The following is a 52,558-nucleotide window of genomic DNA, read 5'->3' on the forward strand; positions in this document are numbered from 1 at the left end:
CTTGTGCCTTGTGCCTAAAATGGTACTGCATTTTGCTCCACCTGTCAAGTAATATTTTGTTTTATTTCGATTTTTTATAATTATTCGCTTATTTAATAAGCTTACCTTTCTAAAACGGTTAAAGTATAACCGTTTTAGAAATAGTTGGCTAGTTTTTTGACGGATTTTTTGTAAAGAAATGTAAAGATGAAAACGATTCGGTTTTATAGATAGGTGAATTTTATAATAAAAATATGGTGTTACCTTTAGGACTTTTTGACTTTTACGTAATGATTAATATTGCTGATAACATCTAAAACACAAACACGCCCAACAGCCCAGTTTGGCGTGCTAGCTTTACTTCGTTATCGGCATATTTTGACGCTCTAATAAGGCAGGCTTATTAACATTGAGGTGCCATAGGCGTGTTTTTGCTCTAAAATGACTTAGGTAGAGCATTGATTTTATTGAATTTTTATTTTTATTTAAATCAAGCACTTATAGCGAGATGAGATATTTGATATCGTAATTTCGGACGTACTTTTTTTTATGAATAAATTAATAATAGTGATCACGTCCGAAATTTAGACGTACATATAATAGTCAAAATTTGATTACTTAGCCTTGGCAATTTGTGCTTTTAGCATGGCTAGCCTACTTTGCCCTTGTTGCATTTTTTTTTCAGGTGATAATTCGTTACGCTGATCTTGCCACTCTAAGTCGTCTTGTGGCAGTTCTAATAAAAATCGACTCGGTTCAACTTGAAGTGTTTCGCCAAATTGTTTACGTTGCCGGCTAAAAGAGAAAGTCAGTTCTCGTTGCGCCCGAGTAATACCAACATAAGCTAAACGGCGCTCTTCTTCAATGTTATCTTCATCAATGCTAGTTTGATGAGGTAATAAACCTTCGGACATGCCAATCAAGTAGACATAAGGAAACTCTAATCCTTTAGATGCATGTAGTGTCATAAGTTGTACTTGGTCGAGTTCTTCTTCGGACTCGTTACGTTCTAACATATCACGCAAAGTAAATCTCGCGACAGCTTGTTCAAGTGTCATTGCTTCATCAATATCATCACCTTGCAACATATCATTTAACCAACTGACCAATTGTTCTACATTGCGCATGCGCATTTGCCCAGATGTTGGGGATGATGAGGTTTCATAAATCCAGCTCTCATAATGAATCCCGTGTAGAAGTTCATAAATTGCTTCCATGGGTTCAGTATGAGATTTTTGAATAAGGGCATCAAACCAATGTATGAATTCTTGTAATGACTCCATACGTTTACCTGAAAGCAATTGGGTCAACCCCATATCATGGCTTGCTTGATATAAACTAACACCTCGATGATTAGCCCATTCGCCAAGTTTTTGAATAGTTGCTGGACCAATTTCTCGTTTTGGTGTGTTGATAATACGAATAAACGCATTATCATCATCTGGATTAGTTAATAATCGCAAATATGCCATTAAATCTTTAATTTCAATTCGAGCAAAAAATGATGTACCGCCAGAGATTCGATACGGTATCCGATATTGCATGAGTATCTTTTCAATTAGTCGTGCCTGATGATTGCCACGATATAAGATAGCGTATTGACCATATTGACTGTTATGCGCAAAACGATGGCCAATAAGGTGATTAATAACTTTTTCGGCTTCATGCTCTTCGCTATCGGCTGAAATAACTTTTAATGTTTCACCATAACCCAGTTCTGAGAAAAGTTTTTTTTCAAAGATATGTGGATTATTTTCGATTAAGATATTCGCCACTTTTAAAATTCGACCCGATGATCGGTAATTTTGTTCTAATTTGATCACTTCTAAATTAGGAAAATCTTGTTTAAGTAATACTAAATTTTGTGGTCGTGCACCACGCCAAGAGTAAATAGACTGATCATCATCACCAACAACAGTAAATTTAGCTCGGTTACCAACTAGTAATTTGATAAATTCGTACTGACTTGTGTTTGTGTCTTGATATTCATCAACCAACAAATAACGAACTTTGTTTTGCCATTTTTCGCGAACTTCTTCGTTGGTTTTTAATAAGAGTGTGGGCAATAATATAAGATCATCAAAATCTAATATACTGCAAGCTTTTAATTGTTTTTCATACAATTGATAACAGTGAGCAAATAGTTTCTCTTTATTCGTCTGCGCTCTTGCCATCGCAATAGTTGAATCAACAAGATCATTTTTCCAATTTGAGATTGTTGAGCGTAATTGATTAATCAGATCCTTATCATCTTCTAACCATTGATGAGTTAGTTCCTTGAGTAGCGCTGTTTGATCATGATCATCAAATAATGAGAAATTAGATTTAATTCCCAGATGAGTATACTCTCGGCGAATAATATCCAATCCTAGCGTATGAAATGTTGATATTTTAAGCCCTCTTGCTTCTTGTTTACTAAGTGCTTGGGCTATACGTTCTTTCATTTCGCGTGCGGCTTTATTCGTAAAGGTAACTGCAACAATATGGCGTGGTAAATATTCTTTAACACGAATTAAATAGGAAATTTTGTTAATAATAACCCGAGTTTTGCCAGAACCTGCCCCAGCTAAAACAAGACACGGTCCTGAAACATATTCAACGGCTTTTTGTTGACTTGAATTTAAACGCACAGAATAAAACCATTAGGAAAAATGTGAGCTAGTATATAACGATATACTAGCAGCGCGCAATTAGCGTCATTATTGAGCAAATAAAATTGCTATTTTGTTAAATATTATTTGATGAATGTTAAAGCCTGTTCAACAACCTCGACCCCTGCCCCTTTTTTATGCGCATTTTCGCTAAGATAACGCCGCCATTGCCTTGCTCCTTTACGTCCATTAAATATACCTAAAGTATGCCGCATAATATGGTTAAGTTGCGCACCTTGCATTAGCTGTTGTTCGATATAAGGGTAAAGTGCTTGAATAGCAGATAGGGGATCAATGACGGGAGCATTTGTGCCAAAAATTTGCGTATCAATTTCAGTAAGTAACAGTGGATTTTGATATGCCTCTCGCCCAACCATCACACCATCAACATGCTGTAAATGGCATTTTATTTCATCAATTGTTTTTATGCCACCATTGATGGCTATAGTTAAATTAGGATAATCTTGTTTCAATTTATAAACACGTTCATAGTCAAGTGGCGGAACTTCACGATTTTCCTTTGGGCTTACCCCTGATAACCATGCTTTGCGCGCATGTACAATAAATGTTTTGGTGTAAGGCATTACCTTTTCAATAAATTGACACAAAAAAGTATAGCTATCGCAATCATCAATACCAATTCTTGTTTTTACCGTGACGGGAATATCAACTTGATCTTGCATCTGAGCGATACAATCGGCAACCAAATTTGGATTTCCCATTAAACAAGCACCAAACATACCATTTTGTACGCGATCCGATGGACATCCCACATTTAAGTTGATTTCGTCATAACCACGTTCTTGCGCTAATTTTGCACATTGCGCTAATGCGTTAGGATCGCTACCGCCTAGTTGCAGGCTAAGTGGATGTTCTTCATTGTTGAAAGCTAAATAATCACCTTTCCCAAATAAAATTGCGCCTGTAGTCACCATTTCGGTATATAGCAATGTTTTTTTTGTTAAAATTCGATGAAAATAACGGCAATGTTTATCTGTCCAATCTAACATTGGGGCAATAGAAAAACGATTTAAACTTGAACTATTATGCAAAAAATTACCTCGACATTAATTTAAAAAATGCTATTTTATTCGCCACGTTCAAATAGAGCAATAATATAAGGAATAAAAATGAATACAAATCAAACAAATACAATTTCTTTTCAAATAACTGAATTATTAATAAAACATATGCGTTTTATCGCTACTATGCAACAAGTTTTTGGTGTTATTTTTATAATTGCTGGCGCTTTTACATGTCTAGGAATAATTACTGCTATTGTTGGCATCCCACAAATTTTTGCTGGAGCCAAACTTTTCAAATCGGGAAGTGCATTTAGCTTAGCTGCAAGTCTTCGAAAAGGAGACGATATCGTTGATGCTATAGAAAATATTTATGGCTATTGGAAATATTTTCTAATTACATTTATCGCTTCGATTATATTTATTGTTTTATACATTGTAATTATTATTTCTATTCTTGTTACATACAGTAATGGTTATTACTAACAATTATTACTTTAATCTAAAGACTACTGATCTTCTAATTTTGGCACTTTTTCAAGTAAGTATCTAGTAGCATTGTTCTAAGCATAACGAGTTGCTATTGTTAATTTTTGGCGAGATTAAAATATGGCAACATCTTTATGCCTTTTGATTGAGAAATCAACAGTCTTAGTATTGTTAACAAAATTAAGGCGCACAATGTGCCTTAATAAATATGTTAACTATAAATGTGGCTATTTAACTGTTTTTTCACTACGTGATAAGCCAATAATTCCTGAACGGACGGTTTCGATAATATTGCATGTTTCACGAATTGAGGATAAAAATGAATCTAGTTTTTCGCTAGTACCCGATAGTTGTACAATATAATGTGTTGCAGTAACATCTACGATCGATCCTCTAAAAATATCGGCACAACGTTTAACTTCATCACGTGCTTGTGAACCTTTTGCTTCTACTTTTACTAGCATGATTTCACGCTCTACATGCGGGCCTTCGGTTAAATCATGAACACGGTAAACATTAACAAGTTTATGCAATTGCTTTTGGATCTGTTCAATCACATGCTCATCACCCGAGGTCTGAATCGTCATGCGGTGCATGGTTGGATCTTCAGTCTGCGCAGTGGTGATAGTTTCGATATTAAAACCACGTTGCGAAAACAAGCCGATAATTCGTGATAATGCGCCTGGTTCGTTTTCGGTTAAGATTGATAATATATAACGCATTAGGTTCTCTCCGTTTTACTAAGCCACATTTCGTTCATTGCACCACCTCGAACTTGCATTGGATATACATGTTCAGTCGCATCAGTCATAACATCAACAAAAACTAAACGGTTTTTGATTGCCAGTGCTTGTTTCAGTTTAGATTCTAGTTCCTCACGCTTTGTTATTACCATACCAACATGACCATAGGCTTCTGCAATTTTAGCAAAATCAGGTAGAGATTCCATATAAGAACTTGAATGGCGTCCAGAATAAATCATATCTTGCCACTGTTTAACCATGCCTAAGAAGCGGTTGTTCAAATTTAAAACCAGTACTGGTAAGCCATATTGCAATGCGGTTGATAATTCTTGAATATTCATTTGGATACTACCATCGCCTGTTACACATACAACGGTTTTTTTAGGATATGCCAATTTGACTCCCAGCGCTGCTGGCAAACCAAATCCCATCGTGCCTAGCCCACCAGATGTGATAAAGTGACGAGGTTTATCAAATGGGTAATAAAGCGCAGTAAACATTTGATGTTGACCGACATCGGTCGTCACAAATGCATCACCTTTGGTTAATTTATATAACACTTGTATCGCTTCTTGTGGTTTAATGCTTTGCCCTTCATGGTTATAAGCTAAGCAGTGACGTGATCGCCAGTGTTCTATCTGTTTCCACCAATCAATTAATGCGTCAAGATCACGTTCTGTATTTAACTCATCTAACATAGACAGCAACGTTTCAAGAACAACTTTTGCATCACCAACTACAGGAATTGAAGCAGATATAGTTTTTGAAATAGAAGTCGGATCGATATCAACATGAATAATTTTGGCTTTTGGACAATATTTTTCAACATTATTGGTTGTTCGATCATCAAAACGTGCACCGATTGCAAAAATTACATCGGCATTATGCATGGCCATATTAGCTTCATAAACACCGTGCATGCCTATCATACCAAGATAATGTTTATCGGTTCCCGGAAAAGCACTAATACCCATTAACGTTGAAGCGACAGGTAAGTTTAATTTTTCTGCAAGTGTTTTAATTTCGCCACTAGCATCGGCGGCAATAACCCCACCACCAATAAATAACACCGGTTTTTTAGCCGATAACAACGTGGTTAATGCTTTTTTGATCTGTTTTTTATGACCTTGAATCGTTGGATTGTAAGATCGCATTAAAACTGATTTTGGATAATGATAATTATATTTGTTAGCTGGATTAACAATATCTTTTGGTAGATCGATAACGACTGGACCAGGCCTACCTGTCGAAGCAATATAAAATGCTTTTTTGATAGTTTCTGGAATATCTTTACTATCTTTGACTAAAAAACTGTGTTTAACAATCGGACGCGAAATTCCGATCATGTCACATTCTTGAAATGCATCATTACCAATTAGGTTACTGGCAACTTGTCCAGACAATATAACCAGTGGAACCGAATCCATGTAAGCTGTTGCAATACCAGTAATAGTGTTTGTTGCCCCAGGGCCTGATGTAACTAAAACAACGCCAACATTCCCTGTTGCTCTAGCATAACCATCGGCCATATGTACCGCAGCTTGTTCATGGCGAACTAATATATGTTCAATACCACCTAACGTGTGAATGGCATCATAAATATCAAGAACACTACCACCGGGATAGCCAAATATCTGTTTTACTCCTTGGTCAATCAAAGATTGAATAACCATCTCTGCGCCTGACAGTTTTGCCATGGTTGTTGTCTCCAATGTAACTGATTAGTCATTTAGTGGTTTATTTTGCATCAACTTATAAACAAAATCAATTAAAGTCAATTAACTAAGTGTTTTACTGAAAAAATTATCCACAAATAAAATTATTTTTTAAAATATTATGAATAATATCCGTAATCTATCTATTTTATTTAAATATTGCTAATTGATTTTATTGTTATTTTTTTATTTTTTATATAAACTCAGGAGATAAGTATTTCTAGCCATAACGGTACTAGGATTCTTCTTCACCCAAAGGTACAAATATGAGCAATATTTCTTCTAAACCAACCTCTCTTGCTGACTGGCAATTAGTTAAAGTTACAGGTGAGGATAACCGAGCTTTCTTGCAAGGTCAAATAACTAACGATATTAACCGACTTTCAGAAAAATCTACGCTTTATGCTGCTCATTGCGACAGTAAAGGCAGAATGTGGAGTACTTTATTGTTATTTCAACGAGGTAATGATATTTACTATATTGAGCGTAAAAGTGTTGTTAAAAAACAGATTGCCGAACTAACAAAATACGCTGTTTTTTCTAAAGTAACTATCGAACCAGTCGAAGATCTAAATATGGTCGGCTTGGTTGGAGATGCGATCCCCTCTGGAATCGCAGAAAAATTAAGTAATAAAAACTGTTTTACTGAAAATAATATCACCTATATCAAACTACCTTTACCGCAAATGCGTATTATTATGGTAACGCCGGAGCCTATTTCTGAAGATTTACATCCATGTAGCGACTGGCTAAAACTTGATCTGCAAGCTGGTTACCCTATCATTGATAATGACAATATGGCAATATTATTACCACAAGCCTGTAATTTGCAATCTTATGACGCAATCAGCTTTGAAAAAGGTTGTTACTGTGGTCAGGAAATGGTAGCTAGAGCACAATTCCGTGGAGCAAATACTCGTGGGATGTATGTAATAAAGGGTACGAGTGATGTTTTACCTAAAATAGGCAGTACGCTTGAGTATAAACTTGCCGGTGGTTGGCGAGAAGGGGGACTTGTGTTAGCTGCGGCAAAACTAGACGAAAAAGACGGTGTTTGTGTCCAAGTGGTACTTAATAATGGAATTGATTTAAATACGCCATTTAGAGTATATGGAAATGACAATAGCCGAATGACATTTTAATTGTTTTCGACTAATAAGCTGGAATAACGCAACGTTTATTCCAGCTGTCGTTGGAATATCGTTTTAACTTAGTTAGTAAGTTCTTGATTAACTATTTCAACAAAATAGCTTACACCAGTTGTTAACACTTCATCATTAAAGTTAAAAGCTGGATTATGCAAATTAGCCCCTTTACCAGCGCCCAACCATACATAAACACCAGGGATTTTTTGTAGCATAAAAGCAAAATCTTCTGAACCCATTGAAGGGAGAGGATCAATAATTAAGTTATCTTGTCCCACAACTTGTTTAGCAGCTGCAATAGCAATATCAGCTTGTTTAGCGTAATTGATGGTAGCTGGGTAACGGCGTTGATAATCTACTTCCGCCTTGGCTCCAAATGTTGTGGCAATACCTGTTGCTATTTGTTTAATACGATTTTCAGCCATATCTTGTACTTGTGCACTAAATGTTCTAACAGTACCGCGAATAACCGCTTCCTGTGGTAACACATTCCAAGTATCGCCACTATGAATTTGCGTTACGCTAACTACCAATGAACTTAAAGGATCAGCATTACGACTCACAATACTTTGTAATCCATTTACGATTTGCGTAGCTGTCAAAATTGTATCTTTTCCTAGATGAGGCGCAGCGGCATGAGCACCAACACCTGTTATTTTGATCTCAAATACATCATACGATGCCATCATTGGGCCATGATTAATATAAAAGTGATTTAACTCCATATTAGGTTGATTATGCATGCCATATACTGCTTCAATCGGAAATTGTTCAAATAAACCATTTTCAACCATGACTCTGGCTCCGCCTTCGTTTTCTTCAGCTGGTTGAAAAATAAGAACAACAGTACCAGCAAAATCACGGTGTTCACTAAGATATTTAGCCGTTCCTAGTAACATTGCAGTATGCCCATCATGACCACACCCATGCATTTTGCCAGAAATGGTTGAGCAATAATTAATATTATTTTCTTCAATAATATCTAATGCATCTATATCAGCTCGCAGAGCAATCCATCGTCCATCACGATTACCTTTAATAATACCAACAACTCCTGTTGGAGCAAAATCAGTATATAACTCGGTAATACCAAAGGATTGTAACTTTTCGATAATAAATTGCGTGGTTTTAACCTCTTCAAAGGCTGTTTCTGGATGGGCGTGAATATGATGGCGCCATGTTATCATTTCGGTTTTTAATTGATTAATACTATTAGATATCATAAGTAATTCCTTAGTAGGTGAATAACCTGCGGTTCAACAAACCTAGCTAACACTATAACGCGATTTTCACTTTTATAAAAATAACTATTTTTACTATGGATATCAATTTTAGTTATATATTGCATTTAATGAAAAAATAATACATTTATGCACTTTTAACACTTATTGATTAACAATAAATTGATTAAAACACCTATTTTACTGAAACTTTTTAACAGAAATAATAAATCACATAACCAGAAATTAATAAGAAAGGGCCAAATGGAATAACTTTTGATTTTGGTTCATTGATCACATATCGCAAAAAAAGAGAATATATAATCCCCAATAGGGAAGCAAAAAATAATAACATTGGTAATGATGTATAAGGCAACCAAGCACCAAGAGCGGCAAGCAATTTGATATCGCCTCCCCCTAATCCCTGTTTTTTAAATACCAAATAAAATAAAGTAGCAGGTATTTTTAATAATAGATATCCCCAAAAGATACCTAGCAAAGCATCGGTTAAAACGATGTTTGCCAAATCAAAATAGGCAAGCATTACACCTGTCCACATTAATGGTTGGGTAAACAAATCTGGCAATAAATAGTATTTAAAATCGATTAAAGCTAAAAGTAAAAAATAACAACCAAGAATCATTAAAATACCGCTTTGATAATTGATGCTTTTATCAATATAGATAAAAGTAAATAAAACAGCGACAAATAATTCAACAATAAGATATTGGCATGAAATATTGGTATCGCAGTAATAACAACGTCGTTTTAATATTAACCAAGAAATAATCGGTATCAATTGCCAAGCTTTCAGCTTACTATGACAATGTGGGCAAGCAGATCGATGAAAACTAATTCGACATAAATATTGGTATGATGTCAGTGTTGGCAAATAACGATAATAAGCAACATAAACAAAGCTACCGATACAAAGACCTAAATAGTTAATAATAAATACTAACATTAGTGAATTACATCGCCCATTTGGAATATCGGTAAATACATAGCCACAATTAAACTGCCAATAATTAAAGACAAAATAAGCATTAATAATGGCTCAAATGCTTGCGATAAATTATCGGTTAAGGTTTGATTTTGTTCTTGATAATAAGTTGCTAATTTATCGAGCATTAAATCTAGTGTGCCTGACTCCTCCCCCACATGAATTAACTGTGAACATAAATTAGGAAAATATCGTTGCCCATGCAATACATGGCTAAATGAAAGCCCTTGCTCAATGCCTACAATAATTTGCGAAATACTATCACGATAAAGAAAATAATTAGTAGTATTAGCCGCCGCAGTTAAACCAGTCAATAATGGTATACCTGCTTTTTGAGTGATTCCAATTGTTTGGAAAATCTGAGTTAAGCAAGTGGTTTGAATAATTTTTCCAATAAAGGGAAATTTTATTACTATCATTTCGATTTTACGTCGATAACGCACTTTTAAATAGCGCTGATAACAAAAATAACTAATAAAAAATACGATACACCAAATTAACCAGCTTTGTTGCAAATAACTCGAAAAATCAATAACACCTTGTGTAAAAGCTGGTAGTTCAGCATCGAAATTTTGATAAATATCTGAAAATTTTGGTAAAACAAATAATAACATCACCAAACTTGCCATCATTGCAATCAATAATAAAAACAACGGATAACGCATTGCCTTTTTTATGCTTTTTTGTAGTTTGATTGATTTTTCAAGCAATAATGCTAACTGCTCAAAGCTTTCATCAAGCTGTCCTGTCAGTTCGCCTGTTGCTATAATCTCACAATACAAAGAGGAAAACACCGATTGATGTTGCTGCAATACTTGAGATAAAAATTCGCCTTTAGCTATTTGTTGTTTAATATCAAGTAACAAATATTGCCAATGCGGTTTAGCTTGTTCTTGAGCAAGCAATTGTAATGTATCAATAATAGATAATCCCGCCTTTAGCATGGTAGCTAATTGTTTGGTAATCATCAGCAGATCTGTACGATTAAAACTGTGTGGGGTGATAATTTTACCGGCTTTAATCTTAATGGCTATTTTACCTTGCAACAATAGCTGCCTTTTAATAGCCTGTGATGATTCGGCAATAATTTTGTGTTGATTAAAATCAACATCATACCAATAATAGAGCCGTTTCACGCTGTATCACCCAAGACTCGATTTAATTCAGCTAATGTTGTCACGCCCTGCCTCACTAATTTTTGTCCTGCTATTTTTAGCGAAGTCATATTTGAAGGTAAAATAGTTTGATTGGCTAATATTTGTTGTTGAATATCGGGCGTGATAACTAAAAACTCGTATAACCCAATTCGTCCTTTATAACCGCCAATACAATTTGGGCATCCTGAAGCTAAATAATGCGGTTCGTATTCATTGCCTAGCTTAACTAAATCACTCGCCACAACTTTGCAGTGTGAGCACAATTTTCGAACTAACCGCTGAGCAATAATTAATTTTAAACTTGATGACAATAGATAATTTTCTATCCCCATTTGCTTTAATCGTGTTATTGCCTCGACACTTGAATTAGTGTGCAATGTAGATAATACTAGATGCCCTGTTTGCGCAGCTTGAATTGCAATTTCGGCGGTTTCATGATCGCGAATTTCGCCAATCATCATTACATCAGGATCTTGCCGTAGTAAAGCACGCAATACAATAGCAAATGTTAAGCCAGCCTTGAGATTAATCGCAGTTTGATTAATACCCTCTAGAGGAATTTCAATGGGATCTTCGACACTACAGATGTTACGTTCGGTTTTATTTAACCGCTTTAATCCACTATATAACGTCACCGTTTTACCGCTTCCTGTTGGACCTGTAACTAAAATCAATCCTTGTGGGTAGTCTAAAATTTGTTTGAATGTTAACAGATCTGCATCCGTTAACCCTAAATCATTAATGGTTAATTCAGATTCATGATTATCCATTACTCTTAAAACAATTTTTTCGCCATTCATTACAGGCAAAGTGGAAATACGCATGGTATAACGATCAATAATGAGTTGGCCATCTTGCGGTAATCGATGTTCAGCTATATTTAGTTGAGACATGATTTTTAATCTTGCTGTTATCTGTTTCGCTAATGCAAGTGGGGGTGATAACATATCGTGCAAAACACCATCAATGCGCATACGAATACGATAGCTATGTTGGTAAGGCTCAAAATGAATATCCGAAGCACGCTTATCTAATGCTTCAAGTAACAATTTATCGATACTTTCAATTAACTGTTCTTCTTGCATAAAGGTGGTTCCTTATTCGTCAATTATTAAATACAAACATTAGAATTTAAAAATATCTTCACAAGCACTGGTTAAACTGGTATCACTTGGCGATGTAGTACAAACTCGGCTCCAATCTAAATTGCCATTTGTAGCATTGATTGTTGGTGTTAGTGTAGTAGTTAACCCTGTTAAGGCGCTAGTTCCAACCAAAGTAATAACTCCGTTATTAACCGTAATAGAAGTAACATAATTTGATGTCCGACTAGCTGGTACGCCATTATTACCATTACTACAATTGGTTAAGCTACCTTGCTCTACAGCACAAATTTCTACAGCGGTTTTATACGATGTCATTGTTTGCAACATATCAGTCATTGCGGCTTTTTTTACATATCCCTGATAAGCAGGAACACCGATAGCGGCTAAGATAGCGATAACAATAATGGCAATCATAAGTTCAAATAACGTAAAGCCCGATTGATTAGACATAAACACCTCTATTTTTTAGTCAATGATTTAATCTAAGAGCCTTTATAGCAAAACAAAAAAATGGAATAATAATGAAAAAGTAAGATTAGAAAGTAAAATCCTTAATGTAGTTAATTATTACGTTGTATGTTCAATTTTTGCGAAGCAAATCGCAAAATAGACAAATCCATACATCGGTTTATCAAATAAGTGGAGTCACTATGTCCCTAAAAATTGTTAATGGCTGGTTACAAGGTATAAAGCAAGTTGTTTCGCCTTTTTATAATGAACGCCCTATTAATAAACCGATATCACTACTTGTTATTCATAATATAAGCTTACCGCCCAATGAATATGGAGGTCCTTATGTTGAGCAATTATTTACTGGTCGGCTCGATCCCAACCAGCACCCGTACTTTGCTTCGATTCATCAACTTGAAGTATCAAGCCATCTATTTATTCGACGTGATGGTGAAATTATTCAATTTGTTCCATTTGATAAACGTGCCTGGCATGCAGGAAAATCAGCATTTGAAGGGCAAGAAAATTGTAATGATTTTTCGATCGGCATCGAAATGGAAGGATGTGATAGCGATAATTTTACCGAACAACAATATCAGCAATTAGTAAACGTTACGTTATTATTACAACAAACTTATGCCATCAAAGATATTGCTGGGCATAGCGATATTGCTCCAAATCGAAAAACAGATCCTGGCCCCTATTTTGATTGGCTACATTATCAGAATTTATTAACACAAAAATCGCAAGGGCAAAAGCTACTAAATCAACTTGACCAAATTATTGAGGAATTACAAAAAATCGATTTATGGCAAACTATACCGCCAAATCCCAATGCATTTTTAAGCCAAGAACCTTTTGCTATCGATACCATGCAAGCACACGAATGGTTACAATGGATTTTTATTCCACGTATACAAGCAATGATTGACGCCAAAACAAATTTGCCCAAATTTGCCTTACACCCTTATTTTGAAGAAGCACTAAAAGAGCAAGAACAAGATGTTAATCATCTACTTTACCTAATTAAGCAACTTGATGATTTGTCGCAACTTAATTATGAAAAATTACCGCATTAATATGCGGTAATAATTAAAGTTAACAAACATGAAAAAATGCTCAGACAGAGCATTGATTTTATTGAATTTTTATTTAATTCCCACTACTATTCATTCGACGATACTCATTAACTGCTTGCTGATGGTTACTGTAAGTACTTGAGAATGTATGTCCACCTGCTCCATTCGCCACAAAAAACAGATAATTGGTTTTAGCTGGGTGTGCTGCAGCTTCGAGCGAGGCAATGCTTGGCATTGCAATTGGAGTTGGTGGTAATCCTTCAATAACATAAGTATTATAAGGATTTTCAGTATCGGTCAAATCAACGCGCCTAATAGTACCTTTATAGTTATCGCCTAAACCATAAATAATAGTTGGATCTGTTTGTAACTTCATTTTAGCTCTTAAACGATTAACAAATACCGATGCCACATTAGCACGCTCTGAACTAATACCTGTTTCCTTCTCAATAATTGATGCAATAATCAGTAATTCATAAGGGGATTGATAAGGAAGATTACTATCCCGATTATCCCAAATTTTTTGCAAATTACTTTTCATCGTCATATGCGCACGTTTTAGGATATTAATATCTAAAGTGTCTGCGGTATAAAGGTAAGTATCAGGCGATAACCAACCTTCAATTGATCCTTCAATGCCTAATAACTTAGCAATTTCTTCATCTGTTTTTCCAACTAATGTTTGTTCAATGTATGGCGTACTTTGAATAATATTTAACCAATCTTTAGCTCGTTTACCTTCCACAAATTGAATTGAAAAATTGCTTTCTTTACCCGACACTAATAATTGCAAAAACTCTTCAACGGTCATATGTGGGTGTAATTGATAAGTTCCTGCTTTAATTGATCTCAATGAAGGATTCAATTTACACAAATAAGGCAATAAATAAGCACTATGCATTAATTTACTTTCTTTAACTTGTGCAACCAATTGGTGCATGGATGTGCCTTTTTTCAAAACAAACATCTGGTTTTCGTTGGTTACTTGCATTTGTTGTTTAGAAAACTGCTGTAAAAAGTAATAACCAATACTGATCGAGCCGCCAATAATTAATATAAAAGAAAGTAAAGTGTATAAAAATATTTTTTTAATCATAATTTAATTTATCTATATAATGAATTTTTGCGCGTGAAGTTAAGCGCGTTATTAATTCGTAAGCACTAATTCCAGTATGCTTTGCGATTTCCTCAACAGGAAGTCCTGCTCCCCAAAATATGACTTCATCACCTGGTTTTTCAAGACAATTTATACCTAAATCAACTACAATCATATCCATTGATACTCGACCAACGATTGGTACTTTTCGACCATTAATCAAAACAGGAGTATTTTCTGGAATATTTCGTGGATAACCATCACCATACCCCATTGCAACCACACCTAGTTTAGTATCTTGCTGGCTACACCAAATTTGACCATAACCAACTGATTCACCTTTTTTGTGTTTTCGTACCGCAATTAATTCAGATTTAAACGTCATTGCAGGTTGTAGCTCAGCAATAGATTCATCAAAAGGTGAAACGCCATATAAAGCAATACCTTGACGCACAACATCTCGCTGAGCTTTTGGCCAGGCTAATATACCGCCCGATGCAGCAATCGAGCGTTTACCAATAAGTGATTTGTCATCAATTGAATTAATAAACTCATCAAATAGTTCTATTTGCTTTAACGTTTTCTCTGAAGAGAGATCATCAGCCGAACTAAAATGACTCATAATATTAATTGGTTTGCAAACCACTGAACAACTAGCCAAACGATAAAATTCGTCCTTTGCTTCATCAGGACAAAAACCTAAACGATGCATTCCTGTATCAAGCTTAAACCATGTGGTAATTTGATCTTTACGGAGGGATGTTTGCAATATGTCAATTTGCCATTTGCTATGAATAGCTGGTTGAATGTTAAAATCAATAAAATAATCCAAATCATCATGCGGGAAGAAACCTTCCAAAGCCAGAATCGGTGTGTTAATACCATTGTTTCGCAATTGCATAGCTTCGGTAAGGCGCGATACACCAAAATAATTCACTTTATCATGTAATAATTGAGCAATCTCCTCACTACCATGTGAATAAGCATTGGCTTTTATAATCGCAACTAGTTGACTATTTGGAGCCATTTTTTTGAGATACTCAACATTATGAATAACTGCTTGACGATTAACTTCAACAACTGCAATAGACATTTCTTTGATCCAGACTCTTATCGAGCCATTATTTTAAATTCTGTTTCTAATAATAACAAATTTTTCACAGTATACAAATCGGTGGAAGTTTTGGGCTATTTTGGGAATTAGTATTTTTAATCAATAGAATATACTAAACCATAATTTTAACTTTATGACGAGTTAATATTTGTTTTGTCATAGTAGACGTTAATAATGGTAATAACTTACCTACTCACCAAGTTTTTATAAAGATGCCTTAATGCCATTGTAGGATAATAAATTAACATTCTTGGACCAGAAAAACGCATTACCTGTTTAATTTTTAATTTATAATCTTTACGATAACAATGTTTAGGGCAACGTTCACATGTCGTTTTTTCTTCACCAAAACGACACATTGTTAAGCGTTGCATAGCATATTGCAACAGGTCGTTGCATTCCTCACATAACTGATGATGTTGGCTATGATGTTGTTTAAAGCAATATAAATAGATCATTGCTCTTACTGTTGCTTTTTCTTGCTGTATTTTAGGACCGTTATTGTTTGCAACCATAATTACATACACGTTAATTAAGAAAGTGGTAAAATAAAATCATCTAATATGATCACAAGGATTTGTTGTAATGGCAAGAATTATCAATAAAGACACAACTGTTTGCATGTCCCTTTCAGCAAGACCAAGCAATTTTGGTACTCGCTTTCATAACTATTTGTACGAAAAACTCCATCTTAATTACTTATATAAAGCCTTTACTACCAATAATTTGAAAGATGCGATTTATGGCATTAAGGCCTTAGGTATTAGAGGTTGCGCCATTTCAATGCCTTATAAAGAAGCTTGCATTGAGTTTATTGATGAATTAGATGACTCGGTAAAATCTATTCAATCGATAAATACCATTGTTAACACCAACCATCATTTAAAAGCTTATAACACTGATTATATTGCCGTTGCTAAACTCATTGTAGAAAATAAGATTGATAATACAACACCATTTGTATTAAAAGGCAGCGGAGGCATGGCTAATGCGGTGATCGGAGCTTTTTATGATGCGGGATTTAAAAATGGTATTATTGCCGCACGTAACCAACAAAAAGGCGAAGCATTAGCCAAACGATATGGCTATAAATGGGTAAAGGATGAGCAAGAAATATTGCCACATCAAGCCAAATTGATTATCAATGTTACCCCAATTGGTATGCTTGGTGCTATTGAGTCTGAGGCGCTTGCATTTCCCACAACTATGATAAAAAATGCCGATATTGTGTTTGATGTAGTTGCCCTTCCCGTTGATACTCCCATGATAAAATATGCCCAAAAGATAAATAAAATCATTATTTCAGGTGCTGATGTTGCTGTTTTACAAGCGCTTGAACAGTTTGTGTTATATACCGGTGTAACCCCGAGCGATGAGTTAGTAAGGCAAGCAGGAGAATTTGCAAGGCAAGGTTAAATAAAGTTATTCATTCCACCGTGTTCACCGGTGGAATTTAAATAAAATTTAAGTTAATAATTTATAACATTGTCTGATGCAATTTATTATATACAGCTAATAATTTTTGGTGCATATCAAACTGTTCTAGATTGTTATTGGTCTGTTTCTCGATTTTCGTATAATTAGCTAAACCAAAAAATGTTTTGTCACCATTAGCGTATTGCCACATATCATCAACACAGGTTTTACCATACATTTTATTAAATGCGGCTTGATAGTTATTAAACTGTTTTTTGTCTCGTTCTAAAATAAAATTAACTAATGTCTGTAAACAACGATAAGCATGATTGCGCGATGGCGTGAATATAGACTCGTTCATTTCAATCGTCCAATCAATCCACTGTTGTGCTTGTATTAAGTCTTTGCCTGCCAATGCCAGCATTGCTTTTAACTCGCCAACGCGAAGAGTTAACCAAGCATTATCGTTACCTGTTGCTATGCCTAGCAGTTCGCGAATTCGAGCATAATCATCAAGCCCTTCATCATCAAGCTGTTCAATAATTGCTAGGTACTGTTTAGCTGTACGTTTTTGGGAAGGTAATGACAAAATAAGCTCTCGTAATCCAATAGCCATATTGCTATTGGCAATTATAAGATCTTCAGGAGGATAAATTTCAGACATACCAACGGCCAGAATTCGGCAAGCATATACACCAAGGTGTTCGTAGTCCATAATTAACACTTCAGTATTATGGCGGGTAAAAATATCCATCAAATTAGCAAATTCTTGCTCAGTTGAACCGGAAAAGTCCCAATCGACAAATTCGTAATCTGCTTGCTCATTAAATAGATCCCATGAAATCAAACCGCTCGAATCAATAAAATGCGTTTCTAAATTGCTAAGGTCGGCAATATCATCATTATCAAAACTTGGAGGTGAAAACACATCAAGATCTTTTAAACTGCGTCCTTGTAGTAATTCTGTTACTGTTCTTTCAAGCGCAACGCCAAAATTTGGATGCGCACCAAATGAGGCGTAACACGTTCCATTTTGTGGATTAAATAACACTACACAAATAACCGGAAACTCTCCACCCAATGAGGCATCAAAACAGTAAAGCGGAAAGCCTTCGCTTTCAAGCGCATCAATTGCAGCTAAAACGGTGGGGTAACGGTTAATCACTTCAGTTGGGATAATTGGTAAGCTAATGCCTTCGGCTATAATCTTATTTTTAGTATAACGCTCAAAAATTTCAGATAACCCTTGTACTCGAGCCTCATTACGAGTATTACCGGCTGACATTCCATTAGAGGCATATAAATTAGCAATTAAATTAACTGGCACATAAATAGTTTTTTTGTCAGACTGCTGTTCAAATGGTAAAGCGCAGATATCTCGATCACCATTACTTGATTGTAAATCAATTAAATCTGTTGCACTCAATTCCTGATTAGGATCATAAAACTTAAGTAGTTCTTTGGATAATAGTCCTTTAGGTAGGGAATTATCTTCAGGAATAGTGAACCATTTTTCACTTGGATAATGCACAAAATCGGCATTCGCTATTTGCTCTCCTAAGTAAAAATCTGAAAAAAAGTAATTGGTTGATAACCGTTCAAAATACTCTCCTAAAGCCGATGCTAATGCCGCCTTTTTGCTTGCGCCTTTACCATTAGCAAAGCACAGTGGACATTTAGTATTTTGAATATGCACTGACCACACATTAGGTACCGGATTTAGCCAAGAAGTTTCTTTTACTTCTAAATCATATTTTGCTAATTGCTGCTGAAAATAGTTGATCGAATCTTCAAGAGCAGCATCTTTACCGGGGATATAAGTTTTCATAAGTTAATCTCAAAATAATTTTATGTTATAATTGTTGCGCTTTTCAAAAATTATCACTTTATACGCAAATATAAAAAAATAGAAGTAATAAAATCAATCCAACTAAAAAGAAAATAAAATGAACAAAAAAATAGACTTTAAAGGCTTTACCATTAAAGACTTATTCTTCTTTGATAAAATGTTAACACCTTCTTTTATCACAATCGTGTATTGGATCGCATTATTACTTATTGGAATTAGTGCGTTCTCTATGATATTAGGTAGTTTTGCTGCATTTACTTATAGCTTTACTATGGGTTTAGTTGCTTTTTTCACTGGCATTGTTACCTTAGTTGTGGGCTTTATTTCAACTCGCATTGGTTTTGAATTAATTTGTGTACTATTTAATATTAATCAAAATATTCAAAAATTAGCTAATGAAAAGACCAATTCAGAAAAACAAGAAGAATGTTCTGATACAGATCCTATTAATTAATATCGTTTATTTAACTATATAGCTTAAAAATGCGGGAACAAATTCCCGCATTTTTATTTTTCATGTAATTTTAATTTACATGTTGTCAAATCAAAATAATCAGTTAACCAACATTAAGATCGCTAAGAGGCCATCTTGGTTTAACACTAATAACTAAATCTGAATACTGCCTCTCTTTTAAATGAATCATACCAGCATAAGCAATCATGGCACCATTATCGGTACAAAATTCGAGCCTTGGATAAAAAACTTTTCCTTTTCGTTGATGCATCAACTCAGTCAATTTAGTACGCAGTGTTTTGTTAGCACTTACCCCACCAGCAACTACTAAATTTTTAAATCTAGTTTGTTCAAGTGCTCGTCTTACTTTAATCACCAATGTATCAACCAAAGCATCCTCAAATGCTCTAGCAATATCTGCTTTAGTTTGTGGATCAATAATATTATTATCACTATGCTGATGAATCATATTAGCTGCGGCTGTTTTAAGGCCTGAAAAACTAAAATCAAGCCCAGGACGATCAGTCATTGGCCTAGGAAAATGGAATCGCGCTCCACTACTCTGTTCAGCCAATTTTGATAATTTTGCGCCACCGGGATAATCTAAACCAAGCAATTTGGCTGTTTTATCAAAAGCTTCTCCTGCAGCATCATCAATTGACTCTCCAATAAGTTCATATTTACCAATACCAGTCACACTAATAAGCTGTGTATGTCCCCCCGAAACTAATAATGCAACAAAGGGAAATTCAGGTGGATTATCTTCAAGCATCGGCGCAAGTAAATGGCCTTCCATGTGATGAACTGCAACAGCTGGTACGTTCCAAGCATAAGCAAGCGATCGTCCAATCGATGCGCCTACCATCAACGCTCCAATCAATCCCGGACCAGCAGTATAGGCAACCCCATCAATATCGTGTGCGGTTAAATTAGCTTGTTTTAAAGCTGCTTGAATTAATGGCACGGTTTTACGAATATGATCGCGCGATGCCAGCTCTGGCACCACACCTCCATAATCAGCATGTAATTTAATTTGTGAATAAAGCTGATTTGCAATTAAACCATTGACATCATCATAAATGGCTATACCAGTTTCATCACATGAAGTTTCAATACCAAGGATCTTCATTAATGCCTACCTGCAAAATCGTTAAGATCTTCTTCACTCCAAAGATCTTGTTCGGTAATATCTTTATCAGCAATACGATGCTCTTCGGTTGCCCAATCACCTAAATCGATAAGCTGGCAACGCTTACTGCAAAATGGACGATAAAGACTAGTTTGACTCCATTCAACTTCTTTTTGACAAGTTGGGCACTTAACAAATGTAGTATTTTTATTCATTTCAACTCTTTTTTAATAACAGTATTCAATCAACAACAGGCTAATTCAAATTCAATTTCATCAGTATTGACGTTATCGTAATTCTCAAGTGCTAAAAAGCGAATACTATAACGCGACAAATGACCAGATACTTGAGGATATACATTTTTATCTAAAGAAATTCGAATACGAATCAAATTAACATCACCATTTGTTTCTTGAAAAAAATTATTGGTATAAACAAATGGTCTAAATTCCCCTAACCGTCGAATTAATTGCATATAACATGTTAGAGATTTATCAAGTATTGATAAGTGTTGTAACCAATTTTTTATTTGATTATAACGCCTTTCTTGTGAAATTCTGAGCCATAAATGAAACGAAGGCAAGTCAAAACTACAACATCCCCCCGGAATCATTAAACGTTGACGAATGGCTGTAATAAATCGATCATCTTTTAATGGTTGTCCTAAACGTCCAATTGTATTAAATTGGACGATAAAATCATCAAATTGCTGAATCAGGTCATTGAGTAAATCATGATCCACGCCTTCGACATTTAACCACAAAATTAACTTTTGTTTTTGCGATTCAAGCTCTTTAACCAAATCACCTTTAATATCATTACGCTCAATAATCTCTAACAACTCAGACAATGCATGAAAAAAAATCAACGCACTATTGTCATTAAAATGACAATGTACATTTAATTGATTTAATAAAAATTCAACTCTAAGCCAAGTACGCATTTTTTCATTTAATGGATGTTCAAAAATAATATTATTCATCTATTCTAAATCTTACTTTTAAAGCTATTTAAATATTGTTGATGCAGTAGATTAACTTGTGTTGTTAGCGACAACAAATTACCGTCATTAACTATAATATCATCAGCATAAGATAAACGTTTCTTTAAAGATACTTGTGACTGTATCATCTTTTTAGCTAATGATTCACTAATATTATCCCTTTTTACTAATCGTTCCAATTGTAGTGAAAATGAGGTATCAATTATCAGCACACGATCAGCCCAAGTATGCAAATTGTTTTCAATCAATAACGGCACAACCCAAATTAGATAGATTTTACTTTGCATAGCAATTTGTGTTTGAGTTTCTTGTTGAATGATGGGGTGCAACAAATCATTAAGCCAGAGCCGTTCATGCTCATTATTAAAAATAATTTCGCGGAGTTGACTACGATCAAGTTCTCCATTAGCGAGTAAAATTTCTTGGCTGAAATGCTTAACAATTTGGTTAAACGCATAACTACCAGGTTGCACAACTTGCCTTGCAATAATATCTGCATCAATAATAGGCACGCCTAATTTGGCAAACAAATCAGCAATAGTGCTTTTACCGCTGGCAATACCACCACTGAGCGCAACAACATAAGACATAAAGCAAATTCCAATCCAACAAAAAATTGCTTTATTATAACATATATATAAGTTGATTAAATAACACTAATAAGGAGAAAGATTCAGTTGTTAATTAACTATTGCATTTCCAGAATAATTCACAAAATTAGCGCATAATAACAACAATCCCCCCAAAATTTACCACCAATTGAAAAATAAATTAAATAAAACAGTTGTTTTATATTATTAGCTGTATATAATTACATATATCTGTATATAAAAACAGGAATATGTAATGAGACCATTAACTGAGCGCCAACAACAGATTTATGATTTAATAAAAGATAACATTCAAAATACTGGTATGCCACCTACACGTGCTGAAATTGCCCAGAAATTGGGGTTTCGATCTGCCAACGCCGCCGAAGAACATCTGAAAGCCTTAGCTAAAAAAGGCGCAATTGAAATGATCGCCGGCTCATCACGCGGAATTCGCCTTTTACTTGAAACACCTATTGAGCCAAACGAACAGGATGGTTTGCCCCTTATTGGACAAGTCGCGGCTGGTTCGCCAATATTAGCGCAAGAGCATATTGAAAGCCATTACCAAGTTGATCCTTCACTATTTAAACCTCGCGCAGACTTTTTATTAAGAGTGCAAGGTATGTCAATGAAAGATATTGGTATATTTGACGGTGACTTGTTGGCTGTACATAAAACCCAAGACGTTAAAAATGGACAAGTTGTTGTAGCTCGTATTGATGATGAAGTTACAGTTAAACGCTTGTCGCGTAAAGGCAAGCATGTACATCTTCTTGCCGAAAATGCCGAGTTTTCGCCAATCAAAGTTGATTTAGAACAGCAAAATTTTGCTATTGAAGGATTAGCGGTTGGTATTATTCGTAACGGATCTTGGATGTAAGCAAACTCATAGACGCAAGTATATAGAAGTATAGCCAAAGTTAGTATAAAATAGCACTTAACTAACGTGTGGGAGATTACTATGTGGCTATTTTGGTTATACGAATTTTTAGGGTTTATTGCAGTTTTATTACTCGTTTTTGGGTACTGCCGTTTTAGAGGGATCGGTTTTTGGCTTTTTATTTGGAAACATCTAAAATGGGTTGCTTTAGCTGTATTAATTACTTGGTTAGGTATTGCATTACTTTGTCGCGTTGATTTATATAATGCAACTCACTGTTATTTTAGAGGCGAAAGTATGCGAGCTAACACAAAATATTCTATCTTTTTAGGCGAATGCCAAGTAGAAACTCCTAGCGGCAGTTATGTTCCTATTGAACGAGCTAGAGCATTACCTGGCTCAAGTCACCATGATGATGATGCCGACTCTACAAACGATTTTTATCCTATAAATTAACATGTTGTCAAATCGACAAACAACCAAAATCCGGCAAATGTCATTACAATTGTCGGATTTTTATTTTGATAGATCAATAACCTTATAAACGAATTGAGAAAATTATCCGATAGTCTAAATCAATTTATTAACTGATTTGCATATTAGCCTGCTGAAAAGCCAAATAACGTTGCTCTAACTTTTTGAAACTAAAAATCAATGTAAAGCTCACACTAAGATAAATCACTGCTGCAATACCAAAAGCATGAAAAGGTTGATAGGTTTCGGCATAAATATCGCGCGCAATCTTCATCACATCAGGCACAGTAACAGTAAAAGCCAGTGCAGTTGAATGCAACATAAAAATGACCTCGTTACTATAAGCTGGCAATGCAATACGAAATGCTCTTGGAAAAATGATATAACGATAAAGTTGAAAACGATTAAAACCAAGTGCTGTTGCAGCTTGAATTTCGCCATTTGGCACATTCCGCATAGCTCCAGCAAAAACTTCAGTAGTATAGGCGCAGGTATTTAGGGTAAAAGCTAACACTGTACAATTTAAACCACTTTGAAAAAAATCGCCTAACCAAGCATTATTTTTAACCACACTTAAGGTATATATACCAGTGTAAATAATCAATAACTGCACATATAAAGGCGTACCTCGAAAAATATAAGTAAATAGCCAAATAGGTAGTTTAATCAGTTTATTTTGTGCATTTCGCCCTACCGCTAACGCTAGCGACAAAATTCCCCCCATTAAAACCGATAAAATAAAAATCCACAGCGTCATCGCAAGACCAGTGATATTATAACCATCGGTCCATAATAGTGATTGCCAATATTGTTGAATAATTTCTAACATGAGTTCTTATAATTTAGTTTTAGTAATGCCAATAGAATAATGCCGTTCAAGCCACCATAAAATGATATTAGATATTGATGTAAAAAACAGATAAAAAGCCCCAGCAATCAAAGCAAATAACAAAGGTTGGTACACAGCTTCACCTGCATTTTTAGTAGCTTTGACTAAATCCGATAACCCCAATAACGACACTAATGCTGTAGCTTTTAACACCACTAACCAATTATTAGCAATACCTGGCAGGGCAAAGCGCATCATTAAAGGAAACATTACATACCCAAATACTTGCACTTTACTTAAACCAAGCGCTGTTGCTGCCGCTAAGGTGTTTCTAGAAACAGCAAGATAAGCTCCTCTAAAAGTTTCGGTAAAATATGCCCCATAAATAAAGCCTAACGTAATAATACCAGCGATTAAAGGATCAACTTCAATAAAAGGAGCGTTAAAATAATCAGTTATATTATTAACCAAAAACTGCAAGCCAAAAAAGATTAGCATCATCAACACTAAATCGGGTACACCTCGAATTAACGATGTATAAGCCTGACAAAGCACATTACATACTTTTGAATGACTCAGTTTACCTAATGCACAAACAATACCAAGTATCATGGCCAGTAGTAGCGATGTCAATGCTAAAATAATAGTCAACCATGCACCTTGACAAATTAAAGAAATATACCCCTGCATGGTTTATTTTTTATTACCGTACACATTAAAATCAAAATACTTATTGTTGATTTTTTGGTAGGAGCCATCAGCTAAGAGGTCTTTTAAAGCTAGGTTAAAGGCTTCGCGCAACTCATTATCATTTTTACGAAAACCAATTCCTACTCCAACATCAAAGTAGTTCGCATCGGTTAGAGCATCCCCAGCAAAAATAAAACCTTTACCTTGTGGCTGTTTTAAAAAGGCATAACTGCCAGTGACTTCATCTTGCAATGCCGCATCTAAACGACCTGCCACTAGATCAGAAAATACTTGTAACTGATTTTGATAAGGCACAATAACTACACCGTTCGGACGCCACATCTCGTTGGCGAAATGTTCTTGCGATGTACCTTGCTCAACACCAACACGCTTACCTTTCAATGACTCAGCATTAGGCATTAAATTAGTACCCTCTTTAACAATCAAACGTGAATAAGTCATAAAGATTTCGTCAGAAAAAGCGATCTGTTTTTTACGTTTTTCGGTCATCATTAGCGAGGACGAGATAATATCAATCTTTCTTGATAATAACGACGGGATCAACGCATCGAAGTCGGTCGATTGAAAAGTACATTTAATATTGATCTTTTCACACAATGCTTTCGTGAGTTCAATGTTGAATCCAGTAACTTCACCATTAGCATCAATAAAATCAAAAGGCGCATAGGACGTATCCGAACCAACTTTAATCGATTCAGGTAAGGCAGCATAACTTGCCATTGGCAAGCTTAAACAACCAAAAATAACTAATTTTTTTAATAAATTCTTCATGTTTAATCTTTCCTTTTTTATTTAAGGCAATAATATAACGTGTTCTAAGGTAATTTTATAATAAAAAAAAGTTATTATTGTGGTGTATAAAATTAGAATTACTTAATGGCAAAAACGCTAGACAAAATAGTTAAAGTTGTTACTTTTAACAACTAACAAAAAGCTAGTTTGATTATGCTTTGGTTGCAAAACCTTGAAAACGGTTTTAAAAAAATTTTGTCAAAAAGTTTCAGGTAACTATATGTTAAAGTATAAAATGAGTTGTTTTGTTGGGTTCAGGTTTGTGTTGTTGTTATTTTATTCATCAGACATCCATTTTGCGAAAATAATGTTTGTCTGATTAAATTCTAAGTATTATAGGTAAACTAAATTGTATCAAGTATAAAAAACCGACCATAGAGGTCGGTTTGTCTTTTGAAGTTTTATCACTGTTGGGCTTCAATGTTGCCGCCAACTAAATCTAGATGAATAGTTTTACCTGGGACTAATTTACCTGACAGTATTTGTTGTGCCAATGGGTTTTCGATCTCTTGTTGGATCGATCGTTTTAACGGTCTTGCGCCATAAATTGGGTCAAAGCCAACCTTAGCTAACTGTTCAAGTGCAGCATCCGAAATATCCAATTGGTAACCGCGTTCTTCTAAACGTTTTTCAACGTGTGCTAACTGAATTTTTGCGATCGCTTTAATGTTTTCTTGACCTAATGGGTGGAATACCACTGTTTCGTCAATACGATTGATAAATTCTGGTCTAAAGTGTTTGGTTACAACCGTCATCACTAGAGATTTCATTTCGTCATAACTTAGTTCAACTTGACCTTGAATTAGGTCAGAACCTAAGTTTGATGTCATAATTATGACAGTGTTACGAAAATCAACTGTGCGACCTTGACCATCTGTTAAGCGCCCATCATCCAATACTTGCAGTAAGATATTAAAGACATCTGGGTGTGCTTTTTCGACTTCATCAAGTAAAATTACTGAGTATGGTCGTCGTCTAACTGCTTCGGTTAAATACCCCCCTTCTTCATACCCAACATAACCTGGAGGCGCACCAATTAAGCGAGCAACGGAGTGTTTTTCCATAAACTCTGACATATCTATACGCACCATAGCATCTTCGCTGTCAAACATAAAGTTAGCCAATGATTTGCAAAGCTCGGTTTTACCGACACCCGTTGGTCCTAAGAATAGGAATGATCCAATCGGTTTATTTGGATCTGAAAGCCCTGCTCGGCTACGTCGAATCGCATTTGCAACCGCTAATACTGCTTCATTTTGACCTATTACACGTTTATGTAAGGCATCTTCCATGTGCAATAGTTTATCTTTCTCGCTCTCAAGCATTCTAGAAACTGGAATACCTGTCGCTTTAGATAATACTTCTGCAATTTCGTTATCGGTCACTTTGTTACGCAATAACTTCATGGTTTTGCCTTCTAACTGCGTTGCTGAAGCAAGTTTCTTTTCGAGCTCTGGAATTTTGCCATATTGTAATTCTGACATTTTGTTCAAGTCGCCAGCTCGACGAGCTTGCTCTATTTCAGTACGTGCCTTTTCTAGTTCTGCTTTGATGTTTTGAGTCCCCGAAACAGCTGCCTTTTCTGACTTCCATTCTTCTTCAAGTGAAGCATATTCCTTTTCTTTTTCAGAAAGTTCATCATTTAACATTTGTAGTCGCTTTTTACTCGCATCATCAGATTCTTTTTTAAGCGCTTGTTGTTCAAGTTTAAGTTGAATTATGCGCCTTTCAAGTCGATCTAAAGATTCTGGTTTTGAATCCATTTGCATACGAATACTTGATGCGGCTTCGTCAATTAAATCAATCGCTTTGTCAGGTAACATGCGATCAGAAATATAACGATGCGATAATGTAGCCGCAGCTACGATTGCAGGATCGGTTATTTGCACATGGTGATGCAGTTCATAACGTTCTTTTAAACCACGCAAAATAGCGATCGTATCTTCAACTGTTGGTTCGGCAACATAGACTTTTTGGAAACGACGCTCTAACGCAGGATCTTTTTCAATATATTGACGGTATTCATCAAGCGTTGTTGCTCCCACGCAGTGTAATTCACCGCGAGCTAATGCGGGTTTTAACATATTACCAGCATCCATTGCTCCATCGCTTTTTCCTGCGCCAACCATGGTATGGATTTCGTCAATAAATAATATAATGCGACCTTCTTCTTTTGCTAAGTCTTTAAGCACGGCTTTTAGGCGTTCTTCAAATTCCCCTCGATATTTGGCACCAGCAATTAATGCACCCATGTCTAATGATAAAACGCGTTTATTTCGTAATCCTTCAGGGACTTCACGGTTAACAATGCGTTGTGCTAATCCTTCTACAATAGCAGTTTTCCCTACACCTGGTTCCCCAATTAATACTGGATTATTTTTAGTACGACGTTGTAATACCTGAATAGTTCGACGAATTTCTTCATCACGACCAATAACAGGATCAAGTTTACCTTGTTCTGCTCGTTGAGTTAAATCAATGGTGTATTTTTTAAGTGCACCGCGTTGATCTTCTGCATTAGGATCGTTCACGTTATCGCTACCTCTTACTTGATTAACTGCTTGGCTAAATTTATCTTTATTAACACCTGATCTTTTAAGAAGATCGCCTAAACTGCCCTTATCTTCTAAAGCGGCTAATATAAAGAGTTCTGATGAGATATAGCTATCACCGTTCTTTTGGGATAATTTATCGCAAAGATTTAATACTCGAACAAAATCTTGCGATGGAATAACATCTCCACCCACACCTTGAACTTGGGGTAATCGGTCAATAGCTTGAGCTAATTCTTGTTGTAAATTAACAATATTTGCACCTGCTGCAATCAATAAAGGCATTACACTACTCCCTACTTGATTAAGCATGGCTGATAGGACATGCACAGGCTCTATATATTGATTGTCTTTACCTAATGCCATTGACTGCGCATCAGCTAAAGCTTGTTGAAACTTATTTGTTAGTTTATCTAACCTCATAGTGTTTATCTCCTGAGCAATAAATTTGGATTAAACGCTTAACACATTTAATCCATTTGCATGTGATCTAAATGAGTGTTGCAACCTAAATTTCAAGAGCAAAGTTAAAATATTTTTTACAAAATTTATACAACAAAATTATCAAGTATGTAAGAATTAATTGACATAAAAATAAAGCTGTTTGCAATTCAAGCAATTACATCTAAATTTCGTTTTAAGATATACTGGTAAGATGACAAATTCACTTTTATCCCTTATATTGTTACCTTTATTTTGTTAGGTTCGCTAACCGTGGTTCGTAACCCATCCCACGAAAAAAAACTAGGAATATAAAATGTTCAAAATAGCCAAAGAGTTTCAATTTGATGCTTGTCACATGTTAGATGGGCACAATAAAAAGTGTCATAATCTGCACGGTCACACTTATCGCCTATTTGTTGAAATTAGCGGAGAGCTTATTGATAACGGCTCAAGCCAAGATATGGTCATGGATTATGCCGATTTAAAGCTAATAGTTAAACAACATATTGTCGATCCGTTAGATCACGCCTATCTTTACAATCAACATAACCCTAATGAGTGCCGTATCGCGTCGTTACTACAAGAAATGGATCGTAAAATTTTTGCCTTTCCCTGTAGAACCACCGCAGAAGGAATGAGCAAATTTATTTTTGATTGCTTATCGCAATATTTGCCTGTTTCGATGATCAAACTATGGGAAACGCCAACTTCATATTGTGAATATCATCGGAGTTAATGATGATTGAATTTCGTATTGTTGAAATCTTCGAATCCTTACAAGGCGAAGGTTATAATACTGGCATGCCTGCTGTTTTTATTCGTTTTGCAGGATGCAATTTAAATTGTGCCTGGTGTGACACTAATTTTCGAAAATTTACTCGATTCACGTTAGATGCTTTAATGACTAAAGTGAGCGAATATAAAAGCAAAAATATTATTATTACAGGTGGCGAACCAACAATGGTTAAAGCGTTACCTGAATTGCTTTTGCCACTCAAAAAAGCGGGTTATTTCATCGCCATTGAAAGCAACGGTCTTGGTAAAGTCGATCCGCTTATTGATTATATTGCGCTAAGCCCTAAATTTTGTTATCAGTCACGCTATCAAAAAATAGTACAACCAATAGCAAATGAAGTACGCATAGTAGCCGAAAATCACTGCGATTTTATTCCTTTTTGCCAATATATCGAAACTCATATTCAAGCCAAACGCTATTATCTATCTCCTTGTGAAAAAGATGGTGCATTTAATATGTTTGAAACGATAGAGTTGTTAGGAAAAATCAACCAAAATCGACTGAATAATAAATGGCTTTTGAGTGTGCAAAGCCACAAGTTTGCCAATATAGAATGATAAATTAGTACTAAAGAGAACTAATTAAATATTCATAAAATCAAGAAGTTTTATTAATTTTAATTGAATAATTGTTTAATCTATAATAACCTCATATAAATTATTTATATGGAATTAACTGTCATGCGTTTTTGCTATTGTTTATTGCTAACTTTGTTTACAACTCCAGTTATAGCTTGGGATATAGTTTGTGATAATACTTTAACTTGTCGTGTTATAGAATATAGTGATATATCTGATACAGGAGTGATAAAATCGTCAATTTTATTCCAGCGAAAAGCGGGGGCCAATCAGCCAGTTGAAATTTATGTTAGAACAAAAAATAACAAAGAAGAAGATGAAGAAGGTATTGAAATTAAAAACACTCAACAATTAGATAATTCATTGGCTGCATTCATTAATCAAGAGTATTTAGGCGAATTAAAAGAAATACAAAATAATATTTATCAGTTGTCACAATTCCAAGCTACAAAAATTATTCAAGCATTTACAAAAAATGAGAAAGTTATATTCCGTAACAGTAGAAGTCAATCATTTTATACCAATGGCGGATTTTATGATGTCATGTTAACAATGGACAAAAAACAAGGACGGGTTGGTACAACTGGCGCAGTTATAGCACATGGTAATAAAAATGAATCAAACGTTTATGCACCAATACCTGTACCAACTATAAAAAAAGGTAAAGTAATTGCTCCAGAACAAAGTCAAGAACTTAATATCAATGAAGTAATTAAAATATTCCCTCAATTCAAAAAACGCTATATACATGAAGCTAAATGTGATGCTTATGATTTAGAAGATCCTTATTATGATGAAACACAAGGATATGATAAAAGATTTCGGTTAATTAAATTAGATAATAAGCACGATTTACTTGAAACTAGGTGTTGGTTTAGCGCATATAACTCAGGTAACGCCTATTGGATAATTTCCAACACTGCTAAACTAAGTAATAAAAATATAAAATTTATAAATAATGAGGGCAATACATACAAAAATGGAACAATATCCAGTATAGCTAAGCTAAGAGGTGAGGGAGATTGTTTAGAAAAATCTAGCTGGACTTGGAATGGACATAAATTTATGCTTTCCTCTAATATAAGTACAGGTGAATGCTTAGGTTTTGACGGTGGGGCTTGGGAATTACCTTCTTTTGTTAGCGAAATAAAATAACAATTGAACAATAGAAAGCCTTCAGATCTTATGGCGGTTTAAATATTATAATTTTATATATTAACATTTACCGCAGATCTTTATACTATAAATATTTTACAAAGCAGCTAAAAATTGAAGGTTTTTAGCTTAAAAAAACTCTTTTATTCAAACCAGATCATTGATGCCATTCTACCAGTTCTATTTTCACGTCGATAAGAGAAGAATTCATCTTGTTCAGTATAAGTACAATAATCACCACCAAAAATTTGCGTTACTCCTACTGCTTGTAAACGTTGTTTGGCAATTAGATATAGATCTGCTAGGTATTTTTGTTCAGTTGGGTTGATCAATTTAAACGCTTCTTGTGCTTTTGGATCGACTTTTTCAAATTGTTGTTTGACTTCAATACCTACCTCAAATTTTTTGACACTAATGGCTGGTCCCATCCAAGCAATGATGTTTGATGGCGAGCTTGAAAATTTTTTGATTGTTTCTTCTAATATACCATTACATAATCCTCGCCAACCAGCATGGACAGCTGCAACTTCGTCACCTTTTGTTGTACAAAAAAGGACAGGCATGCAATCTGCGGTTAACACCACACTAACTTGCTTAGGTTGATTGGTATATGATCCATCAGCTTCAAAAGTTTGATAAGAATCGATGTTACCTGTTGGAGGCTGTAAAGCAATTTGTGATATATCAAGCACTGTTGTGCTGTGAGTTTGCGTTAACCAATACGGTTCGCTTGGTATTTGTTCGGCTTGAATAATTCTTCGGCGGTTTTCAGCAATATGTTCTGAATTATCACCAGTTCGATTTCCCATATTTAAACTTACAAATGGCGCTAAACTAACACCACCAGTTCGTGTTGAAGTAAAGGCATGAATTTTTTTTGGGGCTGTCCAATATGGGTAAATCGATTTAATCATATTCATCACCAATCTAGTTCATCTTTATGCTGTTCGGTATCTTCTTGTAAAGCTTGTATTAAATTTTGCATATCTTCAGGAATAGGAGCATGCCATTCCATTTGTTCACCTGTTATAGGATGATATAATCGCAACATGGTAGCGTGTAATGCTTGGCGATTAAAATCGCGTAAAGTTTGAATAAAAGATTCACTAGCCCCCTTAGGCGGCCTTGGTCTTCCACCGTAGAGTGGGTCACCAATTAGTGGGTGAGCAATATGTGCCATGTGCACTCGGATTTGGTGAGTTCGCCCTGTTTCTAAGCGCAATCGCAAACGTGTATGTAGGCGATATTTTTCCATCACTCTATAATGGGTAACCGCTGGTTTACCCGTTGGGAATACAGCCATATGTGTACGTTTGGTTGGATGACGGGTGATAGGCTGATCAACGGTTCCTCCTGCGGTAATAATCCCAATGACCACAGCTTCATATTCGCGTGTAATTTCGCGTAGTTGAAGTGATTCGACCAAATGTGTTTGTGCCATAATAGTTTTAGCTACAACCATTAGCCCTGTTGTATCTTTATCTAGACGATGCACAATACCTGCGCGGGGTACGCGTGCTATCTCAGGATAATAATGCAATAAGGCATTTAATACCGTACCATCAGGATTACCTGCTCCAGGATGCACAACTAAATCACGAGGTTTATTAATCACCAAAATGTCATCATCCTCGTAAACAATATCAAGCTTTATATCTTCCGGTTGATGATAAGTTTCTTGTTCAATTTCAGCATTAATAGTTATTATTTCGCCACCGAGCACTTTTTCTTTTGGTTTATTAACGATAACATCGTTGACAGTGACTTTATTATTAATAATCCAATCTTTTATTCTTGAGCGTGAATAATCAGGAAAAAGCTCGGATAATGCTTGATCTAAACGCATTCCTAGTTGACTTTGTTCGATTTTAGTTGATAATTTTAACTCATGCATGTGTAATTTATCTATTTTAAGCTGTTATGTTTTAGAGTATTATATACTAATCATCGCCTTTAATGTTTAATTATATTTGGATCAAAAACTGAATGAAATTGCGTTTACACTCTTTGCTAGCTATCGCTTTAAGTGGCATGCTAATTGGCTGTACTTCTTCCAAGCCCGATGTTGAAAATGTACCCGAGATTGAACTACATAACAAAGCGAAGTCTGAGCTTGAAAATGGTAATATTAAATCCAGTATTGCTATATTAGAGTCCTTGGACAAAAATTATCCTTTTGGTCCTTATTCTCAACAAGTTCAACTTGATTTGATTTACGCTTACTATAAATCAGCTGACTTACCGTTAGCAATTGCGTCAATTGACCGTTTTTTGAAATTGAATCCAACGCATCCAAATATTGATTGGGTTATTTATATGCGTGGCATTTCAAATATGGCACAAGACGACAATATGATCCAAGGTTGGTTTAATGTTGATCGTTCAGATCGCGATCCCGATTATGCTTCAGCTGCATTTAAGGACTTTTCTTATCTACTGTCTAGTTTTCCAAACAGTCAATATGCAGCCGATGCGCAAAAACGCCTTGTATTTTTGAAAAATAGATTGGCTCGCTATCAGTTAAAAGTCGCACAATTCTATACAAAACGCGGTGCTTATGTAGCTGTGATTAATCGCGTGACTGAAATGTTAATTATGTTTCCAGATACCGATTCAACTAAAGAAGCATTGCTTTTAATGCGTAATGCTTATAATGAATTAGGCTTAGTTAATGAAACCCAAAAACTTGATCAACTGATTCAAGCAAATCTTAAAAACATGCCTAAAGAAGAACAACGATCATTCTTATCACGTTTAACTAGCGTCTTTAATGGTGGTTAGGCTTTTTTAATTAAGATACCTACCTTTAATTGCTATTTAATCACACTTAAATAGCAATTAATTTAACTTTTTGTATCCCTTTCACCTTAACCTATTAAAGGTTTGTTATTTATTAAATATCAGTAATAAAATATGCTCAATAACTTAGAATTTATCATAACAAGAAATCAATGTCTTACTTCATATATCGTTTGTAAAACGAATCAATAACCAATACAATTAGCAACATATTTTTATTAGTAATAATAGATAGGACATTAACTCGTCATGCAAGAACAATATCGCCCAGATGAAATAGAAGCCATTGTACAAAAACATTGGCAAGAAAATAAAACTTTTCACGTTACTGAAGATTCATCAAAAGAAAAATATTACTGCTTATCGATGCTACCTTACCCTTCTGGGCGTTTGCATCTTGGTCATGTTCGTAACTACACCATTGGTGATACCATTTCTCGTTACCAACGTTTAAATGGTAAAAATGTACTACAGCCAATTGGTTGGGATGCATTTGGTTTGCCAGCTGAAGGTGCTGCAGTTAAAAACAATACTGCACCTGCAAAATGGACCTATGAAAATATTGCTTATATGAAAAAGCAATTACAACTTTTAGGATTTGGTTATGATTGGGATCGTGAAATTACTACTTGCCGTCCTGAATATTATAAATGGGAACAATGGTTTTTTACTAAGTTATACGAAAAAGGCTTAGTTTATAAAAAAACATCGGCAGTTAACTGGTGCCCTAATGATCAGACCGTACTTGCTAATGAGCAAGTGGTTGAAGGTTGTTGTTGGCGTTGTAGTACCCCTGTTGAGCGTAAAGAAATCCCACAATGGTTTATTAAAATTACCGAATATGCCGAAGAATTACTTAATGATTTGGATACGCTTGAAAGTTGGCCAGAACAAGTTAAAACCATGCAACGTAACTGGATTGGTCGTTCTGAAGGTGTTGAGTTTGATTTTGCTGTTGAAAATTATCCTGATAAGTTACGCGTCTATACAACTCGTCCTGATACATTAATGGGCGTTAGCTTTGTCTCTGTTGCCGCAGAGCACCCTCTTGCACAATTAGCAGCTCAAAACGATCCTAAAATTGCTGAATTTATTGCTGAATGCAAAAATACCAAAACAGCCGAAGCTGATATGGCAACCATGGAAAAGAAAGGTATTGCCACAGGCTTTTATGCTATTCATCCTTTAACAGGTAAAAAAGTCCCTGTTTGGATTGCTAATTTTGTGTTAATTGAATATGGTACAGGTGCAGTAATGGCTGTGCCTGGGCACGATGAACGTGATTATGAATTTGCTTCAAAATATAACTTACCAATTAATCCTGTTATTTTAACTCAAGACGGTAACGCACCAGATCTTTCTGAAAAAGCATATACTGAGCATGGCAAGTTATTTAATTCAGGCGAATTTGATGGTCTTGATTTTGATCAAGCATTTAATGCTGTTGCTGATAAGTTAATTGCATTAGGTATTGGTAAACGTAAAGTTAATTACCGTTTGCGTGATTGGGGTGTTTCGCGTCAACGTTATTGGGGTGCACCAATCCCAATGGTGACGCTGGAAGATGGTACAACCATACCAACACCAGAAGACCAATTACCAGTTATTTTACCTGAAAATGTTGAAATGAATGGTATTACCAGTCCAATTAAGGCAGATCCTAACTGGGCTAAGACAACCGTTAACGGTCAACCTGCACTACGTGAAACCGATACGTTTGATACCTTTATGGAATCTTCTTGGTATTATGCTCGTTACACTTGTCCAAACTACGACAAAGGTATGTTAGACGAAAAAGCAGCAAACTATTGGTTACCTGTTGACCAGTATGTTGGTGGTATTGAACATGCCATTATGCATTTACTTTATTTTAGATTTTTCCATAAATTAATGCGTGATTTTGGTTTAGTATCGTCAGATGAACCAGCAAAACGTCTACTTTGCCAAGGTATGGTATTAGCTGATGCATTTTATTATACCAGTCCAACAAATGAACGTATTTGGGTTTCGCCAACTGAAGTCACTATTGAACGTGATGATAAGGGTCGCATTGCTAAAGCTGTCGATAGTCATGGCAATGAGCTAGTTCATGCCGGTATGACCAAAATGTCAAAATCAAAAAATAATGGTATCGATCCGCAAGAAATGGTTGAAAAATATGGTGCTGATACCGTTCGATTGTTTATGATGTTTGCATCACCTGCTGATATGACACTAGAATGGCAAGAATCTGGCGTTGAAGGTGCAAACCGATTTATTAAACGTGTATGGCGTTTAGTTTATGAACATACCCAAAAAGGTGTAGCAGCAAAACTAGACGTTACAGCTCTAGATAATGAACAAAAATCATTGCGTCGTGAATTACATAAAACCATAGCGAAAGTGAGTGATGATATTGGCCGCCGCCAAACATTTAATACTGCTATTGCCGCTGTGATGGAATTTATGAATCGCTTACAAAAAGCACCGCAAGAAACTGGGCAAGATCGCGCTCTAATGAATGAAGCTTTAAATGCGATTGTTCGACTACTTTACCCTATGATGCCTCACGCTTGTTTTGTTATGTGGCAAGCTTTAGGTAACAACGAATCGATTGATAATACAATTTGGCCTGTTGCTGATCAATCGGCAATGGTTGAGGACGAAAAACTCATTGTTGTACAAATCAATGGCAAAGTCCGTGGTAAATTTGTTGTACCTGCCGATGCCGATCAAGATTTTGTTTTGTCACAAGCAAAACAAGAACCTAACATCCAAAAATATTTGAGTGATGTTGCTATCCGTAAAGTGATTTATGTACCAGGTAAATTATTAAATCTTGTTGTTGGTTAATATTGTTTGATAACTAAATTTAGGCGGTTATTAATATGAAAAAATATTTAGCATTAATTATGTTATTAACAATATCCTTAACAGGATGTGGATTTCACTTACAACATGAGACAGAAGTGCCAGAAAGTTTTAAAACGATGTCTTACATAAGTTATGACCCTTATGGCAGATTGTCTCGCAATATTAAAGAGTTATTACACGATAATGATGTGATAATAACGAATAATAATGCTTCAGGTCAGGTACCATTGTTAAAAATGGTAAGTGAAAATCTAAGTCGCAATACCATCTCGATTTATCAAGATGGTAAGGCAGCCGAATACCAATTAGTGTTAACGATTGAAGCACAAATTATTATTGCTGGTCAACAGACTTATCCAATAAGCGTACGCGTGTTTAGAACGTTTTTTGATAATCCAGCTGAAGCTTTGGCTAAGACGGTTGAACAAGACTTAATTGAAAACGAAATGTTTAAACAAGCGGCTAAACAAGTCATCCGTAAATTAAAATCGATTCATGCAGTAAATTAACGTTGACATGATTAAAATTAGTGCCGATCAAATTAACAATAATGTGGGGGCTCCCTATTATTTAATTTTAGGTAGTGATCCCTATTTACAGCATTATGTGCAAACTGAGTTACGCAAATCCTTTTTACAAAAAGGATTTGATGAGCAACTTACTTTTGTAATTGATAATCAAACCGATTGGACAGCGATTTATGATAGCTGTCAGGCTATGAATCTATTTTCTGCAAATACTCTGATTTTTCTTAATTTTGGTGAGGGTTCATTAAACGCAGCTATCACTACCAAACTCAATACACTAAGTGAGGTTTTAACCCCTGGTATTGCGCTGGTTATTACACTTAACAAAATTACGAAATCGCAAGAAAACGCTACTTGGTATAAAGCTTTATCGGATAAATTGGTGGTTATCAATTGCACTACACCCGATACTTTACAGTTGCCACAATGGATCAAAAATCATTTGCAACAACAACAAATGACCATTGAACCAAAGGCAATTGAACTGCTTTGCTATTATTATGAAGGCAATTTACTGGCATTAACACAAATTATTGCACAACTTAAGTTGTTGTATCCTAATCAGAGCATTTCTTATGATGAAGTCGAAAATAATATAAATGATTCGGCAATATTTACACCATATCATTGGACTGATGCGATGATTGCCAATAAAACAAAACGAGCCATTCATATTTTACAACAGTTAAAAATAAATGAATTTGAGCCGTTAATTTTATTGCGGATTGTTCAACGTGAATTGATATTGATGATCAATTTAAAAAAAGGATTGCAACAAAAATCATTAAAACAAGTTTTCGATGAATATAAGGTTTGGCAAAATAAAAGAACGATATATACCAGTTATCTAAACCGTTGCGATATTAATGACCTATTTAATTTATTAGCCAAATTGACAGAGATCGAAATCAGTTTAAAGCATGATAACCAAGCACGAATATGGGACGCAATGTTTAATTTATCGATGCAATTTATGGGATTAGATAAATGTTAACTGCATTATTAGGAGGAACTTTTGATCCGATCCATTATGGACACCTTCGCCCTGCTATTTCGTTAGCAAATGAAGTCGGATTAAAGCAAATTGGTTTATTGCCTAATCATATCCCTCCTCATAAACCACAACCCGAAGCGAGTACTGAACAACGCTTGGCAATGTTAAAATTGGCTATCGAAGGTTTACCATTATTTGCGTTGAATGTAAGAGAGATCTTACCTGAAACTTCAACACGTCCTTCTTATACTATCGAAACGCTTCAAGCCTGGCGACAAGAAAATGGGAATAGTGAAGGATTGGCATTTATTATGGGACAAGATTCATTATTGAGTTTACCGACTTGGAGTAAATGGAAAACGCTGCTTGATTATTGCCATTTACTAATTTGCCGTAGACCAGGTTATGCCCAAAAAACTGATAACATTGAGTTACAACAATGGATTGATGTGCATAATACCACAAACGTTAAAGATCTACACAATTCACCACATGGTTATATCTTTTTTGCACATACGCCACTTGAAGATATTTCAGCTACTGAGATCAGGCAAAATATTAACAACCAAGCCAGTTGTGAAAATTTGTTACCACCCGAAGTGTGGCATTATATTCATCAGCAAGGCCTTTATACTGCAAAGAAATAGTAGAAAGGGCTTTACATCTGACAGTTTTTTCGGCATTATTTCGCCGCTGTGTTTATTTATTTTAAACTCAGCTTTTTGTGTTTATACTTAACTTTACTTTGTCATCGAATAAAATACTTTATAGATGACATAAAAGCGCAACGCGATACCTTTGCACTATATGTGCTTAGACGAGGAAAGTTAGTTGAGTATATTTAATTTGTACTTATTATTAAGAGGCCCCAATGGCAAAAGAAGATAACATTGAAATGCAAGGAACCATACTTGATACTCTTCCAAATACGATGTTTCGTGTGGAACTTGAAAATGGTCATGTCGTTACTGCACATATTTCTGGTAAGATGCGTAAGAACTATATTCGTATTTTAACTGGTGATAAAGTTACTGTTGAAATGACACCTTACGATCTATCTAAAGCACGCATCATCTTCCGAAGTCGCTAATATCGTTATCAGAATAAACTTTTATCGCTATATAACTGTTTATTTCTCTCTTTTTTAATAAAAAAACCGTCGACAAAAGTCGACGGAGAAGTGAGATATTTAAACTAAACTAGTGAGTTAATCATCTTTAGAAAAGTTCATTTGATCGTATTTAACCCATTTTGTTTTTTTAACTATTTTATAGCCAAAGTAAATCATTAAAAATAATGGTAAACCGATATAGGTTGCAATTACACTATTCCAATCAATAGAATCTTGTAGGAAGGCTTCGTAATTTTGACCAAGTGTTATAATTAAACATAATACGAAAGCAAAAACAGGGCCAAATGGGAAGCAGCTTGATTTATATGGTAATTGATTAACATCATGACCTTGCATAAGGTAACCCTTTCTAAAACGATAATGACTAATTGCAATTCCTAACCAAGCAATAAAACCAGTCATACCTGACATATTGAGCAACCACAAATAAACAACCTGATCTTTATACATCGACGTTAAGAAGCAAAGCATGGCTACAAACGTCGTTGCTAATAACGCTGCACGGGGTACACCTGATGATGATAATTTTGCAAAGATTTTAGGTGCTTTACCTTCTTTAGCAAGAGCATAAAGCATACGAGTTGAAGCATAAAGTCCTGAGTTACCCGCAGATAAAACTGAAGTCAGTATAACAGCATTCATTAATGCTGCAGCTGATAATAATCCTGCATGTTCAAATACTAGGGTAAATGGACTAACACTTATATCGGTTTCATCGTTACGTAGTAAATTAGGATCAGTATAAGGAATAATTAAACTGATGACTAAAATCGCAAAGATATAAAATAACAGTATTCGCCAAAAGACTTGCCGCATAGCTTTAGGAATATTTTTTTCTGGATCTTTTGATTCACCAGCTGCAATACCAATTAATTCTGTACCTTGAAATGAAAATCCAACTACCATTGCTACACCAATCATTGATGAAAATCCACCAGCAAAAGGCGCTTCTTTGATGGTCCAATTTTGCCAACCTGCACCTTCTGCACCATGGAAAATACCAATAATCATTAATAAACCAACAATAATAAAAACAATAACGGTGACAACTTTAATTAATGAAAACCAAAATTCAGCTTCACCAAAGCCTTTAACTGAAATATAGTTTAAACAAAAGATGATACTTAAAAACAATAAACTCCATAACCAGCTATAAGGACCGGCATCAAACCAATAAGAAATAACTAGCTGAGCGGCAACTAGGTCAACCGCAACTGTAATTGCCCAGTTATACCAATAGTTCCAACCAATGGCAAAACCAAACGCTTCATCTACATAACGTGAACCATAAGTTGCAAAGGTGCCTGAAACAGGTAAATATGCAGCAAGTTCCCCTAAGCTAGTCATTAAAAAGTACACCATTACACCTATAATGGCATACGAAAGCAAAGCACCACCGGGACCTGCCTGAGCAACAGTTGCTCCTGAGGCAACAAATAGCCCTGTGCCAATTGAACCACCAATGGCGATCATAGCTAAGTGACGCGCCTTTAAATCTCGTTTTAATTTATTTTTCATATCAATATTCTTCTTTGTTAAGGAGAGCCCATCTTATGGAGCATAAATTTTTATATTCCACATTATTTAACAACCAAATAGGCAGCTAAAAATTTATATTAATCATTACTGATAAATAAAATAGGTAAAAGTGTATCAAAAAAAAATGATGGCGAGATAAATAATTCTAATAATCGAACTGTTTTGTTAAATATATACAATACTTAACCTTTAGTTAGCTGTTCTAATTGAGTTAAATAATTCAGTGCTTGCGAACGGCTATTACCACACATTTCGATACAAGGTTTTAATCGACCACAAACTATTGGTCTTGATGGGTGCAAGAACAATTTACATTGATAATTGTTATCTAAATGAATACAAGCAATACCAGCTGGTTTACCCTTAGGCATACATGGGATGGCTGATGAAATTGAAGGAGCAATACAACAAGCACCACAGTTTTTTCGACATTGGAATGAATCTGTCATAGTGTTTTCTTTATTTTACACGCCTATTCAATAAATTTTGATGGTGACAATAGCAAGTTAGCGGTAAAATAGCGAGCTAATTTTTTAACTTTTTTTTAATCGTGAAGAATAAATATTATGGCTAAAGCAAATGAAATAAAACGTGGTGATGCAGTCACCTATAATGGTAAATTATTACTTGTTAAAGATATTGATGTTCAAAGTCCAAGTGCACGGGGTGCCAGTACACTTTATAAAATGCGTTTTACCGATGTAAAAAATGGTGGAAAAGTTGAAGAACGTTTTAAAGGTGATGATATCCTCGAAACAATTGAACTATCCCGTCGACCTGTTAGTTTTTCGTATATTGATGGTGATGAATATGTATTTATGGATAATGAGGATTATACCCCTTATATCTTCAAAAAAGAGCAAATTGAAGATGAATTATTGTTTATCCCTGAAGGCGGTATGAATGGTATTCAAGTGCTAATGGCTGATGGTGAAGTTCTTGCCTTGGAATTGCCACAGACTGTTGAACTTGATATTGTTGAAACCTCGCCAAGTATTAAAGGAGCTTCAGCTAGTGCGCGAACTAAACCAGCTACTTTATCGACTGGGCTTGTAATTCAGGTTCCAGAATATATTGATAACCATGAAAGAGTTAAAATTCATATTGCTGAACGCCGTTACATGAGCCGTGCCGAATAACCAATAAAATCGTAATGAATATATATAATCAAAATAAACTACATAAACGATTGCGTCGCTTAACTGGCGAAGCAATCGCTGACTTTAATATGATCGAAGAAGGCGATCGTATTATGGTTTGCTTATCAGGCGGTAAAGATAGTTATACTTTGCTTGATATTCTTATCAACTTAAAAATCAGTGCACCAGTACATTTTGATCTAATAGCAGTTAACTTAGATCAAAAACAACCAGAATTTCCTGAACATGTATTGCCTGAATATTTAAATTCGTTAGGCATTGAATATAAAATCGTGCAAGAAAACACCTACGGTATTGTTAAGGATAAAATCCCTGAAGGTAAAACAACTTGCTCGCTTTGTTCACGGCTACGTCGTGGTATTTTATATCGCACAGCAACCGAACTTGGTGCAACAAAAATTGCCCTTGGCCATCATCGAGATGATATTTTAGAAACGCTATTTTTAAATATGTTTTATGGTGGCAAACTCAAAGCAATGCCGCCAAAGCTAATGAATGATTCAGGTGAACATATCATTATCCGACCACTAGCTTATTGCAAAGAAAAAGATATCGCCAAATACGCTGAAATTAAACAATTTCCGATTATTCCTTGTAATCTTTGTGGCTCACAACCCAACTTACAAAGGCAAGTAATTAAAGAAATGCTCAATGAATGGGATAAAAAGTTTCCCGGACGCATTGAAACCATGTTCCGAGCAACACAAAACATCACCCTATCCCATCTGTGTGATACCAATTTGTTTGATTTTAAAGGGATTAAAAAAGGTGATCTTGCTGTTAATGGTGGCGATATTGCTTTTGACCGCGAAGATATGGCAACAACCATCGGCTTTGATGCTTCAGAACTTGAAAAACAAGATATGATTTTATGGAAGGAAGCAAAATAGTGGCTTAATATACATATACTTTAACTTTTTTCATCAATGCCATTAATGTGGCATTGATTTTTACATTTCCTAGAAATTTTAAATCAACAATAAAGTTAAACTGGATCGGCTACACTAAATCATACAACTTTTTTAAGGGGTAAGGTAAACTTATCACAACTAAAAAAGGAACAAATATGAATAAGATTAAACGCAAAAGACGAATATTCACAGATGATTTTAAACAGCAAATGGTCAGTCTTTATCAACATGGTAAATCACGTAGTGAAATCGTTGCAGAATATGATTTGACACCATCAGCATTGGACCGTTGGATAACGCAAGCAAGCCAAAGTGGTTCATTTAAAACAAAAGATAATCGCAGTCCACAAGAACAAGAGTTAATCGCGTTGCGTAAAGAGCTTAAACAGCTGCGTATGGAAAACGATATTTTAAAGCAAGCAGCACTGATAATAGGACGAAAATCGCTATCCTAAAAGCAAATCGGCATCGTTATAGCATAACAAAGCTATGTCAATATTTAGGATTATCAAGACATTATGCTTATTATCAGTGTAAATTGAATAGACAAAAATCAGTAGGGCTTTATGCCGATAAAATCGTGACGCTATTTAATCAGAGCTATCAGTCTTATGGTACAAGACGAATTCTTTTTGATTTACAGAAAGAGAATATTTGGGTGTCACGCCGTTACATTGCTCGGGTGATGAAAGCCTTATTGCTGGTATCAAAATACACCGTTAAACGTTATCAATCTCATACTACGGAGGTGAATGAAACCGCCACAGAAAATCACCTGCAACGACAATTTGATGTAGGTGATAAAAAACAAATTGTTGTTGCGGATTTAACCTATATTCAAGTTAAGCAACGTTGGAACTATTTATGTGTTTTAGTGAACTTATCCGATAGGCAAATTGTCGGTTACCATGTTGGTCAACATAAAACAGCAGAGCTTGTTATGTCGGCATTAAGCCAAATTAAACAACCATTATCAAAATTAGATTTATTTCATTCAGACCGCGGTAAAGAGTTTGATAATCGGTTATTAGCGGATTGTTTTAAGACATTTAATATCACGCATTCATTAAGCAAGAAAGGATGTCCTTATGACAATGCGGTAGCGGAAGCGACATTTAAAACAATTAAAACGGAATTTGTAAAAGACCAACATTTCAACTCAACAGCTGAGTTACAACGCGCTTTTTCGGCTTATGCTTATTGGTATAATCATAAACGATTACATTCTTCGTTAGGCTACTTGCCTCCCGTTGAATTTAAAAAACACTTACCCCTTAATTTTTTTGTTTGAAAATGTGTTGCCATTCCAAACCAAACATTAAAATAAAAAGCCAATTTATTATGTTAACCATTTTAGCCAGCATTGGTTGACTATTTGTTTTTCTTGCACAAATTGCGAACTATTAACCGTGCTAGATTGTAATTGCAATGCTAATCTATGAATTTTGTTGCGCATATCGATATAGGCTTGTGTTAGCTGCTCTGCTTCTTGGCTATCCATTATTTGATAATTTGTCGCAAGTTCTAAAATCCGAACATTATCGCTCCACTTTGTCATTTTAGGATATTTATTAGCATAATTAAGCACAAGATATTGCGATATAAACTCAATATCTCCTATTCCTCCTTCATCAATTTTTAAGTTAAATAAATTGTTTTGAGTGCTACCTAGATGTACTCTCATTTTTTCACGCATTTCACGCACTTCTTTTTTTAATACAACTTCATCACGCTTTTTACAAAGTACATTATGACGAATTTGGTTAAAACGTTTTATTAATTCACCTTCTCCATATATAGCTCTTGCTCTGACTAATGCTTGATGCTCCCAAGTCCAAGCTTCATTCATTTGGTAATCTTCGAACGAATCTAAACTACAAACAAGCAATCCTGCATCACCCTGGGGGCGAAGCCTTACATCAACTTCATATAAAATCCCAAAACTAGTACGAACATTAAATAGATGAATAATTCGCTGAACTAAACGCAAATAGAATTGACGACTATCTATCTGCTTATTGCCGTTAGTTATACTATTAACTGGACAATCATGTAAAAAAACCAAATCGAGATCCGAACCATAACCCAGTTCCCAACCGCCTAATTTACCATAGCCAATTACCACCAAGCCTTTATGATTATCAGCCAAATGCTCAGGCTTGCCATAGCGAGTAACCATTTGATTCCAAGCCATTTGTATGACAAAATCTAATAATGATTCAGCCACATAAGTTAGGTGATCACTGACCTTCATGGTAGTTAATACATGCTCAACATCGCAAGCAGCTATATGCAACAATTGCATCTGTTTAAATTGACGTAAAGCTTCAAGTTGTTGTTCTTCGTCATCAACTTCAATACGCAATAAATATTGATAAAGCTGGCTTTTATATTCATTTGGAGCAACAGTCTGATAAAGCGAATTGATATCAATAAGCTCATCTAATAATATAGGGTAATGAGCCAGCTGATCGCTAATCATTGGTGAAGCACTACATAAACGAATCAATTGCTTCAAAGCAGTCGGATATTCAAGTAACAGTTCTAAATAAGTGGTACGACTAACAATATTAACAAGTAACGGCAAAATCCTTGATAGCACCATTGTTGCTTGCTTTTCGCTACAGACAGCTTCTAACAAACGTGGCATTAACTGATCGAGGATTTCACGCCCCCGTACGCCAATGGTACGTTTACCTATATCATCACGAAATTGCACTAGCATTTGGTAGATCTGCGTAACTTCTGTTTCTGAATAGGTAGGTAATATTGCACTAACATCGCTTATTTGAAGATCAGGCACCCAAAGATCGTCAAATTGATCGTTATAAGGCTTAGTCGTTGAGGTAGATTCTGATTCGTTTTCGCCAATAAGTTCATTAAAAATTTGGCGGTTATGTTGCATCCGCACTAATAACGCTTGTTCAAAATCATGCCAATGATTAAAGCCCATGCTTGTCGCTAAACGAGCTTGATCCAGTGCATTATCTGGCAAGGTTTGGGTCTGTTCGTCAGCAATAGCTTGTAGAAGATTTTCACAACGGCGTAAAAATAGATAATTTTCTCGTAATAACGATACTTCATTCGATGCAAGTAGCGATTCTTGTTCAATCACATCAAGCGCATTTAATAGCGAACGAGTTTGCAACCCCACTACTCTTCCACCACGAATAAGCTGAAAAACTTGTACAATAAACTCTATTTCACGAATCCCACCAGCACCAAGCTTAATATTATTTTTTAAACCACGACGACGCACTTCACGTTCAATCATGCTTTTCATATTACGCAATGATTGTAAAACACTAAAATCAATATAGCGACGATAAACAAATGGTTTTAACATTTGATAAAGCTCATTGACATAAGGAGATTGTTGATCACCAAGCACTTTAGCTTTAACCATTGCATAACGTTCCCAATCGCGCCCTTGTTCTTGATAGTAATCTTCCATAGCAGAAAAACTCAGCACCAAAGGTCCACCATCACCAAGTGGCCGCAAGCGCATATCAACGCGATAAACAAATCCATCTTCTGTAATTTGGTCTAACGCTTTGATCAAACGTTGTCCCAAACGTGTAAAGAATACAGCATTATCTAACTCTCTCCGCCCTCCTTGTGTTTGTCCATGTTCGGGATAGGTAAAAATCAAATCAATATCGGACGAGAAATTAAGTTCTCCACCACCTAATTTTCCCATACCTAAAATCAGCAGTGGCTGCGTCTGACCTTGAGCATTGTAAGGTGTCCCCCACTCTTTGCAACTAAGCTCATAAAGCCAATTACGAGCTGTAACAATTATCACCTCAGCTAGTTCACTTAATTGTAATAAAATCTGCTCATCATTACTGATATGAACTAGTTGAGACCATGCTAACCGGACTAAAATATAACGACGAAATTGCCTTAAAATCTTCATGAATTCAGTTTCATCTGAAACTGCTATTAATTTTTCATTTAACCAAGTTTGGTAATACTGTCTTTCGTCTGCCTGTGGGGGATTTTGGCTGATTTCTGTTAGCCAGTTAGGAAATCGATAAAATGCATCTACCAAAAAATTACTTCGCACTAAAATATCTAGATTAGCTTGTATTTCGTTTGATTGACATTGTTTAAGTTGAGAGGCAACTTTTTGCTTTTGTTGTTCAAGCAAAGAAGAAACTGGAAGGTTAAATTCTGACATAAGCAAGCTCTCTTAGAAATTTCTTCACAAAATAATATCAGCAAAATAAGAATATATTATAAGTAACTTTTGTAAGTTATATAGTATTTTATATACAAAATAAAAAAGTGTCGAAAATGATGAGATAATTTTTAATTGAGTATTGTTTTTAGGAATGATTCATAAAGAATATACAACTTCTTTAAACCCTTTATTTTATATTACTATAGGTGCAAAGTCTTTTTGGAGTAAAAAGACCTTTACTGGAGCTATATATAACCATATATCCTAATAAAAACCGTCATTATATTGTTGTATAGATAAAAAAATATCATACCGAAAAAAGTAAAAATTTCAGGCAACAATTCTTGCAATTAATATAAGGCAACCTTGTCTATTATAGAACAATGCCCATTATAATTAATGTAAAAATGTTACCAATAAACTAATTTGTACAAATTTTATTCTGACTTTGACTCAACAAAACTGGATAAATTAACTTCTTTCCCAAAAAATGCTTTTGCTGTTTTACTAACAACTACCGAACCTATTGCACATAGAATAAGAAGAAATAATATAATATCTGTTATAACAATAACCATTATTTCGCTGTCTGTTAATGAATCTGCAACCTCATCAAACCATTTCAGACAATATATATTGAAAAATAAAACAATTATTGCTGCCAACGATGTTAACACAAAAGCAATGACAGAACTTGAAATTAATGACTTCACCTGTAAATTATCATAAACAGTTTTAAATTGTTTTCGCAAAACAAAATAACCAATCGTATTTACAATCAATAAAAAAACTGAATAAAAAATAATAGTTCTAATATGGTATTCAAGGGGACCTATAGAATCCAGAGGAGCTTTAGGAACAAAAAAGAAATTTAAGCAAAATAAGACAATAGATAGATAATAAAAATTAAATAATAGAATAAATAAAGATAAATGAGTTTTTTGACTATTGTCCGAGGATAATACAATCATATTTGGCTCTGTTACGAAAGCTGTTCGCAGTAGTTTTATCCCTAAATAAATCGCCATTATTATCCAAATATAACAAGCTAATCTAAATATGCCTATATAGAGGCTTTCTATATAAGTAAAATAATAGGGCACTATAGCATAATATAAAAATCCAAGAACCTGTCGCTCAAATATCACCTGATAACCATTGATACCTATTATTATAAAAAAAACAATTAAAAACACACAAAGCAGATTCTTTTTATTGACTCGATAGACCGAATTCTTGTGCAAGATTATGGCTGAAGTAATAAAAATTAAAACCAGATTTGCTAACTGATTAAAAGTATTAGGCAAAACTATATGAATAATTAATGATAAAAAAGAATCGTCCCAAATATATGGGTTAACCTTTGCATAGCTAAAAACCATATTCTCAACAAGAAGTTCTCGTCCAACTAAAAAAGTGCTATCTAGCACCCCATAAAACAGCAAAAACAAGAACGGTAATTTAAAAAAGAAAGCTTCATTATTTTACTTTTTATTTCATTGATTAATAGTCATATTTGCGATCAACATAAGCCTGAACTTTGTATTAATCTCACTAAAAGCAAATTCTTTTACAGAGTTAATAGTCAATAATGCCATTTGCCATTGTGTAAATTCAGGCTCAAAAGGAAGATTTTTATCTATTAGAATATAATTTATTTGGTTTAGCGTTTGTTTATATAACTCTAAATCATTAACTTCTAATGCATATTCTTCATTTTGTTGCCAAAATCTTAACAGGCTTGCTAGATCTTGATGGGCTTGAAAATCAAATTGACAAGTTTTAAGTGATGCATTTTTCAGTAAACAATAGCCCCTAGCAGCTTTACTTTGTGAAAAAAGATGCAAATGGAAACGGCTTAATTCAAGAGCAAAATTAAACAGGTCTTGTTTATTACCTTGTTTGAGTTCTAATTCGACTTCTTGAATGATTTTAACTTTTTTGTTTGACTTAATTTCCCCTTGGTCTAGTGCTACCTCAATTTCGCTACTCGCAAAAGAAATTAACCAAGTTTGCCTTTTGAAATCAGTACTGAACAATGGTAATAAATCTCGTTGTAACCGCTCAATATCGCAATTATAGGGTAATGCCATATGTGGTAATACAGCTAAATTGGGTTCTGAATTAGGTAAGTCAACATTAAATTCAGCACGCTCATGTAATCCAGACACAGACTTGCTATCTCGCTTTAAGGTGATTTCAAACTCTTTTTCGTTATCACTTTCGCATTCCCTTACTCGCAATCCACACTGATTATTACGTAGGTAATAATCGCTTGTGTCATAATAGGTACTAGTCAAATTGAGTTTTGTAAAACTGTTTTTTACCGGTGATATCGTTAAAAATTCAACTTCGTCGCTATCAGCCCATTGATCTAGAAAATATCTTAAATTAGCAATATCACTAGTATTAATTTCAAACTTTAATTCGATTTCATTACTCATTCATCTACTATTTTTTCGCTATTTTTAACATAATCAACGATAAATCTACTTCATGCATCATAGCGAATCACCGTTAATCAACAATATGACAAATTATTTTACAACACGAAATGGATTAGGTTTTGATTTAGATTGTTTAGGTTGTGAGGACAAAGATACACTCTGTATACTATATTGTGGTTCATCTTCAAATCCCATACCCACGCCATTTTCACGAGCATAAATTGCCTCAATCGCAGCCATTGGTACCACAATATGTTGTGGCACACCAGAAAAGCGAGCATTAAATTCAATTTGTTCATTAGTAGCCAAATATTGACCAACGGATTGTGGGGCAATATTCAGTACAATTTGATTGTTTCGGATAAATTCCTGCGGCACTAACACTCCATATACAGAAGTATTAACCACAATGTAAGGTGTTAAATCATTATCCAAAATCCAGTCATAAAAAGCCCTAAATAGATAAGGGCGACGTGGCGTCATTTGTTCAAGTTCCATCAAGGCTACCTTGGCTAAAATTATCGTAAATAAAGATAAATTTAATTGTTTATGATCTTATCTTTTTTTCTGCTTCAGTTAATGAATTAATAAAAGCAGGGCGTTCAAAAACTCTCGCCATATAAGCTAAATAACTCTTTTCAGCTACTTTTGGTAATTCAATACTAAGCAATGGCAAACGCCAAAGTAACGGCGCAAAGTAACAATCGCATAATGTAAAATCATCACTCATAAAATAATCTTTTTCTTTAAACATAACCGAAATCGAAACAAGATCATCAAGAAGATTTTTTCGTGCTGTTTTAGCAGCATCACTATTAGGATCAGCAATAATTGTTTCGTATGCACTATACCACTCTTTTTTAATACGGTACATTGTTAATCGTGAATTAGCGCGAACGATAGGATAAACAGGCATCAATGGTGGATGTGGAAAGCGTTCATCCAAATATTCTAACGCAATATGTGGTTCATATAACGTAAGGTCACGATCAATTAAAGTTGGAATTGAACTATATGGATTAAGATCCAATAATTCCTGTGGTAAATTATCTGCCGTTACAAACTCTATTTCCGCAGTTACCCCTTTTTCTGCCAGAACAAAACGAATCTGATGCCCGTAAATATCTGTTGTATCACAAAATAATGTCATTACAGAACGTTTATTAACAGCAACAACCATATTCACTCCAAATTTATAAAATTAAAATAAGTCTAGTTGCCGTCTATTCTAACAAATTGGATAACAAAATTGTTAAAAAAAAATAAATTTTCTTTAATTCTTTTCCTCAAGCCCTAATTTTGACCAGCAGTTTCGTAAAACATGTGTTTAAGTATAGGATTTATTAAATTAGATAACCTAATAATATTAAATAATATTTATTTCCTAAATAATCTTAATTCTTAAAAATATTTAACCTACGTAGTTTAGCTTTTTAATTAACCAAATCAGCATAAAAAAAACCAGCATTCGCTGGGTTTTGAAACAAATTTGAAACAAAATTGTAACGTTTTTGTAATATTGCTGGTCGGGTAAGGACACAACATTACTGTTGTGCCCTCCCCTAAGAACTGTACGAGCGAATTTCTCCGCATACAGCTCAAGCCTTTCAATTGACTTTAGTAAGCCAGTTTCAGTACCTCCAATTTCAGTGCATGGACTTTTTTGTGGCAAATAGTGGAATGGCAACACATTTTCAAACAAAAAAATTAAGGGGTAAGTGTTTTTTAAATTCAACGGGAGGCAAGTAGCCTAACGAAGAATGTAATCGTTTATGATTATACCAATAAGCATAAGCCGAAAAAGCGCGTTGTAACTCAGCTGTTGAGTTGAAACGTTGGCCTTTTACAAATTCCGTTTTAATTGTTTTAAATGTCGCTTCCGCTACCGCATTGTCATATGGACACCCTTTCTTGCTTAATGAATGCGTGATATTAAATGTCTTAAAACAATCCGCTAATAACCGATTATCAAACTCTTTACCACGGTCTGAATGAAATAAATCCAATTTTGATAATGGCAGTTTAATTTGACTTAATGCCGACATAACAAGCTCTGCTGTTTTATGTTGACCAACATGGTAACCGACAATCTGCCTATCGGATAAGTTCACTAAAACACATAAATAGTTCCAACGTTGCTTAACTTGAATATAGGTTAAATCCGCAACAACAATTTGTTTTTTATCACCTACATCAAATTGTCGTTGCAGGTGATTTTCTGTGGCGGTTTCATTCACTTCCGTAGTGTGAGATTGATAACGTTTAACGGTGTATTTTGATACCAGCAATAAGGCTTTCATCACCCGAGCAATGTAACGGCGTGACACCCAAATATTCTCTTTCTGTAAATCAAAAAGAATTCGTCTTGTACCATAAGACTGATAGC

Annotated in this window: 49 protein-coding genes, 3 pseudogenes and 1 riboswitch; of the genes and pseudogenes, 21 read left to right on the forward strand and 31 right to left on the reverse strand. The window is 34.9% G+C overall.

Translation table 11 applies throughout. From position 1 onward, the window contains the following. Window positions 1–593: 593 nt before the first annotated feature. A complete protein-coding gene (gene rep / locus A9G32_RS10100) occupies window positions 594–2,609 on the reverse strand; it encodes a DNA helicase Rep (RefSeq protein WP_034914733.1) in 2,016 nt (671 codons plus the stop codon). Between the two features lie 104 nt (window positions 2,610–2,713). Beyond that, the gene (gene dusA, locus A9G32_RS10105) at window positions 2,714–3,640 is read right to left on the reverse strand and encodes a tRNA dihydrouridine(20/20a) synthase DusA (RefSeq protein WP_081296821.1); all 927 of its coding nucleotides are present in this window, start codon (window positions 3,638–3,640) and stop codon (window positions 2,714–2,716) included. Window positions 3,641–3,760: 120 nt separating this feature from the next. On the opposite strand from dusA, the gene A9G32_RS10110 reads away from it, so the two are divergent. Continuing rightward, window positions 3,761–4,138 carry a DUF5362 family protein gene (locus A9G32_RS10110; RefSeq protein WP_065591026.1) on the forward strand — a complete coding sequence of 126 codons (378 nt, stop codon included), beginning with the start codon at window positions 3,761–3,763 and terminating at the stop codon, window positions 4,136–4,138. 230 nt (window positions 4,139–4,368) lie between these two features. On the opposite strand, the gene ilvN is transcribed toward A9G32_RS10110, so the two are convergent. Together ilvN and ilvI are read right to left on the reverse strand one after the other, a co-directional pair. Then, a complete protein-coding gene (gene ilvN, locus A9G32_RS10115; RefSeq protein WP_065591025.1) occupies window positions 4,369–4,863 on the reverse strand; it encodes an acetolactate synthase small subunit in 495 nt (164 codons plus the stop codon). After that, complete coding sequence (ilvI, locus tag A9G32_RS10120) at window positions 4,863–6,581, reverse strand: acetolactate synthase 3 large subunit (RefSeq protein WP_065591024.1); 1,719 nt, start codon at window positions 6,579–6,581, stop codon at window positions 4,863–4,865. Before ilvI ends, ilvN begins: the two co-directional genes overlap by 1 nt. 284 nt (window positions 6,582–6,865) lie before the next feature. On the opposite strand from ilvI, the gene ygfZ reads away from it, so the two are divergent. Continuing rightward, window positions 6,866–7,741 carry a tRNA-modifying protein YgfZ gene (gene ygfZ, locus A9G32_RS10125; protein ID WP_065591023.1) on the forward strand — a complete coding sequence of 292 codons (876 nt, stop codon included), beginning with the start codon at window positions 6,866–6,868 and terminating at the stop codon, window positions 7,739–7,741. Window positions 7,742–7,809: 68 nt separating this feature from the next. Here ygfZ and A9G32_RS10130 read toward each other — a convergent pair whose 3' ends face one another. The 5 genes from A9G32_RS10130 to ppdD all read right to left on the reverse strand — a co-directional run bounded on the left by A9G32_RS10130 (window position 7,810) and on the right by ppdD (window position 12,680). Next, window positions 7,810–8,967 carry a M20 aminoacylase family protein gene (locus A9G32_RS10130; protein ID WP_065591022.1) on the reverse strand — a complete coding sequence of 386 codons (1,158 nt, stop codon included), beginning with the start codon at window positions 8,965–8,967 and terminating at the stop codon, window positions 7,810–7,812. A 211-nt stretch (window positions 8,968–9,178) separates the two neighbouring features. After that, window positions 9,179–9,928 (reverse strand): prepilin peptidase, encoded by a 750-nt coding sequence (locus A9G32_RS10135; RefSeq protein WP_065591021.1) that lies wholly within the window; start codon window positions 9,926–9,928, stop codon window positions 9,179–9,181. Then, window positions 9,928–11,103: a protein transport protein HofC gene (gene hofC, locus A9G32_RS10140; protein WP_065591020.1), complete on the reverse strand. Its 1,176-nt coding sequence runs from the start codon at window positions 11,101–11,103 to the stop codon at window positions 9,928–9,930. The genes A9G32_RS10135 and hofC overlap by 1 nt, the downstream gene beginning before the upstream one ends. Then, window positions 11,100–12,209 carry an ATPase, T2SS/T4P/T4SS family gene (locus tag A9G32_RS10145; RefSeq protein WP_065591019.1) on the reverse strand — a complete coding sequence of 370 codons (1,110 nt, stop codon included), beginning with the start codon at window positions 12,207–12,209 and terminating at the stop codon, window positions 11,100–11,102. Before A9G32_RS10145 ends, hofC begins: the two co-directional genes overlap by 4 nt. 39 nt (window positions 12,210–12,248) lie before the next feature. Continuing rightward, complete coding sequence (gene ppdD, locus A9G32_RS10150) at window positions 12,249–12,680, reverse strand: prepilin peptidase-dependent pilin (protein WP_065591018.1); 432 nt, start codon at window positions 12,678–12,680, stop codon at window positions 12,249–12,251. Between the two features lie 200 nt (window positions 12,681–12,880). On the opposite strand from ppdD, the pseudogene ampD reads away from it, so the two are divergent. Beyond that, a pseudogene (gene ampD / locus A9G32_RS13705) lies at window positions 12,881–13,429 on the forward strand (1,6-anhydro-N-acetylmuramyl-L-alanine amidase AmpD); the annotation flags it as partial. Window positions 13,430–13,450: 21 nt separating this feature from the next. Next, window positions 13,451–13,759 (forward strand): annotated as a pseudogene (locus A9G32_RS13710) (YqcC family protein); the annotation flags it as partial. Window positions 13,760–13,832: 73 nt separating this feature from the next. Here the strand turns inward: A9G32_RS13710 and mltG are convergent. From mltG to A9G32_RS10170, 3 genes are all read right to left on the reverse strand, one after another. After that, the gene (gene mltG / locus A9G32_RS10160) at window positions 13,833–14,855 is read right to left on the reverse strand and encodes an endolytic transglycosylase MltG (protein ID WP_065591016.1); all 1,023 of its coding nucleotides are present in this window, start codon (window positions 14,853–14,855) and stop codon (window positions 13,833–13,835) included. Next, complete coding sequence (gene alr / locus A9G32_RS10165) at window positions 14,848–15,948, reverse strand: alanine racemase (protein ID WP_065591015.1); 1,101 nt, start codon at window positions 15,946–15,948, stop codon at window positions 14,848–14,850. Before alr ends, mltG begins: the two co-directional genes overlap by 8 nt. A 206-nt stretch (window positions 15,949–16,154) precedes the next feature. Beyond that, on the reverse strand, window positions 16,155–16,484 hold the full coding sequence (locus A9G32_RS10170; protein WP_034911385.1) for a nitrous oxide-stimulated promoter family protein: 330 nt from the start codon (window positions 16,482–16,484) through the stop codon (window positions 16,155–16,157). A 70-nt stretch (window positions 16,485–16,554) separates the two neighbouring features. Here A9G32_RS10170 and A9G32_RS10175 point away from each other — a divergent pair, with 70 nt between their 5' ends. After that, window positions 16,555–17,385, forward strand: coding sequence for a shikimate 5-dehydrogenase (locus A9G32_RS10175; protein WP_065591014.1), 831 nt, complete (start codon window positions 16,555–16,557; stop codon window positions 17,383–17,385). A 61-nt stretch (window positions 17,386–17,446) separates the two neighbouring features. Here A9G32_RS10175 and ycaO read toward each other — a convergent pair whose 3' ends face one another. Continuing rightward, window positions 17,447–19,213, reverse strand: a complete 1,767-nt coding sequence (gene ycaO / locus A9G32_RS10180; protein WP_065591013.1) for a 30S ribosomal protein S12 methylthiotransferase accessory factor YcaO — start codon at window positions 19,211–19,213, stop codon at window positions 17,447–17,449. Window positions 19,214–19,331: 118 nt separating this feature from the next. Here ycaO and A9G32_RS10185 point away from each other — a divergent pair, with 118 nt between their 5' ends. Next, window positions 19,332–19,688 (forward strand): DUF4282 domain-containing protein, encoded by a 357-nt coding sequence (locus A9G32_RS10185; RefSeq protein WP_194240423.1) that lies wholly within the window; start codon window positions 19,332–19,334, stop codon window positions 19,686–19,688. Window positions 19,689–19,791: 103 nt separating this feature from the next. Here A9G32_RS10185 and tsaD read toward each other — a convergent pair whose 3' ends face one another. From tsaD to coaE, 4 genes are read right to left on the reverse strand one after another with little or no spacing between them, the layout of a single operon-like run. Further along, window positions 19,792–20,817, reverse strand: a complete 1,026-nt coding sequence (gene tsaD / locus A9G32_RS10190) for a tRNA (adenosine(37)-N6)-threonylcarbamoyltransferase complex transferase subunit TsaD (RefSeq protein ID WP_065591012.1) — start codon at window positions 20,815–20,817, stop codon at window positions 19,792–19,794. Further along, the gene (yacG, locus tag A9G32_RS10195) at window positions 20,817–21,032 is read right to left on the reverse strand and encodes a DNA gyrase inhibitor YacG (RefSeq protein WP_065591011.1); all 216 of its coding nucleotides are present in this window, start codon (window positions 21,030–21,032) and stop codon (window positions 20,817–20,819) included. The genes tsaD and yacG overlap by 1 nt, the downstream gene beginning before the upstream one ends. Before the next feature lie 29 nt (window positions 21,033–21,061). Further along, window positions 21,062–21,799: a cell division protein ZapD gene (zapD, locus tag A9G32_RS10200; RefSeq protein ID WP_034911364.1), complete on the reverse strand. Its 738-nt coding sequence runs from the start codon at window positions 21,797–21,799 to the stop codon at window positions 21,062–21,064. 5 nt (window positions 21,800–21,804) lie between these two features. Beyond that, window positions 21,805–22,410 carry a dephospho-CoA kinase gene (gene coaE, locus A9G32_RS10205; RefSeq protein ID WP_065591010.1) on the reverse strand — a complete coding sequence of 202 codons (606 nt, stop codon included), beginning with the start codon at window positions 22,408–22,410 and terminating at the stop codon, window positions 21,805–21,807. 256 nt (window positions 22,411–22,666) lie between these two features. Between coaE and lexA the strand changes: the two genes are divergently transcribed. After that, a complete protein-coding gene (gene lexA, locus A9G32_RS10210) occupies window positions 22,667–23,293 on the forward strand; it encodes a transcriptional repressor LexA (RefSeq protein ID WP_065591009.1) in 627 nt (208 codons plus the stop codon). Between the two features lie 81 nt (window positions 23,294–23,374). After that, the gene (locus A9G32_RS10215; protein WP_065591008.1) at window positions 23,375–23,749 is read left to right on the forward strand and encodes a hypothetical protein; all 375 of its coding nucleotides are present in this window, start codon (window positions 23,375–23,377) and stop codon (window positions 23,747–23,749) included. 127 nt (window positions 23,750–23,876) lie between these two features. On the opposite strand, the gene hisM is transcribed toward A9G32_RS10215, so the two are convergent. The 4 genes from hisM to clpB form a co-directional block, all read right to left on the reverse strand. Further along, window positions 23,877–24,596, reverse strand: a complete 720-nt coding sequence (gene hisM / locus A9G32_RS10220) for a histidine ABC transporter permease HisM (RefSeq protein ID WP_065591007.1) — start codon at window positions 24,594–24,596, stop codon at window positions 23,877–23,879. 6 nt (window positions 24,597–24,602) lie between these two features. Further along, window positions 24,603–25,286, reverse strand: coding sequence for an ABC transporter permease (locus tag A9G32_RS10225; RefSeq protein ID WP_065591006.1), 684 nt, complete (start codon window positions 25,284–25,286; stop codon window positions 24,603–24,605). Window positions 25,287–25,289: 3 nt separating this feature from the next. Continuing rightward, the gene (locus A9G32_RS10230; RefSeq protein WP_065591005.1) at window positions 25,290–26,078 is read right to left on the reverse strand and encodes a lysine/arginine/ornithine ABC transporter substrate-binding protein; all 789 of its coding nucleotides are present in this window, start codon (window positions 26,076–26,078) and stop codon (window positions 25,290–25,292) included. Window positions 26,079–26,503: 425 nt separating this feature from the next. Beyond that, complete coding sequence (gene clpB, locus A9G32_RS10235) at window positions 26,504–29,074, reverse strand: ATP-dependent chaperone ClpB (protein ID WP_065591004.1); 2,571 nt, start codon at window positions 29,072–29,074, stop codon at window positions 26,504–26,506. A 285-nt stretch (window positions 29,075–29,359) separates the two neighbouring features. Beyond that, a riboswitch (PreQ1 riboswitch) is annotated at window positions 29,360–29,405 on the forward strand. 3 nt (window positions 29,406–29,408) lie between these two features. On the opposite strand from clpB, the gene queD reads away from it, so the two are divergent. From queD to A9G32_RS10250, 3 genes are all read left to right on the forward strand, one after another. After that, window positions 29,409–29,831, forward strand: a complete 423-nt coding sequence (gene queD / locus A9G32_RS10240; RefSeq protein ID WP_065591003.1) for a 6-carboxytetrahydropterin synthase QueD — start codon at window positions 29,409–29,411, stop codon at window positions 29,829–29,831. Window positions 29,832–29,833: 2 nt separating this feature from the next. Beyond that, a complete protein-coding gene (locus A9G32_RS10245) occupies window positions 29,834–30,448 on the forward strand; it encodes a 7-carboxy-7-deazaguanine synthase QueE (protein ID WP_141672793.1) in 615 nt (204 codons plus the stop codon). A 108-nt stretch (window positions 30,449–30,556) separates the two neighbouring features. Further along, entirely contained in the window at window positions 30,557–31,624 is a 1,068-nt protein-coding gene (locus A9G32_RS10250) for a DUF1176 domain-containing protein (RefSeq protein ID WP_081296819.1), read from the forward strand. 143 nt (window positions 31,625–31,767) lie between these two features. Here the strand turns inward: A9G32_RS10250 and pgeF are convergent, their stop codons facing one another. Continuing rightward, window positions 31,768–32,538, reverse strand: coding sequence for a peptidoglycan editing factor PgeF (pgeF, locus tag A9G32_RS10255; RefSeq protein ID WP_065591000.1), 771 nt, complete (start codon window positions 32,536–32,538; stop codon window positions 31,768–31,770). A gap of 5 nt (window positions 32,539–32,543) precedes the next feature. Next, entirely contained in the window at window positions 32,544–33,518 is a 975-nt protein-coding gene (gene rluD, locus A9G32_RS10260; RefSeq protein WP_065590999.1) for a 23S rRNA pseudouridine(1911/1915/1917) synthase RluD, read from the reverse strand. A gap of 92 nt (window positions 33,519–33,610) precedes the next feature. Here rluD and bamD point away from each other — a divergent pair. The 6 genes and pseudogenes from bamD to infA form a co-directional block, all read left to right on the forward strand. Continuing rightward, a pseudogene (bamD, locus tag A9G32_RS10265) lies at window positions 33,611–34,333 on the forward strand (outer membrane protein assembly factor BamD); the annotation flags it as partial. A gap of 339 nt (window positions 34,334–34,672) precedes the next feature. Continuing rightward, window positions 34,673–37,255, forward strand: coding sequence for a leucine--tRNA ligase (leuS, locus tag A9G32_RS10270; RefSeq protein ID WP_065590997.1), 2,583 nt, complete (start codon window positions 34,673–34,675; stop codon window positions 37,253–37,255). Window positions 37,256–37,290: 35 nt separating this feature from the next. After that, a complete protein-coding gene (gene lptE, locus A9G32_RS10275) occupies window positions 37,291–37,785 on the forward strand; it encodes an LPS assembly lipoprotein LptE (protein ID WP_065590996.1) in 495 nt (164 codons plus the stop codon). Window positions 37,786–37,792: 7 nt separating this feature from the next. Next, on the forward strand, window positions 37,793–38,797 hold the full coding sequence (holA, locus tag A9G32_RS10280) for a DNA polymerase III subunit delta (RefSeq protein WP_065590995.1): 1,005 nt from the start codon (window positions 37,793–37,795) through the stop codon (window positions 38,795–38,797). Beyond that, window positions 38,791–39,444, forward strand: a complete 654-nt coding sequence (nadD, locus tag A9G32_RS10285) for a nicotinate-nucleotide adenylyltransferase (protein ID WP_065590994.1) — start codon at window positions 38,791–38,793, stop codon at window positions 39,442–39,444. The genes holA and nadD overlap by 7 nt, the downstream gene beginning before the upstream one ends. A 224-nt stretch (window positions 39,445–39,668) precedes the next feature. Further along, the gene (infA, locus tag A9G32_RS10290) at window positions 39,669–39,887 is read left to right on the forward strand and encodes a translation initiation factor IF-1 (protein WP_025315083.1); all 219 of its coding nucleotides are present in this window, start codon (window positions 39,669–39,671) and stop codon (window positions 39,885–39,887) included. Between the two features lie 117 nt (window positions 39,888–40,004). On the opposite strand, the gene A9G32_RS10295 is transcribed toward infA, so the two are convergent. Together A9G32_RS10295 and A9G32_RS10300 are read right to left on the reverse strand one after the other, a co-directional pair. After that, the gene (locus tag A9G32_RS10295; protein WP_065590993.1) at window positions 40,005–41,447 is read right to left on the reverse strand and encodes an amino acid permease; all 1,443 of its coding nucleotides are present in this window, start codon (window positions 41,445–41,447) and stop codon (window positions 40,005–40,007) included. A gap of 203 nt (window positions 41,448–41,650) precedes the next feature. Then, window positions 41,651–41,917 carry a hypothetical protein gene (locus tag A9G32_RS10300; protein ID WP_065590992.1) on the reverse strand — a complete coding sequence of 89 codons (267 nt, stop codon included), beginning with the start codon at window positions 41,915–41,917 and terminating at the stop codon, window positions 41,651–41,653. A gap of 117 nt (window positions 41,918–42,034) precedes the next feature. On the opposite strand from A9G32_RS10300, the gene yeiP reads away from it, so the two are divergent. The 4 genes from yeiP (at window position 42,035) to A9G32_RS10320 (ending at window position 44,830) form a co-directional block, all read left to right on the forward strand. Then, entirely contained in the window at window positions 42,035–42,607 is a 573-nt protein-coding gene (gene yeiP, locus A9G32_RS10305; RefSeq protein WP_065574609.1) for an elongation factor P-like protein YeiP, read from the forward strand. A gap of 14 nt (window positions 42,608–42,621) precedes the next feature. Next, entirely contained in the window at window positions 42,622–43,518 is an 897-nt protein-coding gene (gene ttcA / locus A9G32_RS10310) for a tRNA 2-thiocytidine(32) synthetase TtcA (protein ID WP_065590991.1), read from the forward strand. Window positions 43,519–43,694: 176 nt separating this feature from the next. Beyond that, window positions 43,695–43,994 carry an IS3 family transposase gene (locus A9G32_RS10315; RefSeq protein WP_065590990.1) on the forward strand — a complete coding sequence of 100 codons (300 nt, stop codon included), beginning with the start codon at window positions 43,695–43,697 and terminating at the stop codon, window positions 43,992–43,994. A 23-nt stretch (window positions 43,995–44,017) separates the two neighbouring features. Then, window positions 44,018–44,830, forward strand: coding sequence for an IS3 family transposase (locus tag A9G32_RS10320; RefSeq protein WP_255307069.1), 813 nt, complete (start codon window positions 44,018–44,020; stop codon window positions 44,828–44,830). 48 nt (window positions 44,831–44,878) lie between these two features. Here the strand turns inward: A9G32_RS10320 and glnE are convergent, their stop codons facing one another. The 6 genes from glnE to A9G32_RS10355 all read right to left on the reverse strand — a co-directional run. Then, the gene (glnE, locus tag A9G32_RS10325) at window positions 44,879–47,722 is read right to left on the reverse strand and encodes a bifunctional [glutamate--ammonia ligase]-adenylyl-L-tyrosine phosphorylase/[glutamate--ammonia-ligase] adenylyltransferase (protein ID WP_065590235.1); all 2,844 of its coding nucleotides are present in this window, start codon (window positions 47,720–47,722) and stop codon (window positions 44,879–44,881) included. Window positions 47,723–48,162: 440 nt separating this feature from the next. Then, window positions 48,163–49,155: a hypothetical protein gene (locus A9G32_RS10330; protein ID WP_065589155.1), complete on the reverse strand. Its 993-nt coding sequence runs from the start codon at window positions 49,153–49,155 to the stop codon at window positions 48,163–48,165. Between the two features lie 66 nt (window positions 49,156–49,221). Continuing rightward, complete coding sequence (locus tag A9G32_RS10335) at window positions 49,222–50,169, reverse strand: CYTH domain-containing protein (protein WP_065589154.1); 948 nt, start codon at window positions 50,167–50,169, stop codon at window positions 49,222–49,224. 93 nt (window positions 50,170–50,262) lie between these two features. Continuing rightward, on the reverse strand, window positions 50,263–50,670 hold the full coding sequence (locus A9G32_RS10340) for a ClpXP protease specificity-enhancing factor (protein ID WP_065589153.1): 408 nt from the start codon (window positions 50,668–50,670) through the stop codon (window positions 50,263–50,265). A 49-nt stretch (window positions 50,671–50,719) separates the two neighbouring features. After that, on the reverse strand, window positions 50,720–51,352 hold the full coding sequence (locus A9G32_RS10345) for a glutathione S-transferase N-terminal domain-containing protein (RefSeq protein WP_065589152.1): 633 nt from the start codon (window positions 51,350–51,352) through the stop codon (window positions 50,720–50,722). Between the two features lie 514 nt (window positions 51,353–51,866). Then, the coding region (locus A9G32_RS10355; RefSeq protein ID WP_141672903.1) for an IS3 family transposase at window positions 51,867–52,558 on the reverse strand (692 nt) is incomplete at its 5' end.

Origin of the sequence: Gilliamella sp. Gris3-2, from assembly GCF_001690345.1 — a bacterium.
In the GTDB taxonomy this organism is placed as follows: Bacteria; Pseudomonadota; Gammaproteobacteria; order Enterobacterales; family Orbaceae; genus Gilliamella; species Gilliamella bombi.

Coding starts and splice junctions, on each gene's coding strand:
- dusA (WP_081296821.1), bottom strand. CDS start 3,640: ATGTTAGATTGGACAGATAAACATTGCCGTTATTTTCATCGAATTTTA.
- A9G32_RS10110 (WP_065591026.1), top strand. CDS start 3,761: ATGAATACAAATCAAACAAATACAATTTCTTTTCAAATAACTGAATTA.
- ilvN (WP_065591025.1), bottom strand. CDS start 4,863: ATGCGTTATATATTATCAATCTTAACCGAAAACGAACCAGGCGCATTA.
- ilvI (WP_065591024.1), bottom strand. CDS start 6,581: ATGGCAAAACTGTCAGGCGCAGAGATGGTTATTCAATCTTTGATTGAC.
- ygfZ (WP_065591023.1), top strand. CDS start 6,866: ATGAGCAATATTTCTTCTAAACCAACCTCTCTTGCTGACTGGCAATTA.
- A9G32_RS10130 (WP_065591022.1), bottom strand. CDS start 8,967: ATGATATCTAATAGTATTAATCAATTAAAAACCGAAATGATAACATGG.
- A9G32_RS10135 (WP_065591021.1), bottom strand. CDS start 9,928: ATGTTAGTATTTATTATTAACTATTTAGGTCTTTGTATCGGTAGCTTT.
- A9G32_RS10145 (WP_065591019.1), bottom strand. CDS start 12,209: ATGCAAGAAGAACAGTTAATTGAAAGTATCGATAAATTGTTACTTGAA.
- ppdD (WP_065591018.1), bottom strand. CDS start 12,680: ATGTCTAATCAATCGGGCTTTACGTTATTTGAACTTATGATTGCCATT.
- mltG (WP_065591016.1), bottom strand. CDS start 14,855: ATGATTAAAAAAATATTTTTATACACTTTACTTTCTTTTATATTAATT.
- alr (WP_065591015.1), bottom strand. CDS start 15,948: ATGTCTATTGCAGTTGTTGAAGTTAATCGTCAAGCAGTTATTCATAAT.
- A9G32_RS10170 (WP_034911385.1), bottom strand. CDS start 16,484: ATGGTTGCAAACAATAACGGTCCTAAAATACAGCAAGAAAAAGCAACA.
- A9G32_RS10175 (WP_065591014.1), top strand. CDS start 16,555: ATGGCAAGAATTATCAATAAAGACACAACTGTTTGCATGTCCCTTTCA.
- ycaO (WP_065591013.1), bottom strand. CDS start 19,213: ATGAAAACTTATATCCCCGGTAAAGATGCTGCTCTTGAAGATTCGATC.
- A9G32_RS10185 (WP_194240423.1), top strand. CDS start 19,332: ATGAACAAAAAAATAGACTTTAAAGGCTTTACCATTAAAGACTTATTC.
- tsaD (WP_065591012.1), bottom strand. CDS start 20,817: ATGAAGATCCTTGGTATTGAAACTTCATGTGATGAAACTGGTATAGCC.
- yacG (WP_065591011.1), bottom strand. CDS start 21,032: ATGAATAAAAATACTACATTTGTTAAGTGCCCAACTTGTCAAAAAGAA.
- zapD (WP_034911364.1), bottom strand. CDS start 21,799: ATGAATAATATTATTTTTGAACATCCATTAAATGAAAAAATGCGTACT.
- coaE (WP_065591010.1), bottom strand. CDS start 22,410: ATGTCTTATGTTGTTGCGCTCAGTGGTGGTATTGCCAGCGGTAAAAGC.
- lexA (WP_065591009.1), top strand. CDS start 22,667: ATGAGACCATTAACTGAGCGCCAACAACAGATTTATGATTTAATAAAA.
- A9G32_RS10215 (WP_065591008.1), top strand. CDS start 23,375: ATGTGGCTATTTTGGTTATACGAATTTTTAGGGTTTATTGCAGTTTTA.
- hisM (WP_065591007.1), bottom strand. CDS start 24,596: ATGTTAGAAATTATTCAACAATATTGGCAATCACTATTATGGACCGAT.
- A9G32_RS10225 (WP_065591006.1), bottom strand. CDS start 25,286: ATGCAGGGGTATATTTCTTTAATTTGTCAAGGTGCATGGTTGACTATT.
- A9G32_RS10230 (WP_065591005.1), bottom strand. CDS start 26,078: ATGAAGAATTTATTAAAAAAATTAGTTATTTTTGGTTGTTTAAGCTTG.
- clpB (WP_065591004.1), bottom strand. CDS start 29,074: ATGAGGTTAGATAAACTAACAAATAAGTTTCAACAAGCTTTAGCTGAT.
- queD (WP_065591003.1), top strand. CDS start 29,409: ATGTTCAAAATAGCCAAAGAGTTTCAATTTGATGCTTGTCACATGTTA.
- A9G32_RS10245 (WP_141672793.1), top strand. CDS start 29,834: ATGATTGAATTTCGTATTGTTGAAATCTTCGAATCCTTACAAGGCGAA.
- A9G32_RS10250 (WP_081296819.1), top strand. CDS start 30,557: ATGGAATTAACTGTCATGCGTTTTTGCTATTGTTTATTGCTAACTTTG.
- pgeF (WP_065591000.1), bottom strand. CDS start 32,538: ATGATTAAATCGATTTACCCATATTGGACAGCCCCAAAAAAAATTCAT.
- rluD (WP_065590999.1), bottom strand. CDS start 33,518: ATGCATGAGTTAAAATTATCAACTAAAATCGAACAAAGTCAACTAGGA.
- leuS (WP_065590997.1), top strand. CDS start 34,673: ATGCAAGAACAATATCGCCCAGATGAAATAGAAGCCATTGTACAAAAA.
- lptE (WP_065590996.1), top strand. CDS start 37,291: ATGAAAAAATATTTAGCATTAATTATGTTATTAACAATATCCTTAACA.
- holA (WP_065590995.1), top strand. CDS start 37,793: ATGATTAAAATTAGTGCCGATCAAATTAACAATAATGTGGGGGCTCCC.
- nadD (WP_065590994.1), top strand. CDS start 38,791: ATGTTAACTGCATTATTAGGAGGAACTTTTGATCCGATCCATTATGGA.
- infA (WP_025315083.1), top strand. CDS start 39,669: ATGGCAAAAGAAGATAACATTGAAATGCAAGGAACCATACTTGATACT.
- A9G32_RS10295 (WP_065590993.1), bottom strand. CDS start 41,447: ATGAAAAATAAATTAAAACGAGATTTAAAGGCGCGTCACTTAGCTATG.
- A9G32_RS10300 (WP_065590992.1), bottom strand. CDS start 41,917: ATGACAGATTCATTCCAATGTCGAAAAAACTGTGGTGCTTGTTGTATT.
- yeiP (WP_065574609.1), top strand. CDS start 42,035: ATGGCTAAAGCAAATGAAATAAAACGTGGTGATGCAGTCACCTATAAT.
- ttcA (WP_065590991.1), top strand. CDS start 42,622: ATGAATATATATAATCAAAATAAACTACATAAACGATTGCGTCGCTTA.
- A9G32_RS10315 (WP_065590990.1), top strand. CDS start 43,695: ATGAATAAGATTAAACGCAAAAGACGAATATTCACAGATGATTTTAAA.
- glnE (WP_065590235.1), bottom strand. CDS start 47,722: ATGTCAGAATTTAACCTTCCAGTTTCTTCTTTGCTTGAACAACAAAAG.
- A9G32_RS10335 (WP_065589154.1), bottom strand. CDS start 50,169: ATGAGTAATGAAATCGAATTAAAGTTTGAAATTAATACTAGTGATATT.
- A9G32_RS10340 (WP_065589153.1), bottom strand. CDS start 50,670: ATGGAACTTGAACAAATGACGCCACGTCGCCCTTATCTATTTAGGGCT.
- A9G32_RS10345 (WP_065589152.1), bottom strand. CDS start 51,352: ATGGTTGTTGCTGTTAATAAACGTTCTGTAATGACATTATTTTGTGAT.